Source organism: Burkholderia sp. Bp9015 (genome assembly GCF_003853505.1).
Lineage (GTDB): Bacteria > Pseudomonadota > Gammaproteobacteria > Burkholderiales > Burkholderiaceae > Burkholderia.
On sequence record NZ_QTPZ01000016.1, the window covers coordinates 57672 to 112786 of the forward strand.

Genomic DNA, 55115 nt, shown 5'->3' on the forward strand with positions numbered 1-55115 from the left:
ATCACGTCGGTCGCGACCTCGACCTCGGACAGCACGGTGCGCCGCCCGAGGCGGCGCGGCAGCTCGGCCAGCCAGAAGTCGTCGGCCAGCTCGTCCTTCAACGCGAGAAAACCGCCGATCCGCTCGAGCGTGTCGCGCGTGAGCGCGAGCGTCGCGCCGAAACCGAAGCGGCTCGAGCGGCCGAGGTGCGTGATCCGTACCGACGGCGCGAACCACGCATCGACGAACTGCGCGCCGATCCGCGTCCAGAACCCGCCGACGCTGCGCGCATGATACAGGCACGTGACGACCCCGACCGACGCGTCGGCGAGCGGCGCCGTCACGCGCTCCAGATAGTCCGGCTTCACCGCGATGTCGCTGTCCGCGATCACGATGCGGCCGTACTTCGCGCGTTCGGCGAGATTGATCAGGTTGCTGACCTTCAGGTTCTTGCCGTGCACGCGCGCGTCGATCACGAGCGTGATGTCGCATTCCGGATAATCGGCGCGCAGCCGCTCGACCACGGCGACCGCCGGATCGGAGGCCGACGCGACCCCGAACAGCACTTCATGGCGCGGGTGGCGCTGTTCGCAGAACGTCGCGAGGTTCTCGTACAGGTGCGGCTCGGCGCCGCACAGCGGCTTGAGCACGCTGACGGGCTCGAAACCGTCGCGTGCGGCGGTGCGCGGCGTGCGCGGGCGCGGCGCGAACGCCGCGACGAACGCATAGCCGGCCGCAGCCAGCGTGAACACGGTCAGGAGCCAGTCGAGCAGCGTGACGGTCGGCGTCATGCGCGACGCCCTCCGGCGACGCGGGCGCCCTGCCGACCGATCGAACCGGGTTGAACGTGATTGGGTATTCCGACAGCAACGAACGCGGGCACGACCCGACTCCTTGTTCCAGCAGCGTCTGTGTAATGGGGAGGCACGGCCCATTTCCCCGAAAGCGGCCATGCCCGGCATCGCGTGGCACATCCTCGCGCGATGCCCGGACGGGATGCGGGAAGATTCTAATGGCTACCGTCGGCACAACATGGACAGGCGCCGGATTTTAGCAGCCCGCGCCACCCCGCGCTTGGCACCACGCGAAACGGACTACTGCGATTTCGGCAAAGCTGTGCGGCCGGGGAACCATTCCGGTGCCACCTCGTTCACGTTAGCGTAAGCACTTTGCAGGCGGATTGCAGTCTTGAAAATCAAACGTTTCGTGGAAATTTGTATGTCGATGCGAAGACATGCCCAATCGCCGTAAAGATCGGTAATTATTCGGTGATTAGATTGATTTTTGCAACAGTTGCCCGCGCCACCTTGCGCCCCTGAAAGGCGCATGGGTATCCGCGCGTCGCCAGCGCGTTCCGGAACCCTTTGGCAAAATCATCGCCAACTGTTGCGCATCCGCATCACCGCGCCCCTCCCTTCCGAAGGCCACCCGATGATTCCGTTTTCCGTACTCGATCTCGCCCCCATTCCCGCCGGCGCAGACGCCGCGCAGGCGTTCCGCAACACCGTCGATCTCGCGCAGCACGCGGAGCGCCTCGGTTATCGCCGCTACTGGCTCGCCGAACATCACAACATGCCCGGCATCGCGAGCGCGGCGACGGCCGTCGTGATCGGCCACGTGGCGGGAGCGACGAAGACGATCCGCGTCGGCTCGGGCGGGATCATGCTGCCGAACCATGCGCCGCTCGTGATCGCCGAGCAGTTCGGCACGCTCGCGTCGCTGTATCCGGGGCGCATCGACCTCGGGCTCGGTCGCGCGCCCGGCACCGACCAGACCACGTCGCGCGCGCTGCGCCGCGACCTGATCGGCAGCGCCGACTCGTTTCCGGACGACGTCGCCGAGCTGCAGCGCTACTTCGCGGAACCGGTGCCCGGCCAGCGCGTGCGCGCGGTGCCCGGCGCGGGGCTGGACGTGCCCGTGTGGCTGCTCGGTTCGAGCCTCTTCAGCGCGCAACTCGCCGCGATGCTCGGGCTGCCGTTCGCGTTCGCGTCGCACTTCGCGCCGGACTACCTGATGCGCGCGCTCGAAGTCTATCGCGCGCAGTACCGGCCGTCGGCCGCGTGGCCGAAGCCGCATGCGATGGTCGGCGTCAACGTGTTCGCGGCCGATACCGACGACGAGGCGCGGCGCCTCTTCACGTCGCTGCAGCAGCAGTTCATCAACCTGCGCCGCGGCACGCCCGGCAAGCTGCCGCCGCCCGTCGACGCGCTCGAGGCGAGCGAGTTCGAACTCGCGAACGTCGCGCATGCGCTGTCGTTCGCGGCCGTCGGCTCGCGCGACACGGTGCGCGACAAGCTGCGCGACCGGATCGCGCAAACCGGCGCTAACGAGGTGATCATCACCGCGCAGATCTACGATCACGCCGCGCGCGTGCGCTCGTTCGAGCTGGCCGCGCAGATCCGCGACGAACTCGCGAACGAAACCCGCTGACCCGGCGGGCGGCCCACCCAGGCGGGTGCGCCCGCCTGCGCGTCACTGCGGGTGCACCGCCCCCATCCCGTCGAGCAGCGCCTTGTGGAACGCGTCCGGATCCTGGATCTGCGGCGCGTGCCCGAGCGCCGGGAATTCGACGAGCTGCGCGCCGGGAATCGCCGCCTGCGTGCGTTTCGCGAGTTCCGGGTAACGGCCGAGCTTCGCGTGCACGTCCGGCGGCGCCACGTCCTTGCCGATCGCGGTCGTGTCCTTGTCGCCGATCAGCAGCAGCGTCGGCACGCGTATCGCGCCGAGTTCGTAGACCACCGGCTGCGTGAGGATCATGTCGTAGATCAGCGCCGAGTTCCACGCGACCGCGTCGCGGCCCGGGCCGCGATACATGCCGGCGAGCATCTGCACCCAGCGCTCGTAGGACGGCGCCCACTTGCCCGCGTAGTAGGTCGCCTGCTCGTAACGGCGGATGCCGTCCGCCGTCGTCTTCTGCTCGCGTGCGTACCAGTAGTCGACCGACAGCGGCGGCACGCCGAGCGCCTTCCAGTCCTCGAGGCCGATCGGGTTCACCAGCACGAGCTGCTCGGTCGCCTTCGGGTACATCAGCGCGTAACGCATCGCGAGCATCCCGCCCGTCGAATGGCCGACGATCGTCGCCGATTTCACGCCGACCGACTCGAGCAGCGCATGCGTGTTGCGCGCGAGCTGCTGGAAGCTGTACTGGTAGCGCTCGGGCTTCGACGACTTGCAGAAGCCGATCTGGTCCGGCGCGATCACGCGATAGCCGGCGCGGCTCAGCACGCCGATCGTGTCTTCCCAGGTCGCCGCGCAAAAGTTCTTCCCGTGCAGCAGCACGACGGTGCGGCCGTTCGGGTGCGCCGGCTGCACGTCCATGTACATCATCTCGAGGGTGTCGCGCTGCGACACGAACGCGTAGCGATGCACCGGCTCCGGATAGGCGAAGCCTTCCAGGCGAGGGCCGTACGCGGGCCCGTCGTTGCCGGCCGGTGCCGGGACGGCGACCGCGACCGACGTCGCGCATGCGGCGGCGACGCCCGCGCCGAGCACGGCCGCGCGCGCGAGGGAGAACATCTTGCAATTCGAAGGCATGGCGCTCACGGTAATGGGAAATGCACGCGGTCAGCCGGGCGGCTTCACGCCCCGCGATTCTACGCGGTCGGGCTGACGACGGCGCGCAACACTCGTCGGCCGAGCGACTTCCGCGCACGCGACGAACTCGGGTATCGTGTGACGAGACCCTGAAACGCCTGCAGGCGAACGCTCATGAAAAACGTCCTCAGCATTCAGTCGCACGTCATCTACGGACACGCCGGCAACAGCGCGGCCGTGTTCCCGATGCAGCGCCTCGGCGTCAACGTCTGGCCGCTCAACACCGTCCAGCTGTCGAATCACATGCAGTACGGCCACTGGGCCGGTAGCGCGATCGACGCCGCGAAGATGGAGCAGCTGGTCGACGGCGTCGCCGCGATCGGCGCGCTCAAGCGCTGCGACGCGGTACTGTCCGGCTTCCTCGGCTCGCCGGCGCAGGCGCGCGCGACGGTCGAGATCGTGCGCTCGGTGAAGGCGATGAACCCGAACGCGTGGTACTTCTGCGATCCGGCGATGGGCCAGACGGGCGGCATCCGCCCCGAACCCGGCGTCGAGGAATTCATCGTCGCGGAGATGCCGGCGCTCGCGGACGGCATGTCGCCGAACCACACCGAGCTCCAGAAGCTCGCCGGGCGGCGCATCGAGACCGTCGCCGAAGCCGTCGACGCGTGCCGCGCGCTGATCCGCCGCGGGCCGAAAATCATCCTCGTCAAGCACCTGCACGACCGCAGCAGCCCGGCCGACCGCTTCAACATGCTCGCCGTCACCGAGACCGAAGCGTGGATCGGCCAGCGCCCGCTGTATGCGTTTCCGCGCCATCCGGTCGGTGTCGGCGACCTCACCAGCGCCATTTTCGTCGCGCGCCGGTTGCGCGGCGACTCGGTGCGCGCCGCGTTCGAGCACACGCTCGCGGCGGTGCACGCGGTCGTGAAGGCAACCTACGACGCACGCCGCTACGAGCTCGAACTCGTCGCCGCGCAGGACGAAATCGCGCGCCCGAGCGAATGGTTCGGCGCGTGGGTGACGGACGCCTGACGCCGCTGCATCCGCATCGCCGGCGCGCGTCAAGCGCCATCTGCTGCCTGCTGTCCTGCTGTCCTGCTGTCCTGCTGTCCGCTGTCCCGCTGTCCCGCTTTCCCGCTTTCCCGCTTTCCCGCTTTCCCGCTTTCCCGCTTTCCCGCTTTCCCGCTTTCCCGCTATCCGCGTCCCCGCTGCCCGTTGCACCGCGACCGTCGGCCGTTGTCCGTTCAACGCCGCGCCTGCAAACGTTTCCGGACTTCACATGAATGACACCGATTTCTCGCTATGCTCGCGGCGGCACGACCCGGCGCAGCCGCATCCTGCGCCACGGGGCGCGTCCATTTTCCGCATGTCCCGCCAACCGGCTCCCCCCTTTAACGCACGATAACGACCATGACCCGATCGAACCGTCGTGACTTCCTGCGCGTCGCCGCCGGCACCGCCGGCGCAGCCGCACTGAACCTGTTCCCGCCCGTGATCCGCGATGCGCTCGCCATCCCCGCGAACCGCCGTACCGGCACGATCCGCGATATCGAACACATCGTGATCCTGATGCAGGAGAACCGTTCGTTCGACCATTACTTCGGCACGATGCGTGGTGTCCGCGGATTCGGCGACCCGCGCCCGCTGCGCCTCGCGAGCGGCAAGTCGGTGTTCCATCAGCCGGTCGGCCCGGCCGAGCTGCTGCCGTTCCACCCGGGCGCCGACAAGCTCGGCCTGCAGTTCCTGCAGGACTTGCCGCACGGCTGGCAGGACATGCACGCCGCATGGAACAAGGGCCGCTACGACCAGTGGGTGCCGAACAAGGGCACCACGACGATGGCGTACCTGAAGCGCGACGACATCCCGTTCCACTACCAGCTCGCCGACGCGTTCACGATCTGCGACGCGTACCACTGCGCGATCCCGAGCTCGACCGACCCGAACCGCTACTACATGTGGACCGGCTACGTCGGCAATGACGGCACGGGCGGCGGCCCGGTGCTCGGCAACGAGGAAAAGGGCTACGGCTGGACGACCTATCCGGAAGTGCTCGAGCAGGCCGGCGTGTCGTGGAAGATCTACCAGGACGTCGGCACGGGGCTCGACGCGAACGGCTCGTGGGGCTGGACGCAGAACCCGTACATCGGCAACTACGGCGACAACGCGCTGCTCTACTTCAACCAGTACCGCAGCGCGCTGCCCGGCACGCCGCTGTACGACAAGGCGCGCACCGGCACCAACATCAGCGCCGGCGGCACGCTGTTCGACGTGCTGCAGCAGGATGTGAAGAACGGCACGCTGCCGCAGGTGTCGTGGATCTGCGCGCCGGAAGCGTACTCGGAGCACCCGAACTGGCCGGCGAACTACGGCGCGTGGTACATCGAGCAGGTGCTGAAGGTGCTCGTATCGAATCCGGACGTGTGGAGCAAGACCGCGCTCTTCATCACCTACGACGAGAACGACGGCTTCTTCGACCACGTGCCGCCGCCGTTCGCACCGCAGTCGCGCGAGAACGGGCTGTCGACGGTCGCGACGACCAACGAGGCATTCGCCGGCGACGCGTCGCACATGGCCGGCCCGTACGGGCTCGGGCCGCGCGTGCCGATGCTGGTGGTGTCGCCGTGGACCAAGGGCGGCTGGGTCTGCTCGCAGACCTTCGATCACACGTCGCTGCTGCAATTCATCGAAGCACGCTTCGGCGCGCAGTACGCGGTCACCGCGGCGAACGTGTCGCCGTGGCGCCGCACGGTGTGCGGCAACCTGACGTCCGCGTTCGACTTCGCGACGCCCGACGCAAGCTGGCCGCAGCTCCCGGACACGAGCGGCTACGCGCCGCCCGACCGCAACCGTCACCCCGACTACATCCCGGTGCCGCCGGTCGTCCAGCATCTGCCGAAGCAGGAGGCAGGCCTGCGTCCGGCGCGCGCGCTGCCGTACGAACTGTTCGTGCACGGCCGGATCGACAATGCGAGCGGCCAGTTCCGGCTGACCTTCGCGAACACCGGCACCGCGGGCGCGGCGTTCCAGGTCCAGGCGCGCAATCGTGTCGACGGCCCGTGGACCTACACGGTCGACGCCGGCAAGCGGCTCTCCGACCTGTGGAGCCCGGCGCCGTCGCTCGGCCTGTACGACCTCGACGTGTACGGCCCGAACGGCTTCTACTGCCACTTCCGCAGTCCCGCGGCGATGGCGGTCGGCCCCGCGAGCATCAACCCCGAGGTGATCTACGGCTACGACGTCGCGAACGGCAACATCACGCTGCGCCTGATGAACCGCGGCCACCAGGCCGTGCGGCTCAGGGTGACGAGCGCCTACGGCCACGGCCATGCGCGCGAGTTCGACCTCAAGCCGGGTATGCACGTCGACGACTACTGGGATCTGCGCGGCAGCCACGGCTGGTACGACCTGACCGTCAGCGACGGCCGCCCGCTCGGCTTCCTGCGCCGTTTCGCGGGCCACGTGGAGACCGGCCGCCCGAGCACGAGCGACCCGGCGATCCGCACGAACGCGTCGCATGACGACGCCGAAGCCGCGTCGGACGCCCTGTCCGACTGACGACGGCGAACGCGGCGCGGCCCCCTCTGGGGGTTGCGCCGCCCGCCCGCACCCGCCTCCCGTTCATTCGTGACGGGAAACTCCCGATACCAGCCGCCCGCGCTCGCGCGGAAGCTGTGCGCAAATCCGCATCGAATGCGCGGCAAATTGCCAAGACCCGCGCATATCGGCGACCTATATATCGAGACGATCGGGGCTCCTCGCAGAGCCTGACGGGAGGTCCTTTCCGGGAAGCATCAGCAAGCCGACCTCCACGTCCGATTCCGAGAAGCGGTCGAACCGCCCGCCCGTCGCACGCGCCCGGCCCGCCGGCTGCGTGCGGTACCCACCCGCTGGTGTTAGAACAAGAGGAACGAACATGACATTCCGTCATTCCCTGTTGTCGGTATCGGTCGTATCCGCGGTAGCCCTTCTCTCGCAACACGCCGCCCAGGCCGCCGACGCGTCCGACGTGAAGGTCGGCTTTGCCGCGCCGCTCACCGGCGTGAACGCCGGCTACGGCAAGGATCTCCAGAACGGCGTGCAGCTCGCGCTCGACGACGCCGCCGCGCAGAAGGTGCAGATCGCCGGCAAGCCCGTGCATTTCGACCTGGTCGTGCAGGACGACCAGGCCGACCCGCGCATCGGCGTGCAGGCCGCGCAGGCGCTCGTCGACCAGAACGTGTCGGTGGTGGTCGGCCACTTCAACTCGGGCACGACGATTCCGGCGTCGGTGGTCTACGACAAGGCCGGCATTCCGGTGATCGACCCGGCCGCGACCAACCCGACGCTCACGTCGCGCGGGCTCGCGAACATGTTCATGGTGATCGCGACCGACGGCCAGAACGCCGGCAACGCGGGCAAGTACGCGGTCGACGTGACCAAGGCGAAGCGCATCGCGATCATCGACGACCGCACCGCGTTCGGCCAGGGTGAGGCCGACGAGTTCGAGAAGGCCGTGAAGGCGGCCGGCGGCAACATCATCGGCCGCGAGTTCACCAGCAACCAGGCGGTCGACTTCCGCGCGCAGATCACGAGCCTGAAGGGCAAGAACCCCGACCTGATCTTCTTCGGCGGTCTCGACTCGCTCGCCGCGAACTTCATCAAGCAGATGCGCCAGCTCGGGCTGAACGCGCAGTTCGTCGGCGGCGGCGGTGTGAAGGACAACGAGTTCATCAAGATCGCCGGCCCGGCCGCGGAAGGCGCGATGGCGTGGGAATACGGGCGGCCGCTCGACGAGCTGCCGCAGGGCAAGGATTTCGAGCAGCGCTTCAAGAAGCGCTTCGGCGTCGACGTGCTGTCGTACGCGCAGTTCGGCTACGACGCGGCGTGGGCGGCGATCAAGGCGATGCAGGCGGCCAACTCGACCGACCCGAAGGTCTATCGCCCGGCGCTGAAGAAGGTCGACTTCGAAGGCGTCACCGGCCGCATCTCGTTCGCGAACGACGGCTCGCTGAAGAGCGGGATGTCGACGCTGTACCAGGTGAAGAGCGGCGCGTGGAAGACCATCGTGACGAAGGGGGGCTGATCGGGCAGGACCGGCGGTCCGGGTAGCCGGGCCGCCCCGGGGCGCGGGCGGCGGCGGGAACGCTGCCCCGCCGCCCCTCGCACGATGCAGGTGACCGGACGATCTGCCGCCGGCACTAAAACGATCGGCGCAATCGCACCGATCTCATACGATGACTGATGTTATGGCGATATTCGTCATGACCTGCGCCACCGCGCAGGCCGTGTCAGCGGCCACGCGTCAGCTGGCCTGCGTGTCGCGTTCCGCCTCGGCCGCTTCGTGCGCACGGCGCAGCCGCTCGCGGCTGTTGGTCAGGTGCGTGCGCATCGCGGCGCGCGCGGCTTCCGGGTCGTGACGCGCGATCGCCTCGTAAATGTCTTCATGCTCGTGATTGAGCCGGCCGACATAGCGCTCGAGGTCGTCGCCGGCGAAGCGCGCCGAATTCACGCGCGTGCGCGGAATGATCGACGCGCCGAGCTGCGTCATGATGTCGACGAAATAGCGGTTGCCGGTGGACTGCGCGATCTGCAGGTGGAACTGGAAATCGAGTGGTGCCGTGTCACGGCCGCCGCCCGCCCCCGACGCAATCGCGTCGAGCGCGCGCCGCAACGCGGCGAGGTCGGTATCGTTCGCGCGCTGCGCGGCGAGGCTCGCGCATTCGCTTTCGAGGCTGATGCGCAGCTCGAGCACCGCCAGCACGTCGCGCAGCGTCGTGATGGTCGCGGGATCGATGCCGAGCGTCTGCCGGCGCGCCGGCTCGAGCACGAAGCTGCCGATGCCGTGGCGCGTCTCGACGAGGCCGCTCGCCTGCATCCGCGAGATCGCTTCGCGCACGACCGTGCGGCTGACGCCCTGCGCCGCCATGACTTCGGTTTCGGTCGGCAGCTTGTCGCCGGGACGCAGCGTGCCGTTTTCGATCTGCGCGGTCAGCGCGTCGACGACATCTTGTGCGAGGCTGCGTGCGCGACGGCGCGGCGCTGCGGGAAGCGTGGGCACGGACATGAGGCCGGTTCCTTTTTGAATGATCGTAATGTGAGCCGAGGGTTTACGCGGGGTTTGAGCGAACGCCGATGATTCATTATACTGCGTCACAAGTCATCCGACGACTGATGATCGCGACACGGATCTCCTGTCGACCGAGGCTGGCGCTCCAGCACTGCCCGGTCCCGTGGTTCGCGATCGGCCGGCATTCGCGCTTCTGCGCGGCTGCCGGCGCCCGGTTTCGGGACCGATCGAAGCGCGCTTGCGCGCGTGCTCCGGCCTGTCGCGACACCGGCATCGAGCGGGTCGCCCCCATCCTTTCGGGTTGCTGTCGACATGCGGGGCTTGCGCACCGCGCACGTCGGTTGTCGAATGATCGCACCTCCCGCCGCGCGCAGCAAAGATTTTGCCGCACGGCATTGCCCACTCTTTTGCCACCGCCGCCATGAACGCCGTCACTGCCTCGCCTTCCCATGACACGCCGCGCATCGTCGACCTGCAAGCCATTCCGGTCGCCGGCCACGACAGCATGCTGCTCAACCTGAGCGGCGCGCACGGCCCGTTCTTCACCCGCAACCTCGTGATCCTGAAGGACAGCGCGGGCCGGACCGGCGTCGGCGAGGTGCCGGGCGGCGAAAGCATCCGCCGCACGCTGGAGGACGCGCGCGCGCTCGTCGTCGGTCAGCCGGTCGGCAACTACCATGCGGTGCTCAACGACGTGCGGTGCACCTTCGCCGACCGCGATGCGAGCGGCCGCGGCCTGCAGACCTTCGACCTGCGCACCACGATCCACGCGGTCACCGCGCTCGAAGCCGCGCTGCTCGACCTGCTCGGCCAGCATCTCGGCGTGCCCGTGGCTGCCCTCCTCGGCGAAGGGCAGCAGCGCGAGCGCGTCGAGATGCTCGGCTATCTGTTCTACATCGGCGATCGCACGCAAACTGCGCTGCCCTATCGCGACGGCCGCTGCGCGACGGACGACTGGACCCGCGTGCGCGACGAAGCCGCGCTGACGCCCGAGGCGGTCGTGCGCCTCGCCGAAGCCGCGCATGCGCGCTACGGGTTCAACGACTTCAAGCTGAAGGGCGGCGTGTTCGAAGGCGCGCGCGAGGTCGACGCCGTGACGGCGCTTGCCGAGCGCTTCCCCGAAGCGCGCGTGACGCTCGATCCGAACGGCGCATGGTCGCTCGACGAGGCCGTGCGGCTGTGCCGCGACCTGCATCACGTGCTCGCGTATGCGGAAGATCCGTGCGGCGCGGAGAACGGTTATTCGGGCCGCGAGGTGATGGCCGAATTCCGCCGCTCGACCGGGCTGCCGACGGCCACCAACATGATCGCGACCGACTGGCGCCAGATGGGCCACGCGGTGCAGTTGCAGGCGGTCGACATCCCGCTCGCCGATCCGCACTTCTGGACGATGCAGGGCTCGGTGCGCGTCGCGCAGATGTGCCGCGACTGGGGCCTCACGTGGGGCTCGCATTCGAACAACCACTTCGACGTATCGCTCGCGATGTTCACGCACGTCGCGGCCGCCGCGCCCGGCCATGTCACCGCGATCGACACGCACTGGATCTGGCAGGACGGCGAACGGCTGACGCGCGAGCCGCTGAAGATCGAGAACGGGCTCGTGGAAGTGCCGAAGCGTCCGGGCCTCGGCATCGACATCGACATGGAGGCGGTCGCGGTCGCGCACGAACTGTACAAGCAGCACGGGCTCGGCGCGCGCGACGACGCGGCCGCGATGCAGTATCTGATTCCGGGGTGGACGTTCAACAACAAGCGCCCCTGCCTCGTGCGCTGAGCGCGGGACGAAACGGGCGGCGGGTCCGCCCGGTCGGCATGCGCGGCCGGCCGGGCCTAGTCGGCCAGACCTAGCCGGCCGCCCCAATCCCCCGCGCCATCCCCGACGCGGCGAGCACGATCACCATCACGAGCACGGCCTGCCAGTGGCCGATCCGCACATAGGTCCGTGCGCGGCCCAGATCGGGCATCTGCTGCTGCCGCGCGGCGATGCGCCAGCGGATCAGCCCGAGCATCGGCACGATCTCGAGCAGGAGGATCAGCACGAGCGCGGTCATCTTGAGGTGAAAGAGCGGCTCATGAAGGTAGTACGCCGAGCCCTTCTCGAAGCCGCCGAATGCGCGCGTGAGCCCGGTCGCGATCAGTACCAGCGCGGACAATCCCCAAGCCGCGTCGGCCTTGAACACGCCGGGCAGGTCGGCGGCCTGCGCCGACGCGATGACCCGGCGCAGCGCACGGTTGCGTCCCGCGATCGCGGCGAACGCGACGCCGAATGCCATCAGGTGAACGGCTGCCAGCAACCAGCGGACGATCATTGCGCCTCCTTGTCGCCCGCGCGCCGCGCAGGCCTTGTCAGACGATCTGTTTGAGCGCCGCGTCGAGCGCGAGCACCGCGACGCGGTCGCCCTCGGTCGCGAGCGGCGCGCGCATCACGATCTGCCGGTTATGGCCGACGGCCGCCGGCGAATCCCACAGCAGCTCCACCTTCGGCCGCCGGAACAGGCTGCCGCGACGCGGCGGCACGGCGGCCGGCTGCGCACCCTGCTCGCCCGCGGCGGGCGCGACCCGGCCGGGCCAGCGCACCGACAGTTCGCGCGCGTCGTACTGACCGACCTTGCGGCTCTCCATCCAGACGATCGCGGTACGCGTGAGCGTGTCGAGCGAGATCGCGTAGCGGCCGACCGCGAAGCGGCGCGCGGCCACGTTGGTGCGCCACAGCGGCCGCGGGCGGCACATCCAGACGATCGCCGCATACAGCGCCGGCGCGGCGACGAGCCAGCCGTTGGTCGCCGTCACCGCGTGCAGCGCGCGGCGCCAGCCGGCCGCCCACGCGAATGCGCCGATCGACCACACGGCGAACAGGAAACCGATCAGCGCGAAGACCCGCAGCGCCTGGCGCAGCCACTGCGGCAGCGGATGGAACGGCCGCTCGGCGCGCGCGACGGCGCCCGGCAGCGCGAGCAGCAGGAAGATCAGGACGAGATAGACGAACGCCCAGGGCGACGACACCATCGCCGACAGCGACGCGCGATAGCCCATCTGGGACATCGAGAACAGCCAGCGCGCGAGCAGCACGAGACCGATCGCGCGCAACGCGAAGATCACGCCGGCGCCGGGGGCCGGTGCTGCGCGCGTGGTTTTCGTTCTCGCCAAGACTGCTCTCCTCTCGATGTTCGTGCGGGGCCGGATTTCACGGCACGGCCATTATAGGGACATTACCGTCTGGACAGACGGCCGGATGGCGTGCCGGACCGCTTCCGCGGCCGTTCGTGGCGCCGGGCGCGGCGAGAATACAACAGATCCGCGCCGCAGATGTGACAACGCCCCGCCGGAGACCCGGACGGGGCGTCGATGACGGGGCCTCAGCCGCGGTGCGGCCGGCGGCCCGGCATCAGCCTGCGTTGACTTCGCGCAGGACGGTGCGGCGCTTCTGGCGCAGCAGTTCCTCGTAGCCCTTCACATAGTTCTGCGCCATCACCTTCGACGAGAAACGGGCTTCGAACGCGGCGCGCACCTTCTCGCGCGGCAGCGTATCGAGGCGCTTGAGCGCCGCGACGGCCGACAGTTCGTCTTCGACGACGAAGCCCGACACGCCGTTCTCGATCACTTCCGGCACCGAGCCGCGCTTGAACGCGATCACCGGCGTGCCGCACGCCATCGCCTCGATCATCACCAGGCCGAAGGGCTCCGGCCAGTCGATCGGGAACAGCAGCGCGTGCGCATTGCCCAGGAATTCGGTCTTTTCCGACTCGCTGATTTCGCCGATGTACTCGACGTGCGGCAGCGCGAACAGCGGCTTGATCTTCTCTTCGTAGTACGCGCGGTCAGCCTTGTCGAGCTTCGCGGCGATCTTGATCGGCAGGCCGGCCTGCTCGGCGATGCGGATCGCGGTGTCGACGCGCTTTTCCGGCGAGATGCGGCCGAGGAACGCGAGGTAGCTCGGCTTCACGTTCGGGATCGGCGTCAGCAGGTTTTCCGGCAGGCCGTGGTACACGGTCGACAGCCAGTTCGCCTGCGGCAGCGGGATACGCTGGTTATCGGAGATCGACACGACCGGCACGTCGCTGAACGCATTGAAGATCGGCTGCAGTTCCGGCAGGTCGAGACGGCCGTGCATCGTCGTCAGATGCGGGACCGGCTGGCGCGAGAACAGCGAGAACGGGTAGTAGTCGATGTGGCAGTGCAGGACGTCGAACTCTTCCGCGCGGCGGCGCACCTGCTCGAGGAGCAGCATATGCGGAGCCATCACGTCGCGGATCGTCGGGTCGAGGCGCAGTGCCTGCGGCCAGCACGCTTCGAGCTTCGCCGACGTTTGCGAATCGCCGCTCGCGAAGAGCGTGACGTCATGCCCCATCTCGACAAGTGCTTCGGTGAGGTAGGACACCACTCGCTCGGTACCACCGTACAGTTTCGGGGGCACCGCTTCGTGCAACGGAGCGATTTGGGCGATTCGCATGCGTAACTCCTAAAAAATCGGCTAAAAACCAGGTATGGGTCGGCAACCTGCCGGCGGTCCGGGCTGGATGCATTTCATCCGAAAAATCGGACGAATCAGCCTGCCGGGGGCGTCGAACCCGCGCTGCTCAAGGAGCGTCGGCGACGCGACAGGCATAGAACGTTTGAAACGAAGACCCGTTGACAGGGGTTCGTAAAAACCTGGAATCGAACCCGGAGCCGATTATCTAGGGTTAATCCCGATACGGCGCACAACATTTCAAACTCTTTGCTTTGTTACAAAGGCGCAACACTTTGCAACCCGCGGACTTGGGTGTCCGTTCTAGAGTGGAAGGCTCTTTTTGGCGTTCCGAGTCATCCGCCACGGCCGGCATCGTGATTCCGGTGCACGCGGCAGGACGGATGCCGGATTTTATCTCAAAATTGATCGCGCGCCCCTGACCAAGGCAAGATTCGCGCTGCGCAATGCACGGCCTTGTTTACAATGCCGGATTATTCAGTCCGGGCGGCCGTGGGCTGCGATCCTGACGATCCGCTCAACCACCGAATCACCGCACGCATATTTTGGAATCTCTCACCCCTGCCCAGCGCAACGCCCACAACGCGAAGCTGTCGAGCTACGCGCATCGGCCGATCGCGTTCCTGTTCCGCTACATCCGCCTGCATCCGGTCGCGCACCTGGTCGTGCTCTGCAGCGTGCTGGCCGCCGTCGGCTGCGCGCTCGGCTCGCAATACGCGATCAAGCACCTGATCGACGTGCTCGCGACCGGGCGCCATCATCCGGGCCCGCTGTGGAGCGCGTTCGCGCTGCTCGTCGGCCTGATCGCGGCCGACAACCTGCTGTGGCGCGTCGGCGGCTGGGCCGCCGCGCACACGTTCGTCGCGGTCACCGGCGACCTGCGGCGCGACCTGTTCCAGTACCTGATCGGCCATTCGCCGACCTACTACTCGGAAAAGCAGCCGGGCACGCTCGCGAGCCGCATCACCGCCACGTCGAACGCCGTCTATACGTCGGAGAACACGATGGCGTGGAACGTGCTGCCGCCGTGCATCGCGGTGATGGGCGCGATCCTGATGATCATCGTCGTGAACCCGCTGATGGCCGCCGGCCTGCTCGGCTGTTCGGCCGTGCTCTCCGTCGTGCTGTTCAAGCTCGCCGGGCGCGGCTCCGCGCGCCATCACGCGTTCGCGTCGAAGGCCGCCGCGGTCGACGGCGAGCTCGTCGACGTGATCGGCAACATGGGCCTCGTGCGCGCATTCGGGATGACGCTGCGCGAACAGAAGCGCTTCGGCGCGACGGTGAAGGCCGAGATGGACGCGCGCCAGCAAAGCCTGTTCTACCTCGAGAAGCTGCGCCTGCTGCACGCGGTGATCACCGCGATGCTGTCCGCCGGCCTGCTCGGCTGGGCGCTGTGGCTGTGGGACCAGGGCCGCGCGACCTCGGGCGACATCGTGCTCGTCAGCTCGCTCGGCTTCACGATCCTGCACGGCACCCGCGACCTCGCCGTCGCGCTCGTCGACGTCACGCAGCACGTTGCACGCCTGTCCGAAGCCGTGAAGACGCTGCTCGAGCCGCACGGGATGCCGGACCGCTCCGACGCGCAGCCGCTGTCGGCCAAGGGCGGCCGCGTCGATTTCGAACGCGTGACGTTCGCGTATCCGCATCGCCGCGCAATCCTCGACCACTTCGATCTCCATATCGAACCGGGCCAGCGCGTCGGCCTGATCGGCAAGTCGGGCGCCGGCAAGTCGACCGTGCTCGCGCTGCTGCAGCGCTTCTACGACACGCAGGACGGCGCCGTGATGGTCGACGGCCAGGACGTGAAGGCGATCACGCAGGACAGCCTGCGCCATGCGATCGCGCTCGTGCCGCAGGACATCTCGCTGCTGCACCGGACCATCTACGACAACATCGCGTACGGCCGCCCCGAGGCGACCCGCGAGGAAGTGCTCGCCGCCGCGCGCGACGCCCGCTGCTCGGAGTTCATCGAGGCGATGCCGGAAGGCTATGACACGATCGTCGGCGACCGCGGCGTGAAACTGTCGGGCGGCCAGCGCCAGCGCATCGCGATCGCGCGCGCGATCCTGAAGGACGCGCCGATCCTGCTGCTCGACGAAGCGACGTCCGCACTCGACAGCGCATCCGAGGAAGCGATCCAGAGTGCGCTCGACCGCCTGATGGTCGGCCGCACGGTGATCGCGATCGCGCACCGGCTGTCGACGCTGCGCAACTTCGACCGGATCATCGTGATGAGCAACGGCAAGGTGATCGACGACGGCAGCCCCGACGTGCTGCGCAATCGTCCGGGCCTGTACCGCGACCTGCTCGCAAAGCAGCACGGCCGCCATCACGCCCCCGACGGCACCGCGCCGACCGGCGAACGCGTGGCCTGACGCCGCCCAGGCAGCATCCCGTCCTGGCAGCCGATAAAAAAACCGCCGTGCGCGAAGCACGGCGGTTTTTTCATGGCGCAGCGCGACCGTCGCCGCGCTGCACGCGGATTACGCGCGCTGCAGGTCGCGCAGGAAGTTGTCGCGCCACACCGACACGTTGTTTTCGCGCAGCTGCGCGATCATGTCCGCATAACGCGCGCGCCGCTCCGCGAGCGGCATCGTCAGCGCCTGCGACAGCGCATCGGCCATCCCGTCGATGTCGATCGGATTGACGATCAACGCGCCCGTCAGCTCGCGCGCGGCGCCCGCGAAGCGCGACAACACCAGCACGCCCGGATCGTCCGGATTCTGCGCGGACACGTACTCCTTCGCGACCAGGTTCATCCCGTCGCGCAGCGGCGTCACGAAGCCCACGCGGGCGAGGCGATACAGTGCGGCCAGCACCTGCCGATCGTACTGGCGGTGAATGTAGAGGATCGGCGCCCAGTCGAGCTCCGCATAGCGGCCGTTGATGCGCCCCGACTCCGCTTCGAGCTGCAGGCGGATGTCCTGGTACGCGCGCAGATCGGCGCGCGTCGACGGTGCGATCTGCAGGAACGACACGCGGTTGCGGATCGAGGTCTGGTGCTCCAGCAGCTTCTCGAACGCGCGGAACCGCTCGACGAGCCCCTTCGAATAATCGAGCCGGTCGACGCTCATGATCAGTTGGCGCCCGCGCAGCGACGTGGCCATGCGCGCGGCCTTGCCGTGCTCGCCCGCCTGCGCGAGCGACGCGATCTCGTCCGGATACACGCCGATCGGATAGGCGGCCGCGCGCAGCGTGTTGCCGAACGCGCTCACGCGCACCGTGTGCCCTTCGCGCGCCACTTCGCCGCCGGCCTCGAACTCGATGTAGTCGCAGAACGCGCGCAGGTCCGGCTCGGTCTGGAAGCCGAGCAGATCGAACGCGCACAGCGACTCGACGAGCTCGCGATGCGGCGGCACGTTGACGAGCACCTGCGCGGCCGGAAACGGAATGTGCAGGAAAAAGCCGATGCGGTTCTTCACGCCGGCCGCACGCAGCGCACGCGCGAACGGGATCAAGTGATAGTCGTGCACCCAGATCACGTCGTCGTCCCGCAGCAGCGGCACGAGCTGCTGCGCGAGCCAGACGTTCACTCGGCCGTAGCCGTCGAACTCGTGGCGGTCGTACTGGATCAGGTCCGCGCGGTAATGGAACGCGGGCCACAGCGTCGCGTTCGAGAAACCGCGGTAATACTGGTCGTAATCGCGGCGCGACAGCCCGACGGTCGCGAACGTCACGGGGCCGCGCTCCTCGATGCGGATCTGCGGCGCACCGGACGCGACCACCTCGCCGCTCCAGCCGAACCACATGCCGCCCGTCTCCTTCAGCGCATCGTAGACGCCGATCGCGAGACCGCCCGCCGCCGGCTCGCCTTCCGAAATCGGGGCGACGCGGTTCGAAACGATGATGAGTCGACTCATGCGCCCTGCAGCTCCGCGCCAAGCCAGCGGGCGATCTGCGCGTGCAGCGCGTCGACCGAGTCGAGCCGCGTGCGGGCCGACGTCTCGCCCGCGCCGACCTTGATCGACAGGCCGCCGCGCGCGTTGACCACCGCGAATCCCTTCTCGTCGGTCAGGTCGTCGCCCGCGAACAGCGGCACGCGGCCTGCGAACGGCGGCTCGTCGAGGAACGCGGCCAGCGCGCGCCCCTTGTCGACACCCTTCGGCTTGATCTCGAACACCATCTTGCCGGGCTGCAGCACGTACGCATCCGCATATTCGGCGACGAGGCGCTCGGCCGCCGCGCGCGCGGCCGGCTCACGCTCGGGCGCGTTGCGGTAGTGCAGCGCGACGGCCGCCCCCTTGATTTCGAGCAGCATGCCCGGATGACGGTCGACGACGGCCGCGAGCTCGCGCTCGATGCGCAGCAGCCGTTCGTCGTTGAAGCCGATGCGCTGCGTGTCGCCGTTCGCGTCGCGCCGCTCGGCGCCGTGCAGGCCGGCGATCGGCAGGTCCGGCATGTTCAGGAACGTGTCGAGGTTGTCGATGCCGCGACCCGACACGATGGCGACTGCACCGTGCGAACGGCGCCGCAGTTCATCGAGCAGCGTCAGCAGCGACGCCGGCACGTGAATGCTGTCGGGCGTCGGCGCCAGCTCGACGAGCGTGCCGTCGAAGTCGAAAAAGAACGCGGTATCGGTCAGGGACAGGGAAGCCGGAACGGATTGCATCGATTCGATGGTCTGAGAGCGGCCTGCCAACGCGGGGGCCGCCGCTGCGAGAATGGAATTGTGCGCATCTTACCGCGCCTGCGTACCGAGATGGGCGAAACCGGTGCGGGGCTTGCCTCGCGCCGCCGTCCGCGTCAACTGCGACATATTGCCCCGCTCGCCCGTGCCGTACGGGTTTCGAAAGGACGCGGGCGCGGGAATTGCGCTACAGTCGGCAACCGCCGGCCGCGCGACGCATGGCGCCGCGCCGGCCGACGACCGTTCCGTCCGATCGAGCCCCAGGATGTCGTCTGCCCGTCCCGCGCCGCACTGGCGCTTCCTCAGCCTGACCCGCCTCGTCCGCGCGGCCGCGGCGCTGACCGCCGCCGTCGCGCTCGCGGCCTGCACGCACGACGAGCCGGGCTGGCGCCTGACCAACGTCACGGGCCACCTGCCCGACCTGTCGTTCACGCTCACCGGCGGCGACGGCCGCACGGTCGACGCGAACGCGTTTCGCGGCCGCATCGCGCTCGTCTACTTCGGCTACACGCACTGTCCCGACGTCTGCCCCGAAACGATGGCGCGGCTGATGGAAGTGCTCGCGAAGCTCGGCCCGCAGGCGAACGGCGTGCGCATCCTGTTCGTCTCGGTCGATCCCGCGCGCGACACGCCGCAGGCGATGCAGTCGTACGTCGCCGCGTTCGATGCCGCGCACGCGCGCGGCCTGACCGGCACCGACGGCCAGATCGAATCGCTCGCGAAACGCTATCGGGTGGCGTACCAGATGGAAAAACGCGACCCGTCCGGCGGCTACGAAGTCACGCACAGCTCGGCCGTGTACATCTTCGACGCGAACGGCCGCGCGCGCCTGCTCGCGACCGACCGCGATTCGCCCGACGCGATCGCCGCCGATGTACGCCGGATCATCGACACTGCCTCCACCTCCTCCTGAATTCCGAACTCCGACATCTCCGACATGAAGACGACCCTCAAGACGCTCGCCCTCCTCGCCGCGCTGTGCACCGCTGCGCAAGCCTGTGCCGCGGGCGCGATCACCGCGCAGAATGCATGGGTGCGCTGGCTGCCGAACCGGCTGCCCGCGGGCGGCTACGTGACGCTCGTCAACACGGGCGACAAGCCGGTCGATCTGGTCGACGTCGACAGCCCCGACTACGGGATGGCGATGCTGCACCAGACCGTGTCGAACGGCTCGACGCAGAAGATGGAAATGGTCGACAAGCTGACGATCCCCGCGCGCGGCAAGGTCGACATCGCGCCGGGCAGCTATCACTTCATGCTCGAGGAACCGAAGCACGCGATCAAGCCCGGCGACACCGTGCGCCTGCGCCTGAAGTTCTCCGACGGCGAAACGGTCGACACGCCGTTCGCCGTGAAGTCGCCGGCCCAGGCGAAGTGATGCGCGCGCGATGAACGTCCTGTACTGGCTCGATCCGTGGGAACCGTCGCCGACCGTGGTCATCGCGGTGCTGACGGCCGCCGTGCTGTTCGCGCGCGGCGTGAAGAAGGCGAAGGTGTCGCCGCTGCGGCAGTTCTCGTTCTGGCTCGGGCTGACGGCGCTCTACATCGCGCTGCATACGCGGCTCGACTACTTCTTCGAGCACGAATTCTTCCTGCACCGCGCACAGCACCTGGTGCTGCATCACCTCGGGCCGTTCTTCATCGCACTGGCCTACCCGGGCGCCGCGATCCGCGCGGGCATTCCGTTTCGCTGGCGGCAGCGCTTCGTGCGCCCCGCGCTCGCGTGGGCACCCGTGCGCGCGACGCTCGACGTGGTGTTCCATCCGGTCGTCGCGGTCGTGCTGTTCGTCGGGCTGATCTATTTCTGGCTGCTGTCGCCGATCCACTTCGTCGCGATGCTCGACTGGCGCCTGTATCGCGTGATGAACTGGAGCATGGTGATCGACGGGCTGCTGTTCTGGTGGCTCGTCGTCGATCCGCGTCCCGCGCCGCCCGCGCGGCTGTCGCCGGGCCGCCGGATCCTGATCGTCGTCGCGGCGATTCCGCCGCAGATCGCGCTCGGCGCGCTGATCTTCTTCACGCCGCACGAGCTGTATCCGATCTACTCGATCTGCGGACGCGCGTTCACGTGGCTCAGCCCGCTGCGCGACCAGCAGATCGGCGGCCTGCTGCTGTGGATTCCGGGTTCGATGATGAGCGTGATCGGCGCGCTGATCGCGCTGCGGCACTGGTTGCGGTTGTCCGCGCGCGGCCGCTTGATCGAAGAGCGGGCTGCCGCCCTGCACGCGGCACGCCCGCCGGTGACGCGCGCCGCCCACTGACGGCGCGCCGCGCGTCAGCCGCGCGCGCTGGTCATCCACACGTGCGGGATGCCGTCCTCGTCGTGCACGTCCGAACTCGGCGTGAAGCCGAATGCCCCGTAGAAGCGCTGCAGGTGCGCCTGCGCATGCAGGCTCACCTGCGCATCCGGCCACTGCGCGCGGATGTGCCCGATCGCGCGAGAGAGCAGCGCGTTACCGAGGCCGGCGCCGCGAAACGCGGCGGTCGTCAGCACGCGGCCGATGCGCACGTCAGGGTGCTGCGCATCCGGCAGCAGCACGCGCAGGTAACCGGCGAGACGGCCCGCGGGATCGTATGCGGCCAGGTGCCACGCAGCCTGGTCCGCACCGTCGATGTCGCGATAGACGCAGTTCTGCTCGACGACGAACACGGCGCTGCGCGCGTCGAGGATCGAATAGACTTCGCGCGCCGTCAGCGCGTCGAAGAATTTCCAGTGCCAGTCGAGATCGTCGGCATGCAGGGATGCGGCGGGTGCGGAAGCATTCATGGTCGGTCCTGATTCGGGCGCGCCGGCCGGCGCGCGGCAACCGTCGATTATGCCTCGAAGCGCACGCGGCACGCGTGCCGCCCTTCCGCGCGCGAAAAAAAGGCCCCGCATTGCGCGGGGCCTGTCCGTCATGCCGGCATCTGGCCGAAGCGGCCGTTGTTGAAATCCTCGATCGCGGTCCGGATTTCCTCTTGCGAGTTCATCACGAACGGGCCGTAACCGACGACCGGCTCATCGATCGGCTCGCCGCTCAGGATCAGCAGCTTGGCGTCGCCGTTCGCTTCGATCTCGACGTCGCGGCCGTCGCGGCTCAACTGCACGAACTGCGCTTCACGGGCGACCGTCTCGCCGTTCACCAGCAGCGTACCGCTCAGCACGACCACCGCGAGCGTGCGCCCTTCGGCGATCGGGAACCGCGCACGGCCGCCGGCTGCGAGCCGCACGTCCCACACGTCGATCGGCGTGTGCGTGCGGGCCGGGCCGCGCCGGCCGTCGAATTCGCCCGCGATGATCCGCGCGCGACCTGCGCCGTCCGGCAGTTCGACCACCGGGATGTCCGCGTCCAGAATCGTCTGATAGCCGGGCGCACCCATCTTGTCGGCGGCGGGCAGGTTCACCCACAGCTGCACCATCTCGAGCGGGCCGCCCCGCTTCGTGAACGCTTCCGAGTGGAATTCCTCGTGCAGGATCCCGCTCGCGGCCGTCATCCACTGCACGTCGCCCGGGCCGATCACGCCGCCCGCACCGGTCGAGTCGCGGTGCGCGACTTCGCCGTCATAGACGATCGTCACCGTTTCGAACCCGCGGTGCGGGTGCTGGCCCACCCCGCGCGGTGCCGAAGCCGGCTCGAAGTTCGCGGGACCCGCGTAGTCGAGCAGCAGGAACGGGCTCAGGTGCGTCCCGTGAGACTGGTAGCTGAACATCGAACGCACCGGGAAACCGTCGCCGACCCAATGACCGCGCGGCGCACTGTACACACCCTGGATCTTCTTCATTTGCCTTCTCCGAATTGCGGCGAAACACGTGTTTCGCAACCTGAGTAGGAATATAGAGGTGGAACGATCGATCCGGTAGACTGCCAAAATCGCACTCAGCGTTCTATTTCATGAACGATAACGAACGGGATCTGAACGATCTCTATTACTTCGTGCAGGTGGTCGAGCACGGCGGCTTCGCGCCGGCCGGGCGCGCGCTGAACATGCCGAAGTCGAAGCTGAGCCGCCGCATCGCGCTGCTCGAGGCGCGGCTCGGGATGCGGCTGATCCAGCGTTCGACGCGCCGTTTCACCGTCACCGACGTCGGCCAGACCTACTACGCGCATTGTCGCGCGATGCTCGTCGAGGCGGACGCCGCCGACGAGGCGATCGCGCTGCTGCACGAGGAGCCGCGCGGCATCGTGCGGCTCAGTTGCCCGGTCGTGCTGCTCGATTCGCTGGTCGGCACGATGATCGCCGCGTTCATGGTCGCGTGCCCGCGCGTCGAGATTCACCTGGAAGCGACCAACCGGCGCGTCGACGTGGTCGGCGAAGGGATCGACGTCGCGATCCGCGTGCGCCCGCCGCCGCTCGAGGACAGCGACCTCGCGCTGCGCGTGCTGGCCGAACGCGGCCAGTGCCTCGTCGCGAGCCCCGCGTTGCTGCGCGAGCGCGGCGTGCCGGCCGTCCCCGCCGACCTGACCCGCCTGCCAAGCCTCGATCACGGCGTGCCGCAGGCCACGCACGTGTGGCGGCTGCGCGGCCCCGACGGCGCGCATGCGGAAATCCACCATCAGCCGCGGCTCGTCACGGGCGGCATGCTCGCGCTGCGCGCGGCCGCCGTCGCGGGGGTCGGCGTCGTGCAGCTGCCGACGATGATGGTGCGCGACGAAGTCGCGCGCGGCGAACTGGCGACCGTGCTGCCGGACTGGGCGCCGCGCCGCGAGATCGTGCATGCGGTGTTCGCGTCGCGGCGCGGGCTGCTGCCCGCGGTGCGCGCGCTGCTCGATTTCCTGGCCGAGCGGTTCGCCGAACTCGAGCCCGATTGAGCGGCATCGCCACGGCGGTCACCCCGCGTTCGGCGTTCGGCGTGTGCGTCGCGAACCGGACGCTGCAGACCGGCCGCGCGTGCCGTAGACTGCGGGACGCGCATCGCGCTTTTCACGCCGTTTTCACAACCCCGCTGTTCACAACCTCTTTTCGCCTTTCAGCCATGTTCACGCTGTCCACCGACCCTCACGCCTCCAAGGCCGAACTCTATGCGACGCTCGTCGAGCAGGCACGCGCGCTCGTCGAATCGGAACGCGACCTGACCGCGAACGCCGCGAACTTCTCCGCGCTCGTCTATCACTCGCTCGACCGCCTGAACTGGGCCGGCTTCTATTTCTTCGACGGTTCGGAACTCGTGGTCGGGCCGTTCCAGGGCAAGCCCGCGTGCGTGCGGATCGCGCTCGGCAAGGGCGTGTGCGGCACGGCTGCGCAGACCCGCGAGACGCAGGTCGTGCGCGACGTGCATGCATTCCCCGGCCATATCGCCTGCGATGCCGCGTCGGAATCGGAAATCGTCGTGCCGCTGGTCGCTGCCGACGGCACGCTGATCGGTGTGTGGGACGTCGACAGCCCCGTCGCCGCGCGTTTCGACGACGAGGACCGCAACGGAATGGAAGCGCTGTGCCGCGTGTTCGTCGAACACGCGTGGCAGAAGGCGCGCGGTCGAGCCGCGTGACGCTGCCAGCGGCGGCTGCGGAGGCCGCAGCCTGCTGATCGCGCCGCTTGGCCGCCAACGAAAACGGGCCCCGCTCATTCACGCGGGGCCCGTTTTCGTTGCGTCGCGGCGCGCAGCGCGCCGCGTGTCAGGCCGCGTGCGTGCCGGAAAGCGCCGCGAACGCCGGCGGCTTCACGTCGTCCGACAGGATCTCGAAGCCCTGCTCCGTCACGACGACCATGTGCTCCCACTGCGCGGACAGCGAATGATCCTTCGTGACGACCGTCCAGCCGTCCGCCAGCACGCGCGTATCGCGCTTGCCCGCATTCAGCATCGGCTCGATCGTGAAGATCATCCCCGGCCGCAGCGGCACGCCGGTGCCCGGGCGACCATAGTGCAGCACCTGCGGCTCGTCGTGGTACACGTCGCCGATCCCGTGCCCGCAGTACTCGCGGACCACGCTGAATCCCTCACGATGCGCGACCTGCTGGATCGCATAGCCGACGTCGCCGAGCGTCGCGCCGGGACGCACCGCGCGGATGCCCGCATGCATCGCCTCATAGGTCGTCGCGACGAGGCGCCGCGCGAGTTCGCCCGGCTCGCCGACGAAGTACATGCGGCTCGTGTCGCCGAACCAGCCGTCCTTGATCACCGCGATGTCGAGATTCACGATGTCGCCGTCGCGCATCGGCCGCGACGACGGAATGCCGTGACAGACCACGTGATTGACCGACGTGCACAGGGTTTTCGGATAACCGTGATAGCCGATGTTCGCCGGGATCGCGCCGAGCACGTTGACGATATATTCGCGGCAGCGCACGTCGAGCTCGTCGGTGGTGACGCCCGGTTTCACGTGTTCGGTGATCATCGTCAGCACCTGGGACGCGAGCTTCGCGGCCTCGCGCGACTTGGCGATTTCCGCGGCACCGCGGATCGGGATTTCGCGCCTCGCCATTACGCCACCTGCTCGATGCCGTGGGCGACGACCGATTCCGTGCGGCCGGCATCGCCGCCGCGCGCTTCGGTCTCGATCAGCAGCCGGCAGATATCGCCGTAGGACAGCGACGGGTTGAGTTCCGCCAGCATCCCGACGCGCAGCCAGTGCTCCGCCTGTGCATTGATCGAACGGCTCAGCGCGGTACTGGTCGAGCGCAGCCGTTCGTGCATGTGCTCGGATATCTTGATGATTCCCATATGTCTCTAATTAAACGAAATATAGTCGTTTCGTATATTACGCTCACCCCGGTCGCCCGGCAAGCGCCCGGCTGCCGGCGAATCGCCGATCCGGGATCCCGTTGACATCGAATTCCAACTTGCTGGAAAATAAATCCATCATGAAAGAATCAACCGACGCCCCTGGCGACGACACCGGCATCAACGAACGCATCGCCCGGCGCGTGCGCGAGCTGCGCACGCTACGAGGCTACACGCTCGATGCGCTCGCCGCGCGTTCCGGCGTCAGCCGTTCGATGATCTCGCTCATCGAGCGCGCGTCGGCGAGCCCGACGGCCGTCGTGCTCGACAAGCTCGCGGCCGGTCTCGGCGTGTCGCTGGCCGGGCTGTTCGGCGGCGATCGCGACGACGCGCCCGCGCAACCGCTGGTGCGGCGCGCGCAGCAGGCGGAATGGCGCGATCCGGCGTCCGGTTACGTGCGGCGCAACCTGTCGCCACCCGGCTGGCCGTCGCCGATCCAGCTCGTCGAAGTCGATTTCCCGCCCGGCGCGCGCGTCGCGTACGACTCCGGCGGGCGCGAAAGCGCGCTGCATCAACAAATATGGGTCATCCACGGGCGCGTCGACGTCACGTACGGCGACCAGCTTCACGAACTTCACGAAGGCGACTGTCTGGCCATGCGCGTCGATCAGCCGCTGATTTTCAGCAACCCGTCGTCGCACGTCGCGCGCTATGTCGTCGCGATCTGCGATGTCCCCGCCGCCGCCGGCGCGCGGAGTGTTTCATCCGTTCAAGGCCGACAGGCGCAGGAGCCCGCATGAATTCCCCGAAACCGCGCGAAGACGTGCGCCTGATCGATTGCAGCGAGGCCGAGCATGCCGCGGCCATCCTCGACATCCTGAACGACGCGATCGTGAATTCGACCGCGCTGTACGACTACCGGCCGCGCCCGCCGGAAGCGATGGTCACGTGGTTCGCGACGAAGCGCGCCGGCGGTTTTCCGGTCGTCGGCGCGGTGGATGAATCGGGCACGCTGGTCGGCTTCGCGAGCTGGGGCACGTTCCGCGCATTCCCCGCGTTCAAGTACACGGTCGAACACAGCGTGTACGTCCACCGCGACCATCGCGGCCGCGGGCTCGGCGAGCTGCTGCTGCGCGAGTTGATCCGGCGGGCGCGCGAAGCCGAAGTGCATGTGCTGGTCGGCTGCATCGATGCGACCAACGGCGGCAGCGTCGCGCTGCACACGCGCCTCGGCTTCGTGCACTCGGGCACGATCACCGAAGCGGGCTTCAAGTTCGGCCGCTGGCTCGATGCGGCGTTCTATCAGCTGAGGCTCGACACGCCGGCTCGGCCGGTCGATGGCTGATCGGCATCGCCGAATGTTTGGCACGCTCATGATGACGCGGGCGGCCGCTGCCGCGGTCCGGAAAACGGCATCGACACCCCGTCGGATCTCGAATCGGAAATTCGCAAACAGGTTTTAGACGAACCGGCCGACGGCAACAATCCGAATCGCAGGACGATCATGCTGCCGATCCTGAACAGCAAGGGCCGGCATCTGCTCGCGATTTACGACTATGGCGGCAAGAGCACGTCGAAGTGCGAGCGGGTGACGCTGACGTATCCGGCGGAGTAGCCGGGCGGATCGAGCGCAGAAAAAAGAAAAGCCCCGCCGAAGCGGGGCTTTTCTTTTCTTGCTGGAGGCGCGAGCCGGAGTCGAACCGGCCTAAACGGCTTTGCAGGCCGCTGCATAACCGCTTTGCTATCGCGCCAAAAGCGGACTGTCCGGATGCCGTTGAGGCAAGCGACAGATTTTTTATTCGAGGACCAACAGTCCATCAAATAAAAAGGGAAGCGTGGCTTCCCCATGACTTGGAGCGGGAGACGAGTCTCGAACTCGCGACCTCAACCTTGGCAAGGTTGCGCTCTACCAACTGAGCTACTCCCGCATGTGTCCTGCATCTGCAGCGCTTTGCCTTACAACACGCTGCCAGAAAAAATCTGGAGCGGGAGACGAGTCTCGAACTCGCGACCTCAACCTTGGCAAGGTTGCGCTCTACCAACTGAGCTACTCCCGCGTATTGCTGCGCTACTGCTTCCCCGTCACACACTTACTTCGTCGTGCAGCGGAGAAGCGAGATTATGTCGAAGGCACATTCGTGTGTCAAGGGCTTTTCCAGCCCTTTTTCCAAAAAACTGGGAAACGACCGTGCAGGGGCCGGTCACGCGCCGCCGCGCTCGCGAATCTGCGGCCATGCGAGCTTCATGTAGTACAGCATCGACCAGATCGTCAGCACCGCGGCGAGGTACATCAGCCACTCGCCCCACGCGCGCGTGTCGATCGTCGCGATGCCGAGCGGCAGCGGGCCGTAGTACAGCAGCATCGGAATCGCGACCATCTGGCACGCGGTCTTGAACTTGCCGAGCTGGTTCACCGCGACGCTCTTCGACGCACCGATCTGTGCCATCCATTCGCGCAGCGCCGAAATCGCGATCTCGCGGCCGACGATCACGAGCGCGATCGCCGCATCGACCCGCGAAATCTGCACGAGGATCAGCAGCGCGGCCGTCACCATCAGCTTGTCAGCGACCGGATCGAGGAACGCGCCGAACGACGACGTCTGGTTCCACTTGCGGGCGAGAAACCCGTCGAACCAGTCGGTCAGCGCGGCGAGGATGAAGATCGCCGCCGCCGCGAGGTTGCGGTGCGCGCCGCCCATCACCGTGTCCGGCAGATAGAACACGCCGACGACGAGCGGGATCAGCACGATCCGTACCCACGTCAGGAAAATCGGGAAATTGAACGGCATGGCATGCGGGTCAGTAAAGGATTCGCAATTGTGCCGTGTCGACCGGCCTGCCACAAGAACGCGAGATCGCGCTCAGGCGCGGCCGGTCGCACGGCCGGATCAGTGAAGCTGCTTGTAGATCTGCTCGGCGAGCGCGTGCGAGATGCCGTCGACGCTCGCCAGCTCCTCGACGCTCGCCGCGACGACACCGCGCAGCCCGCCGAACCGCGCAAGCAGCCGCTGCCGGCGTTTCGCACCGACCCCTTCGAGCTCCTCGAGCCGCGAGGTCTGGCGCGCCTTCGCCCGTTTCGCGCGCATCCCGGTGATCGCGAAGCGGTGCGCCTCGTCGCGGATCTGCGCGACGAGCATCAGCGCGGCGCTCTCCTTGCCGAGTTCGAGCGGCGTGCGGCCGTCCGCGAACACGAGCGTCTCGAGGCCGACCTTGCGCCCCTCGCCCTTCGCGACGCCGACCAGCATCGACGTATCGAGCCCGAGCTCGGTGAACACCTGGCGCGCGATCTCGACCTGCCCCTTGCCGCCGTCGATCAGCACGATGTTCGGCAGCAGGCTCGATGCCTCGGCCTGGCGCGTCGATTCGCCGTCGATGCCGGCCGCATCGTCGGCGGCCGCCGCCTGCGCGGCCTGCTCGACCATCTTCTCGTAGCGGCGCGTCAGCACCTGCCGCATGGCCGCGTAATCGTCGCCCGGCGTGATGCCGGTGATGTTGTAGCGACGGTACTCGCCCGACTGCATCTTGTGATGGTGATAGACGACGCACGACGCCTGCGTCGCCTCGCCCATCGTATGGCTGATGTCGAAACATTCGATCCGCAGCGTCGCGAGATCGTCGCTTTCGAAGCCGAGCGTTTCCGCGAGCGCGCGCGTGCGCGCCTGCTGCGAACCCTGCTCGGACAGCAGCCGCGCGAGCGCGATCTGCGCGTTCTGCTCGGCCATCGACAGCCACGCGCGCCGCTGCCCCTGCGGCTGCCGCACCAGCGAGACCTTGTGACCGGCCTGCTCGGACAGCAGCTCGAGCAGGTCGCGGCTCGCGGGCGCATGGCTCACGACCAGCACGGGCGGCACGCGATTGCCGAGATAGTGCTGCGCGATGAACGCATCGAGCACCTCGGCCTCCACCGACGCGCCCGCGTCACGCGCGGCGGCAGCATCTTCCGCGGGCCGCTCGGGCAACGCCGCAGCGGTGTCGTCGGCAGCCTCCGCTGCCTCGCCCTCGCCCTCGCCCTCGGCCTCGTCGCCGAGCCCGCCTTCGGCCAGCGTCAGCGCACTTTCGACGTGCGCCGGGAAATAGGCCTTGTCGCCGAGATGCCGGCCGCCGCGCACCATCGCCAGGTTCACGCACACGCGTCCGCCCTGCGCGACCACCGCGAGGATGTCGACGTCGCTGTCGCTGCCGACCTCGATCGCCTGCTGGTGCAGCACCGTCGCGAGCGAGCTCATCTGGTTGCGCACGGCGGCTGCCTGCTCGAACTTCAGCTCGGCCGCGAACGCGTGCATCTTTTGCTCGAGTTCCTTCATCACTTCCGATTGCCGGCCGAGCAGGAAGCGCGCGGCGTTCGACACGTCGATCGCGTAGTCGTCCTCGGAAATCGCGCCGACGCACGGCGCCGTGCAGCGCCCGATCTGATGCAGCAGGCACGGCCGCGTGCGATTGTTGAAGACCGAATCCTCGCAGGTGCGCAACTGGAATACGCGCTGCAGGATCTGGATGCTCTCGCGCACGGCCCACGCGCTCGGGAACGGCCCGAAATACTGGTTCTGCTTGTCGACCGAGCCGCGGTAGTACGCCATGCGCGGAAAGCGGTGCGCGGTGAGCTTCAGGTACGGATACGACTTGTCGTCGCGAAACAGGATGTTGTAGCGCGGCGCGAGCGCCTTGATCAGGTTGTTCTCGAGCAGCAGCGCTTCCGCCTCCGAGCGCGTGACGGTCGTCTCGATGCGCGCGATGCGCGTGACCATCATCGCGATGCGCGGCGACAGCTGCGTCTTCGTGAAATAGCTCGAGACGCGCTTCTTCAGGTCGCGCGCCTTGCCGACGTAAAGCACGGCGCCCGCCGCATCGTAGTAGCGGTAGACGCCCGGCATGTGCGGCAGTTGCACGAGGATCTTCTTCGGTTCGAACGGGGTGTCGGCGGCTTCTGGGGATGTCATGCGCGATTCGGGTGCCTTGTGGCGCGGAACGGGTCCATTAGAATCGCCAGTTTAGAGCATTCACCGGTCCGCTTCGATGCCCCGCACCGCCCCCGCCTCCCCTGCCTCCGCTGCGCCGCTCGCGCCCGACGAACCGATCGCGTGCGACCTCTTCTGCACCGTGATCGACAACTTCGGCGACATCGGCGTGTGCTGGCGCCTCGCCCGCCAGCTCGCGCACGAGCACGGCTGGCAGGTGCGCCTGTTCATCGACGACCTGCGCACGTTCGCGCGGCTGCTGCCGGGGGTCGATCCCGATGCCGGGCGGCAGACGCTCGACGGCATCGTGATCGAGCACTGGCATGCGGAAGTCGGCGACGCACTGGAGATCGCCGACGTCGTGATCGAGGCCTTCGCGTGCGAGCTGCCCGGCGCCTATCTCGCCGCGATGGCGCGCCGCGCGCGCCGCCCGGTGTGGATCAATCTCGAATACCTGAGCGCCGAGGACTGGGTCGCCGATTTCCATTTGCGGCCGTCGCCGCATCCGCGCTATCCGCTGCTGAAGACGTTCTTCTTCCCGGGACTGTCGGCCGGCACGGGCGGCGTGCTGAAGGAACGCGACCTCGACGCGCGCCGGACCGCCTTCGAAGCCGACGCGGCGGCGCGCACCGCCTGGTGGCGGCATGCGACGGGCGACGCGCCACCGGCGCCGGGCACGACCGTCGTCAGCCTGTTCGCGTATGAGAATCCGGGCGTCGACGCACTGCTCGCGCAGTGGCGCGACGGCGCGTCGCCCGTCGTCGCGCTCGTGCCCGCCGGCCGCGTGTCGCCGGCCGTCGCCCGCTTCTTCGGGGTCGAATCGTTCGGCGCCGGCGCGCGCGCAAGCCGCGGCAATCTGACCGCGTACGGGCTCGCGTTCGTCCCGCAGGCCGACTACGACCCGCTCCTGTGGGTGGCCGACGTCAACTTCGTGCGCGGCGAGGACTCGTTCGTCCGCGCGCAGTGGGCGCGCAAGCCGTTCGTATGGCACATCTACCCGCAGGCCGACGATGCGCACCTGCCGAAGCTCGACGCCGCGCTCGCGCACCTGTCGGCCGGCCTCGCCGACGCACCGCGCGCGGCACTCGGGCGCTTCTGGCATGCATGGAACGGCGCCGGCACGCCCGACTGGGCCGATTTGCTGCAACACCGTGCCGCACTGGATGCCAACGCGGCGTGCTGGGCCGACGCGCTGGCGAGCGTCGGCGATCTCGCCGGAAAGCTGGCGGAATACGTAAAATCTCAGTTAAAATAAGCGGTTATCCGACGGCTGACCACGCAAGCGCTCGCGTTTGGGGCTCTTGGCACCTACCGGAACGCACCGCCGCTTGCGCCGTCAGCCGTTGCGCAACGCTCAGGCACCTATTTATTTGATTGGATCAGGACAGTTTTTATGAAGACCGCACAGGAACTCCGCGTAGGCAACGTCGTGCAGATCGGCAGCGAAGCATGGGTCATCGCAAAGGCGGAATACAACAAGTCGGGCCGCAACTCCGCCGTCGTCAAGATGAAGATGAAGAACCTGCTGACGAACGCAGGCCAGGAATCGGTCTACAAGGCTGACGACAAGTTCGACGTCGTCGTGCTCGACCGCAAGGAAGTGACGTACTCGTACTTCGCCGATCCGATGTACGTGTTCATGGACGCCGACTACAACCAGTACGAAGTCGAAGCGGAAATGATGGGCGAAGCGCTGAACTACCTCGAAGACGGCATGGCGTGCGAAGTCGTGTTCTACAACGAGAAGGCGATCTCGGTCGAACTGCCGACGATCCTGGTTCGCGAGATCACCTACACGGAACCGGCCGTCAAGGGCGACACGTCGTCGGGCAAGGTGCTGAAGAACGCCAAGCTCGCAACGGGCTTCGAACTGCAAGTGCCGCTGTTCTGCAATACCGGCGACAAGATCGAAATCGATACGCGTACGAACGAATATCGCAGCCGCGCGTAATCGCCTGCGATTTCCGGATCGAACAAAGCGCCCTGCGGGGCGCTTTTTGTTTGTCTGGCGTCAACAGCAGCGGGCGTGGGCACCATGGACAGCACGAAATCCAGCATTAAAGGTATTCAATTTGTATCATCGGTAACTGTTTTATAGCGTGAAAGAAATAATGCACGTCAGGCGTTCAGCGGGGCATAAAATCAGTTTTTAATCTGACATGCGGCTGCGGCCGGCTCGATGGCCGACAGCCCGCCTCTCTTGACTCGACTCGCGTCCACCATGCCACACGCCCTGATTGTCGAAGACGATCCCAACAGTCTGTCCGGCCTGACCGCGCTGCTCGCCGCAGACGGCTTCTCGGTCGACACGGCCACGTCGCTCGCCGAGGCACGCACGGCGCTCGGCCGCTCGATTCCCGATGTCGTCCTGGTCGACCTGAACCTGCCGGACGGCAGCGGGTTCGATCTGCTCCAGCACCTGCCGCAGCAGCAACCGAACGGCTCGCTGCCGGTGATCGTGCTGACGGGCAACGCGACGGTCGAGAGCGCGATCGAAGGCCTGCGTCACGGCATCTGGGACTACCTGCTGAAACCGATCAACATTCCGCGCCTGCGCAGCCTGCTGGCCCGGATTCCGCGCCCCTACGAACTGATCGACGAAGTGCGGACGCTGCGCGCGTCGCTGCGCCACCTCGGCCGCTTCGGCGCGCTGGTCGGCCGCAGCGAGGCGATGCAGCACGTGTACGACATGATCGAGCACAACGCGGGCACCGAAACGGCCGTGCTGTTCACCGGCGAAGCCGGCACCGGCAAGAAGCTGGCCGCGCGCACGCTGCACGACCTGAGCCGGCGCCGCAAAGGGCCGTTCGTGTCGTTCGACTGCCGCACGATCGCCCAGGCCGGACGCCACGGCGCGTCGCTCGACAGCGTGCTGTTCGGCCATGAACGCGGCGCGTTCGACGGTGCCGAGCGGCGCGAGTCGGGCCTGTTCGAACAGGCCGGCGGCGGCACGCTGTTCCTCGACGAGATCACCGCACTGCCGCTCGTGCTGCAGGAGGCGCTGCTGCATGCGCTCGACTCGCAGAACTTCATGCGGATCGGCGGCACGAGCTCGATCGCGAGCGACTTCCGGCTGATCGCGACCACGCGCCGCCCGGCCCGCGAGGCGGTCGCGAACGGCATGCTGCGCGAGGATCTGTGGCTGCGTCTCGATGCGGCGTCGATCACGATGCCGCCGCTGCGCGAACGCGACGGCGATGTCCTCGCCATCGCGGACGCGCTGATCGACGACCTCAACCGCGAAGCGCGCGGCACCGGCCGCAGCACGACCGATAAGCGCGCAGCGCCGGGCTTCGTGCGCGAATGCGTGTCCTACGAATGGCCCGGCAACGTGCGCGAACTGCAGGAGCGCGTGCGCTTCGCCTATGACGCATCCGGCGATTTCATCGAAACGCTGCGCGCGGGCGAAGCAAGCTTCGCGGCCGGCGCCGCGCTGAACGGCAGCAGCGTTCAGATCAAGGTCGGCACCCCGCTGTCCGACGTCGAGGATCTGCTGATCCGCGCGACGCTCGACGCGGTCGGCGGCACGCGCCATCGCGCAGCGACGCTGCTCGGCATCAGCCCCAAGACGCTGTACAACAAGTTGCAGCGGATGAAGGTCAACTGACCGGGCGGCCGTTGTTCGGGGCGCCGGCCGGAGCTGACGGTTAGTTGCGCAAAGGCGTGTGGCCCCATGCTTCGCCGTCAAAGCAAAAAAGCCGCGCAAAAGCGCGGCTTTTTTGCTTTCGGCAACGGAACAGGCGGCCTCGCACCGCCCTTCCCGCTTACGCCAGTGCGCTGCTCAGCAGCGCCTGCGCCTGCAGATACTCAGGCTGCGCGATCAGCTTGTCCCACTTGAGCGGCTTGCCGCGCGCCCGCATCCGCTTGATGCGCCGCACCGACTCGGCCGACGCCTGCGCCTTCAGGCCGTTCAGCACGACTTCGGCCGCATCCGGCTGGTTGCAGACGAGCACCATGTCGCAACCAGCGGCGAGCGCCGCGTCGGCCGCCTGCGTGAGCGTGCCGCCCTCGCGTGCCGCCTCCATCGACAGGTCGTCGCTGAAGATCGCGCCCGTGAAGCCGAGCTGCCCGCGCAGGATGTCCTGCAGCCACACGCGCGAGAAGCCGGCCGGCCGCTTGTCGACCTGCGTGTAGATCACGTGTGCGGGAATCACCGCGGTCAGCGCCAGGCCGAGCCAGTCGTACGGCGCAACGTCCTGCTTGAGGATCGCGTCGAGCGGCCGGTCGTCGGTCGGCAGCGCGACGTGCGAATCGGCTTCCGCGAAGCCGTGCCCCGGGAAATGCTTGCCGCAGTTCGCCATGCCCGCGAGCGACAGCCCGTGGTTGAGGCTCTTCGCGAGCAGCGTGACGACGCGCGGGTCGCGATGGAACGCACGATCGCCGATCACCTTCGAGTGCCCGTAGTCGAGATCGAGCACCGGCGTGAAGCTCATGTCGATGCCGCATGCGCGCAGCTCGGCCGCCAGGATGTAGCCGACCGCGGTCGCGACCTTCGTCGCGAGCAGCACGTCGCGGTCCCACAGTTCGCCGAGGCGGCGCATCGCCGGCAACACCGTGAAGCCGTCGGTGCGGAACCGCTGCACGCGGCCGCCTTCGTGATCGACGGCGATCAGGATGTCCTCGCGCACCGCGCGGATCGAGTCGGTCAGCGCGGTGAGCTGCGCACGGTTCTGGAAATGCCGCGCGAACAGGATCACGCCGCCGGTGTTCGGATGCGCAAGGCGCCGCGCATCGTCGCGCGACAGGGCCGTGCCGACGACGTCGAGCATGACCGGGCCGGGAGTCGTTTTCATCGAATCGGAAAGTCCGTCAGGGAGTGGTTCGGGAAACAGGTGCGGGTGCAGGCGGCGCTGCGTCGGTCTCGGCGACCACGAACGACACCGCGTAGTCGCGTTCGTCGCTGACCGTCACGCGCGCCGTGATGCCGCGCGCGGCGAGCCAGTCGGCCAGCTCACCCGACGCGACGACGTACGGCTCGCCGCTGCGCTGGTTGAGGGTCTGCAGCGCGCGCCACGTCATCGGCCAGTGCATGCCGAGCCCGATCGCCTTCGAGAACGCTTCCTTCGCGGAAAAGCGCGTCGCGAGAAACGCGATGCCGCGCGCCTCGGAGCGCGCGCGGCGCGCATGGAACACGCGCAGTTCGTCGGGGCCCAGCACCTTCTCGGCAAACCGGCCGCCCGTGCGCTCGAGCACGGCCGCGATGCGGCTCACCTGGACGATGTCGGTACCGATGCCGTAGATCGCCATGTCAGCGCCCGCCGTGACGCACGGACGACGCCGGGTGACGAGCGAAGCGCGCGCGCACGCAATGCATCGTCAGCGCGCGCCGCCGTGCAGCGCGGCCACACGCGCGGCGACCATGATCGCCTTCATCTCGCGCACCGCGTTGTCCCAGCCCGCGAAGATCGCGTGCGCGACGATCGCGTGGCCGATGTTCAGCTCGACGATGCCGTCGATCGCGGCGATCTGCTGCACGTTCGTGTAATGCAGTCCGTGACCGGCGTTGACCTTCAGGCCCAGTTGCGCGCCGGCCTGCACGCCCGCGACGATGCGTTCGTATTCGCGCTGCTGCTCGGCTTCGTCGTGCGCATCGGCGTAGCGGCCGGTATGCAGCTCGACCACCGGCGCGCCGGCTTCGTGCGCGGCGCGGATCTGCGTTTCGTCCGGATCGATGAACAGCGACACGCGCACGCCGGCGTCGGCGAGCTGCCGGCATGCCGCACGCACGGCCTCGAAGCGGCCGGCGACGTCGAGACCGCCTTCGGTCGTCAGTTCCTCGCGCTTCTCGGGCACGAGGCACGCGTCGTGCGGACGCACTTCGCATGCGATGTCGAGCATCTCGGCCGTCACCGCGCATTCGAGGTTCATCCGCGTCTTCAGCTGCGGGCGCAGCGTGCGCACGTCGGCGTCGACGATGTGGCGGCGGTCCTCGCGCAGGTGCAGCGTGATCGCGTCAGCACCGGCCTCTTCGGCCGCGAGCGCCGCGCGGATCGGATCGGGATAGGCCGTGCCGCGCGCGTTGCGCAGCGTCGCGACGTGGTCGATGTTCACGCCGAGGTCGATGACGGTGGGCGTTGTCAGGAAGAAGCTCATAGGTTTTGCAGGTCGATCAGGATCTGACGCGTGGCAAGCGGCGTACCGCCGAGATAGGTGTTCAGCAGGAAGCGCATCAGCGTCTTGCTTTGCGCGACCGTCTGGGCTCGATGGTAATCGTCCTGCTCCATGTCGAGCAACGTCTGTCCGGTAATCACCGGCCAGTGCGACGGCACGTCGTCGTCCGCATTGCGCACGCCGCGCTCGGGATCGAACACGTAGCGGCGATCGGGCTCGACCGCCCGGCGCGCGACCGTGCGGTTCAGCGCCATCGCATAGCCGGTCTCGCGCAGCAGCACGCGCTCGAACGAGCGCAGCACCTGCACCGCGGGCTCGCCGTGCGCGAGACGCGTCAAGGTCAGCACGTAATGATTGAAGAGCGGCGGCTGCGGATCCTCGCGCGCGCAGAATTTCACGAGCAGCTCGTTCGCGTAGAAGCCGCACAGCAGCCCGTCGCCGCCGAGCGGCAGCATCCCGCCGACCCACTCGGCGCCCGTCAGCGTGCGCACTTCGGATTTGCCCGACCAGGACAGCAGCAGCGGCTGGAACGTCTGCAGCACGCCGCGCAGCGCGGAGTGCGGGCGCTTCGCGCCCTTCGCGACGAGCGCGAGCCGGCCGTGATCGCGCGTCAGCACGTCGATGATCAGGCTCGTTTCCCGGTACGGATAGCTGTGCAGCACGAACGCCGGCTGCTCGGCGACGCGGAAATCGGACGTGCGAGAGGTCGCGCGCCGCGCCTTGCGACGCGGCGGTTCGGGCGGTGCCGGCAATGGCGCGTCGTTCGCGCCGGCGGTCACCGCATCTTCGGTCGACGTCAGCGCGTCATTCGTACCCATAGGCGCGCAGCCCCGCCTCGTTGTCGGCCCAGCCGCTCTTCACCTTCACGAAGGTCTCGAGGTACACGGGGCCGTCGAACAGCTTCTCCATGTCCATCCGCGCCTCGGTGCTGATCTGCTTGAGCTTCTCGCCCTTCTTGCCGATCACCATCGCCTTGTGCGAATCGCGTTCGACGAGGATCGTCGCGAAGATGCGCTTCAGGCGCCCTTCCTCCTCGAATTTGTCGATCAGGACGGTGCTCGTGTACGGCAGTTCGTCGCCGGTCCAGCGGAACACCTTCTCGCGCAGGATTTCGGCCGCGAGAAAGCGCGAGCTGCGGTCGGTCAGCTCGTCCTCGCCGTAGATCGGCTCGCCTTCCGGCAAGTACGGCTTGATCGTGTCCAGCAGGCGCTTGATGTCTTCCGGCTTCTGCGCCGACAGCGGCACGAGCTCGGTGAATTCGCGCAGCTCGCTCACCTTCTGCATGAACGGGAACAGCGTAGCCTTGTCGTTCACGCGGTCGATCTTGTTCGCGATCAGCAGCGTCGGCATGCCGGGCGGGATCAGGTCGAGCACCTTCTGGTCGTCGGGCCCGAAGCGGCCGGCCTCGATCACGAACAGGATCACGTCGACCGACGTGAGCGTCGACGTGACCGCGCGGTTCAGCGAGCGGTTCAGCGCGGTGCTGTGACGGGTCTGGAAGCCCGGCGTGTCGACGAACACGAATTGCGCGTCGTCGAACGTGTTAATGCCGGTGATGCGATGGCGCGTGGTTTGCGCCTTGCGCGACGTGATGCTGATCTTCTGGCCGACGAGTGCGTTCATCAACGTCGACTTGCCGACGTTCGGGCGGCCCACGATCGCGATCATGCCGCAACGGAAACCGGTAGGAGCGGGAGTGTTCATATCGTTTGGGAGACAGGTTCGGAAACGGCCGCGCGACGCGCGGCACGATCGATGGGCAATTCAGTGATCGGCATCGGCCACGCGCGCCTGCGCGGCAGCGAGGCTTGCGCCGCCCTGCGGCGCCTCGGGGCCGGGCGCCGCGGCGTCGCGGGCGCGCGGCGTCGCACGCGAAGCGGCGTCGGAACCGGCAGCAGGCTTGTCGGCGGACGACACGGCCGGATCGGTCGCCTGGCCCGCCGGCTTGTCGGCTGCACGGGGCGCGCCTTCGGCTGGCTTGTCAGTGCGTTCGGCTGGCTTGTCCGCCGCGCGCGCGCCGGGTTCGCTGCGATCCGCCGGCTTGTCTGACGGTTTGTCGGTCGCCTTGTCGGCAGGTTTCTCGCCAGGCTTGTCGGCCGTCGGTTTCGCGGGCCGGTCGGCCTTGTCCGCGGCTGTATCGACATGCGCCGCGCGAATCGCGGCCATCGGCGCCTGCGCCGGCCGATCGCCCGGCTGTGCGCCGGCATCGGCCGCTGCGGACGCGGCGGCGGCCGCCTTCGCGTCGCGCGCCGCCGCACGCTCCTTGCGCTCCGGAGAACGCAGGTCGAGCGCTTCCTGCACCCCCTTCACGCCGGGCACGATTTCAGGCTCGACATGCTTCGACCCGCGTGCGTTCTTCGAACGCTTCGGCTTCGCGGCCAGCATCGGCGCGGCTGCCAGCACCTCGTCGAGCGCCTTCTTCGCGGCGGCCTGCTCGGCCGCCCGCCGGCTCGCGCCGGAGCCCGACACCTTCACGTCGAGCTTCGGCACCGTGCATTCGACCTCGAACTGCTGATTGTGCGCCGCACCATGGGTCGCGACGACCGTGTAGGTCGGCAGCGCGATCTTGTGCCCCTGCAGGTATTCCTGCAGCAGCGTCTTCGCGTCCTTGCCGAGCGTGCGCGGATCGATGTGGTCGAGAATCGGGATATAGAGGCGCTTGATGACCCCTTGGGCGGCTTCGAAGCCGCCATCGAGGAATACCGCCCCGATGATGGCTTCGAACGCGTCCGCGAGGATCGACGGGCGACGGAAGCCGCCGCTGCGCAACTCGCCCTCGCCCAGCCGCAACCCTTCGGAAATATTCAGGGCCTGAGCGATTTCATACAGCGACTGCTGCTTGACGAGATTGGCGCGCACGCGCGACAGGTCGCCTTCGTCCAGCTTGCTGAAACGCTGGAACAAAAGGGCGGCCACCGCGCAATTCAGAACGGAATCGCCGAGAAACTCGAGCCGTTCGTTGTGCGTGGCACTGTGACTGCGATGGGTCAAAGCCTGGCGCAACAATTCCGCATTGCGAAATTCGTAGCGCAGCCGGCTTTCCAACTGGGATAGGGGCATGTGCAGGAGTATAACGCGGGCGCCGGTCGGGCCGAAACGGCACGGCCGGACGCGAAAAGGCGTGACGAGGCGGTGTTGCCGCCGGTTCTTAAAGTAGTTCGGCAATACGCGACGCGGCCCGTGCGTCGCGTATTGCGTGTGAATCGAATACGGTCAGTTGAAGGAACCGATGCGCTTCAGGTCGCCGAAGTTCATCCAGATGAAGAACGCACGGCCGACGATGTTGTTGTCCGGCACGAAACCCCAGTAGCGGCTGTCCGCGCTGTTGTCGCGGTTGTCGCCCATCATGAAGTAGTGACCGGGCGGCACCTTGCAGATCACGCCGCGGCTGTTGTACGTGCAATTGTCGCGATACGGATAGTCGTAGGCGCCCATCACGAACGGCGGCACGGCGGGATTGTTGAGGATCGCGTTCTTCTTCGTGCCGATCGTTTCCTCGAACTGCTTCGCGTAGTTCTGGCGCTCGTCGTCGAAGAAATCCGGCAGCGGCGTTTCGGGCACCGGCTGGCCGTTGATCGTCAGTTGCTTGTCCTGGTAAGCGACCGTGTCGCCCGGCAGGCCGATCACGCGCTTGATGTAGTCGACCGACTCGTCCTTCGGATAACGGAACACGACGACGTCGCCGCGCGACAGCGGGCTGCCCTGCGTGATCTTCGTGTTCGTGATCGGCATGCGCAGGCCGTATTCGAACTTGTTGACGAGGATGAAGTCGCCGACCAGCAGCGTCGGCACCATCGAGCCCGACGGGATCTTGAACGGCTCGACGATGAACGAACGCACGACGAACACGGCCAGGATCACCGGGAAGAAGCTCGCGGTGTACTCGAGCCACCACGGCTGGCGCAGTTTTTCGTCGCGCAGCTTCGAACGCGTCTGCCCCGCGTTTTCGTCCGCGAAACGCTTGTCGATACGCGACTGCTGACGATCGAACTCCTCGATCGCCGCGTCGGCCGCCTTGCGCCGCTGCGGCAGGAACACCAGTTTGTCCAACACCCACGCTACGCCCGTCACGACGACGAGCACAAAAAGAATCAACGCAAAATTCATAAAAGGATCAGTCCTGTTATTTGTCTTCGACGCGCAAGATCGCGAGGAACGCCTCCTGCGGGATCTCGACCGAACCCACCTGCTTCATGCGTTTCTTACCTTCTTTCTGCTTCTCGAGCAGTTTCTTCTTTCGCGTGATGTCGCCGCCGTAGCACTTCGCGAGCACGTTCTTGCGCAGTGCCTTGATGTTCTCGCGTGCGACGATGTGCGCGCCGATCGCGGCCTGGATCGCCACGTCGTACATCTGGCGCGGAATGATCTCGCGCATCTTCGCGGCAACCTCGCGACCGCGGTATTGCGACTGCGACCGGTGCACGATGATCGACAGCGCGTCGACCTTGTCGCCGTTGATCAGCATGTCGACCTTCACGACGTCCGACGAACGGTATTCCTTGAACTCGTAGTCCATCGACGCATAGCCGCGCGACACCGACTTCAGGCGATCGAAGAAGTCGAGCACGATCTCGGCCATCGGGATTTCGTACGTGAGCTGCACCTGGCGGCCGTGATACTGCATGTTGATCTGCGAGCCGCGCTTCTGCTCGCACAGCGTGATCACGGAACCGACGTAGTCCTGCGGCATGTACAGGTTCACGGTGACGATCGGCTCGCGCACTTCGGCGATGCGGCCGGGCTCCGGCATCTTCGCCGGGTTCTCGACCATGATCGTCGAGCCGTCGCTCTGCACGACCTCGTAGACGACCGTCGGTGCGGTCGTGATGAGGTCCATGTCGAACTCGCGCTCGAGTCGCTCCTGCACGATTTCCATGTGCAGCAGCCCAAGGAAGCCGCAGCGGAAACCGAAGCCGAGTGCCTGCGACACTTCCGGCTCGTACTGCAGCGATGCATCGTTGAGCTTCAGCTTCTCGAGCGATTCGCGCAGCGCGTCGTACTGGTTCGCCTCGACCGGATAGAGGCCCGCGAACACCTGCGGCTTCACTTCCTTGAAGCCCGGCAGCGGTTCGGCGGCCGCCTTGGTCGCGTGCGTGACGGTGTCGCCGACCTTCGCGGCCGTCAGTTCCTTGATGCCGGCGATGATGAAACCCACCTGCCCCGCCGACAGCGAGTCGAGATTGCGCGACTTCGGCGTGAACACGCCGACGTGCTCGACCGGATACTGCGCGCCGGTCGCCATCATCTTGATCTTGTCCTTCGGACGCAGCGTGCCGTTGACGATCCGCACGAGCATCACGACGCCGACGTAGTTGTCGAACCACGAGTCGATGATCAGCGCCTGCAGCGGCGCGGCCGGATCGCCCTTCGGCGGCGGCACCTTCGCGATCAGCGCTTCGAGCACGTCCTCGACGCCGAGACCCGTCTTCGCGCTGCAGCGCGTCGCGTCGGTCGCGTCGATGCCGATCACGTCCTCGATCTCCTCGATCGCATTCTCGGGGTTCGCGGCCGGCAGGTCGATCTTGTTCAGCACCGGCACGACCTCGACGCCGAGCTCGATCGCCGTGTAGCAGTTCGCGACCGTCTGCGCCTCGACGCCCTGGCTCGCGTCGACCACGAGCAGCGCCCCTTCGCACGCGGACAGCGAACGGCTGACTTCGTACGAGAAGTCGACGTGCCCCGGCGTATCGATCAGGTTGAGGTTGTAGACCTTCCCGTCGCGAGCGCGATAGGACAGTGCAGCCGTCTGCGCCTTGATCGTGATGCCGCGCTCGCGCTCGATATCCATCGAGTCGAGCACCTGCGCTTCCATTTCACGGTCGGCGAGGCCGCCGCATACCTGGATGATGCGATCCGCGAGCGTCGACTTGCCATGGTCGATGTGCGCGATGATCGAGAAATTGCGAATATGATCCATTCAGTGCCGATCAAGCGAAAAAGGCGCGCTCGACGACTGCGGAGCACGCCTTGTAAGTCGGTGAAAAAACGGCTTATTTTAGCCGAAAAGGCCTTTGCCGGGCGGTAATTTGGGACGCCCGGTCAGGGACGCCCGGTCAGGGACGCCCGGCCAGGGACGCCCCGCCGGAGGCCCTGGCCGGCGCGTCCGCCGCCGGAAGCCCCGCGCAACGCGCGGCCGGCCGGCAGCAGAGCCGGGTTCAGCGCCGAGCCGCGAGCGCGCCGCGCACCCTCGCCTCGTCGAACCGGTGGCGGCACACTTCCGTGCCATCCAGCAACAGCACCGGCACGTCCTCGTCGTAACGCGCAACGAGTGCCGGATCCGCATCGATGTCGACGTAGTCGACCGCGACGCCGAATTCGGCCGCCAGCGGCGCCAGCGCATCGCGCAGGTCGTCGCACAGATGGCACCAGCCGCGGCCGTAGAGCGTGAACATCGGCGCGTTACTTCTGAACCGCGCGCGGGCGCACCGGCACGAACTGCGTGTTGTCGCCGCGCCGCACCAGCACCGCGACCGCCTTCTGCGGATCGAGCTGCGCGGTCACGTCGGCGAACTGCTTCGCGCTCGTGATGTCGGTGTCGCCGACGCGCAGCACGATGTCGCCGCGCTGCAGCCCCGCTCGGGCCGCCGGGCCGTCGACGCCGTCGATCTGCACGCCGTTCTTCAGCTTCAGCGACTTCAGCTGATCCGCGGAAAGGTCGCTGACCGTCAAGCCGAGCGAATTCGCCTGGCGCGGCTTCTGCGGCGCGCTCTTGCGCTGCTCGGCCTTCGCCGTCGTCTCGGCCGGCGTCTCGGCGATCGTGATCGGCAGATCGCGCGCCTGACCCTTGCGCCATACGCTGACGGTCGCCTTGGTGCCCGGCTTCGTGTCGCCGACCATGCGCGGCAGATCCGACGCCGCATCGACCGGCCGGCCGTTGAACTTCAGGATGATGTCGCCCGGCTGGATACCGGCCTTGTCGGCCGGACCGCCCGGTTCGACGCTGCTGACGAGCGCGCCTTCCGCCTTCGGCAGCCCGATCGAGTCGGCCACGTCCTTCGTCACCTCGCCGATCGCCACCGCGATGCGGCCGCGCGTGACCTTGCCGGTCGCCTTCAGCTGGTCGGCCACGCGCATCGCCTCGTCGATCGGGATCGCGAACGAAATGCCCATGAAACCGCCGGTGCGGCTGTAGATCTGCGAGTTGATGCCGATCACCTCGCCCTGCATGTTGATCAGCGGGCCGCCCGAGTTGCCGGGGTTCACCGCGACGTCGGTCTGGATGAACGGCAGGTAATCGCCCGTGTTGCGGCTCTTCGAACTCACGATGCCGGCCGTCACGGTGTTGTCGAGGCCGAACGGCGAACCGATCGCGACGACCCACTCGCCGACGCGCACCTTGTTCGAATCGCCGATCGCGACGACCGGCAGGTTCGACGCCTGGATCTTGACGACCGCGACGTCCGTGCGGTCGTCGACGCCGATCAGCTTCGCCTTGAATTCGCGCTTGTCGGTCAGCGTCACGTAGATGGTGTCCGCGTCGTCGACGACGTGCGCGTTGGTCATCACGTAGCCGTCTGCCGACACGATGAAGCCCGAACCGACACCGCGGTTCTGTTCGGTGTCGGGCGGATTGTCCGGCGCCGGCGCGTTCTTCGGATTGCCATTACCGCCGCCACCACCGTTGCCGGGCGCCTGCGGCAGCGGAATGCCGAAGAAGCGCCGGAAGAATTCCGACATGTCGCCATTATCGAAGCCTGGCGGGAGCACGCCGCGCGGGCCGGGCGTCGGCACGTTCGCGGTGGTCCGGATGTTCACGACAGCCGGCCCGACCTTTTCGACCAGATCGGCGAAATCGGGAAGGCTGGCAGCGGGAGGCGTGACCGCGGCCGCGGTATGCGGGGCGAGCGGCAGGCAGGCACACAGCACCGCCGCCGCGAACACTTTGCGCAGCGTGAGTTTCGTCATGTCGGAAGCCGTAGCGTTACTTGGAAGCCTTGTATTCTATGGCAGACGCGAACTGCTGCAACGTGGCCGGCGGCACTTCGCCGAGCACGGTGATCCAGTAGTCGCCGCGACGCTTCACGAGCACGTGGGTCGCGCCGGTGCTGCCCGCGCCTTCCTTGCGCGTATTCTTTTCGGCCGGCTCGATGAAGACGGAGATCGTCGCGAGGCCGTCCGTGAAGACGGCCTGGTCGACCGGAATCGGCGGATCACCGGCGTCACGCGCGGCCATCGGCCGGCGCACCTCGCGAATCTTCCGGAAGCCGGCGATGGTCGGCGCGATCTGCCAGCCCTGCGCCTCCATGTCGACCGCCGCGACCGGCGGGCGGACCACCGTCCAGCCGCTCAGGTTGCGCATGCCGGCCGCGATCGCGGATTTGTCACCGGTCGCGCCGCCCGTCTGCAGCTGCGAAAACGCGACCTGCTCGAGCACGTGATCGCTCGCATCGAGCGTCTGTGAACGCAGCAGCAGCCCGGTGCGGGTGTCGGCCCACAGCTTGTAGGTGAAGCGGTACGCGTCCTTCGGCACGAGCTCGACCACCTGCGCGTCGATCCCGGCCACACGGTCCTTGCCGAGCAGCTTCGCGTCGTAGACGGACATCACGTGCTCGCCGCCGGCACCGAGCAGCGCGGGGAACGAATCGCGCGTCTGGCGGCGCTCGACCACGCACAGCTTGCGCTCGGGCACGAACGTGTACAGCTCGTCGTTATGCCGCAGCACCTTGCGCGGCTTGCCGTCGAGCGACTCGATCCGCTCGAACTCGCCGTCGCGGGACGCCACATGCGCGATGCGCGACGACTGGACATACCCGCCGCGCTGGTAGACGAACGTACCCTCGTAGCTCTGCTGCTGCGCCGCCTGCTGGATGCGGTCGAGCCAGTCCGCCGCACCCTTGCGGGTCGCGACGGGATCGTCCGGTTGCTGGGCGCTGGCAGGCAGGGATTGAACGGACAACAGGGCGGCTGCGCAAAGCAGGAGAGCCGGCAGCCGCTTCCATCCGGAGATGGCGTGATTCAACTGCAATGTCCGCATCGGGTTTATTGGCCTGGCGTGGTGGTCACGGCAGCGCGGATCAGCGGCATCGAGCCCGTGACGACGGGCTGCTGCGCGAATTGCTGATGCGCTTCAAGGTATTGGTCGAGACTTGCGTCGCGGATGATGTTGACGTCCTGCAGGCCCGGCTGCGCGGATGCCTGTGCAACCGTCACGCGCTGCAGGTTGCCGCTCTGCGGCGCGCCTGCCGATGCGACCTGGACGGCGCCCGGCACACCCGCCGTCTGCATCTGCGGGACGACGATCCACGTCAGCGTGGCTGCCGCGGCGGCCACCGCGAACGCGGGCACGACACGCCGGCGCAGCGACAGCAGCTTGCGCGCGACCGGCGCGGCGGCCGGCGCGAGCAGGTGCGGCTCGCTTTCGAGCGCGGCGGACATGCGCGCGGTGAACGCGACGCTCAGCGCAGGCGACAGCGCGAGCTCGTCCGAGCGCAGCGCATCGCCGATCAGGTGGTAATGGGCCCACGCAGCGCGATCCGCGCGGTCGAGCTCAGCCAGAAACTGCCCGTGATCCGGGCCGTCGAACAGTTCACCGTCGACCAGAGCGGAAAGGCGCTCGCCGCGCGAGCACGCTTGCGACTGCGTATTGACCGACCCCATGATGCTCCCCATCTTGCACACACCCCGTCGTGATTTCACGACTCTATCCGTAATAGACCCCGACCCGCGTCGTTGCGCCCGTCGCGCTTACCAGCGCTTGCCTTCGGGCGTATCGAGCAGCGGACGCAATTTCGCAGCGATTGCCTCGCGCGCCCGGAAGATCCGCGACCGGACCGTCCCGATCGGACAATCCATCATTTCCGCGATCTCTTCGTAGCTCAAGCCTTCGATCTCGCGCAGCGTAATCGCCTGGCGCAGCTCTTCGGGCAGGACGGCCATTGCAGCGTTGACCGTCTCGGCAATCTGCTTGCTCATCAACATCGACTCAGGCGTGTTGATATCCCTTAGTTGGTCTGCGTCGGAGAAAGTTTCCGCTTCCTCGGCATCGGCCTCGGTGGAGGTCGGTGCCCGCCGGCCCTGCGTCGCAAGGTAGTTCTTCGCCGTATTGACGGCAATCCGGTACAACCACGTGTAGAACGCCGACTCGCCGCGAAATTGCGGCAGCGCACGATACGCCTTGATGAACGCGTCCTGGGCCACATCCTCGACCTCGGCGGGATCCCGCACGAGGCGCGAGATCAGCCGAATGATCTTGCGGTGGTATTTGGAGACCAGGAGTTCGAACGCTGCCTTGTCGCCTTTCTGTACGCGCTCGACCAGAGCCTGATCGATTTCTTTTTCACTCACCTGACAAATCCGTTAACTAGGGATGCAACGCGGAGCGTTATTGTAGCGTTCCGGCGCCGGCCGCTGGTTACGGCTGGTAACCGCGCCGCCGTCATGCCCGCCCCGCCGTGCCCGCGGTACGCGCCAGCACGGACAGCGCGCTGAACGACGCGGTGTCGAGCGCATCGGCCGGAATCAGCAACGGCCGCGCGCGCCGGGCGCCCTGCCCGACCGACAGCACGAGCAGCAGGCTGCTCCAGTGTGCATGACCCGTCACGCGGCCCCGGGCCAGCAAGCGCCCGGTGCGGCCAAACGCCGCAATCTCCCCGAATGCATCGATCCGCAACTCGGCCGGCAGCCGGCGGGCACAGGCTCGCGCGGCGCACACGGCAAGCAGCGCGGCCGTCGCCGCCGACACGCACGCGCCGGCAGCGGCACCGGCCCGCGGCGCCCAGAACAGGTACGCGGAGACGGCCGCCGCCGCGACGAACGCGGCCAGCACCACATACGACACGGCCGAGGCCCGCAATGCAAAGCATTGCGGACGCCCGGCCGGAGCATCGAATGGACTCGTCAAGCGATTTCAGCGTCAGACGCGCTTGAACACCAGCGTGCCGTTGGTACCGCCGAAGCCGAAGTTGTTCTTCACGGCCACGTCGATCTTCATGTCACGCGCGGTGTTCGCGCAGTAGTCGAGATCGCACTCGGGGTCCTGATTGAAGATGTTGATGGTCGGCGGCGACACGTTGTTGTGCAGCGCCAGCACCGTGAACACCGACTCGAGGCCGCCCGCGCCACCCAGCAGGTGACCCGTCATCGACTTCGTCGAGTTCACCACGAGCTTGTACGCGTGCTCGCCGAATGCCGCCTTCACCGCATCGGACTCGTTCTTGTCGCCGAGCTGCGTCGACGTGCCGTGCGCGTTCAGGTACTGGACCTCGTCCGCGTTCACGCCGGCGTCGCGCAGTGCCGCGACCATGCAGCGGCGAGGACCGTCCATGTTCGGCGCGGTCATGTGGTACGCATCGCCCGTCATGCCGAAGCCCGAGACCTCCGCATAGATCTTCGCGCCGCGTGCCTTCGCCGCCTCGTATTCCTCGAGCACCATCACGCCTGCACCCTCGCCCAGCACGAAGCCGTCACGGTCCTTGTCCCACGGACGGGACGCGGTGGCCGGATCGTCGTTGCGGGTCGACAGCGCGCGCGCGGCCGCGAAACCGCCGATGCCCAGCGGCGACACCGTCGATTCGGCGCCGCCCGCGACCATCACGTCGGCGTCGCCGGCCTGAATCAGGCGCGCCGCGAGGCCGATGCTGTGCAGACCGGTCGTGCAGGCCGTCACGGCCGCGAGGTTCGGGCCCTTCAGGCCGAACATGATGCTCAGGTGACCCGAGATCATGTTGATGATCGAACCCGGCACGAAGAACGGCGAAATCCGGCGCGGGCCGCGATCGACGTAGGTCTGGTGCGTGTCTTCGATCATCGGCAGGCCGCCGATACCGGAGCCGACCAGCACGCCGATGCGTTCCGCATTGGCTTCGTTCACTTCGAGGCCGCTGTCCCGGATCGCCTGGACGCCGGCTGCGATGCCGTAATGGATGAACGTATCCATGTTGCGGGCTTCCTTCGCCGGGATGTACTCCTCGGCGCTGAAACCCTTCACTTCGCCCGCGAAATGGCAGGCGAGGTTCGACGCATCGAACTTCGTGACGGTGGCGATACCGGACTTGCCGGCGACGAGATTGGCCCAGCCGTCGGCAACATTATTGCCAACAGGCGAAATCAGCCCCAGGCCTGTAACAACAACACGACGGCGGCTCACGGTAACCTCTTTTCCATTATTGGATGACAAAAACAAAAGCCACAGTGGCCACAGGAACCAGCCCTGCGAGCCCTGTGGCTGTTAGTCCGTCCGGCACGAAGCCGGCAGGATGGCGCGTCAATCGCGAAGATCGCGGCGACGTGGCGGACAAGCGCGAAAGGCGCTTACGCCTTGACGTTTGCGCGAGCGTAGTCGATCGCTTGCTGAACGGTCGTGATCTTCTCTGCTTCTTCGTCCGGGATTTCCATGCCGAACTCGTCTTCCAGAGCCATCACCAGTTCGACCGTGTCGAGCGAATCCGCGCCCAGATCGTTCACGAACGATGCTTCGTTCTTGATCTCGGCTTCCGCGACGCCCAGTTGCTCAGCGACGATCTTCTTGACACGTTGTTCGATGTTATCCATTACCCCTCCGAGGGAAAGTTCAGATTTACAAGTGCGCGCATTTTATCAGGTTTGCTGACGGCAAAACGCGCGTTGGCTTGATGGTCGATCAAGCACCGATCCGCCTGAAAAACGGGATACGGCGCGGATGGTAAACGAAAACCGTTACGACATGTACATGCCGCCGTTCACGTGCAGCGTCGTGCCGGTGATATAACCGGCCTGCGGCGATGCGAGGAACGCGACGGCATGGGCGATGTCTGCCGGGCTGCCGAGGCGGCCGAGCGGAATCTGGGTCTTGAGCGCGGCCTGCTGTTCTTCCGGCAGCGTCTTCGTCATGTCGGTGTCGATGAAGCCCGGCGCGACGCAGTTCACCGTGATGCCACGGCTGCCGATTTCACGTGCAAGCGCACGCGTCATGCCCGCGACGCCGGCCTTCGCGGCCGCGTAGTTGACCTGGCCCGGGTTGCCGGCCGAGCCGACCACCGACGTGATGTTGATGATGCGGCCGCCGCGGGCCTTCATCATCGGGCGCAGCACCGCGCGCGACAGGCGGAACACCGACTTCAGGTTGGTGTCGATCACCGCATCCCAGTCCTCGTCCTTCATCCGCATCGCGAGCTGGTCCTGCGTGATCCCCGCGTTGTTGACGAGCACGTGGAGCGCGCCGAATTCCTTCACGGTCGCGTCGATCAGCGCTTCGGCTGCCGCCGCGTCGTTGACGTTCAGCACCGCGCCGCGGCCCGTCACGCCCGCTTCCGCGAACCCGGCGGTAATCGCGGCGGCGCCCGATTCGCTCGTCGCCGTGCCGATCACCGTCGCGCCCAGGCGCGCGAGTTCGAGCGCGATCGCCCGGCCGATGCCGCGCGATGCGCCGGTCACGATCGCGACCTGTTTATCGAGAGTCTTTTCCATGAATCGAATATCCGTCTCTTGAGGAAAGGCGCCGCGTCAGGCGGTCGCCAGCTTCAGTGCTTCGTCGAGCGAAGCCGGATCGAACACCGATGCGCCGACCAGGTTGCCGTCGATGCGCTTCGTCAGGCCTGCCAGCACCTTGCCCGGACCGCATTCGATCACGTGCGTGACGCCCGTGCCCGCGATGTGCCGCACGCATTCGACCCAGCGCACCGGGCCCGCGGCCTGGCGCACCAGCGCGTCCTTGATCGCGGCCGGATCGCTGACCACCGCGACGTCGATGTTGTTGACGACCGGAATCTGCGGCGCCTTCACGTCGACGCTCGCCAGATAGTCGCGCAACTGGTCCGACGCCGGCTTGAGCAGCGACGAATGGAACGGCGCCGATACCGGCAGCGGCAGCGCGCGTTTCGCGCCCTTCGCCTTCGCGATCTCGCAGGCCTTCTCGACGGCCGCCTTCGCGCCCGCGATCACGACCTGCGCCGGCGCGTTGAAGTTCACCGCTTCGACGATGCCCGCTTCCGCGGCTTCGGCGCACACGGCGCGCACCGTGTCGTCATCGAGACCCAGGATCGCCGCCATGCCGCCCTGGCCGACCGGCACGGCCGTCTGCATCGCCTGCGCGCGGAAGCGCACGAGCGGCACCGCGTCCTTGAACGCGATCGCGCCCGCGGCGACGAGCGCCGTGTATTCGCCGAGGCTGTGGCCCGCGACGATCGACGGTGCCGGACCGCCGGCCTGCTGCCATGCGCGATAGCACGCGTAGGCGGCCGTCAGCATCACGGGCTGCGTGTTGGTGGTCAGATTCAGCTCTTCGGCCGGACCTGCGGCGATCAGCTTGCCGAGATCCTGATTGAGTGCATCGGATGCTTCCTGGAGCGTCTCGCGCACGACGGCGAGATCGGCGAATGCGTTGAGCATGCCGACCGACTGCGAGCCCTGCCCCGGAAAAACGAATGCGAATTTCATATCGTCCCCAATTGAATCGATTCGGACGGCGCGCACGAACGGCGCGCCGGTTCGGGATCCGCGCGCAGCAATTGCGCGCCGCGGATCAGTAGCGGAAGACGGACGCGCCCCACGTGAAGCCGCCGCCGACGCCTTCGATCAGCACGTGCTGACCGCGCTGGATGCGGCCGTCACGCACCGCGGCGTCGAGCGCCAGCGGGATCGACGCAGCCGACGTGTTGCCGTGCTGGTCGACCGTCACGACCATGCGCTCCTGCGGCAGGCCGAGCTTGCGGCAGGTGCTGGTCATGATGCGGATGTTGGCCTGGTGCGGAATCAGCCAGTCGACCTGCTCGGGCGCGAGATTCGCCTTGGCGAGCGCCTCGATCGCGACCTTTTCGAGCACGTTGACCGCGAGCTTGAACACGGCCTGCCCATCCATGTACAGGAACGCGCTGCCGTCGATCACACCGCGATTGACGTTGCCCGGCGTGCAGAGGATGTTCGAATAGCTGCCGTCCGCGTGCAGCGCGCTGCCGAGCACGCCCGGCTCTTCCGAGGCGGACAGGATCACCGCGCCCGCGCCGTCGCCGAACAGCACGCAGGTCGTGCGGTCCTTGAAATCGAGAATGCGCGAGAACGTCTCCGCGCCGACGATGAGCGCCGTGCGGTGCTGGCCGCTGCGGATGAAGCTGTCGGCCGTCGCCATCGCATAGGCGAAGCCCGAGCACACGGCCTGCACGTCGAATGCCGCGCCGCCGTTCTTGATGCCGAGCTTGTTCTGCAGCAGGCAAGCCGTGCTGGGGAACACGAAATCGGGGGTCGAAGTCGCGACGATGATCAGGTCGATCGACTGCGGATCGATATCGGCCGCCTCGATCGCACGGCGCGCCGCTTCGAGCGCGAGATCGCTCGTCGTGACGTCCGGTGCGGCGAAATGGCGCGCATGGATGCCCGTGCGCGCAACGATCCACTCATCGCTCGTCTCGATGCCTTCCTTCGCGAGACGGTCGGCGAGCTGCTGGTTCGTGACCCGGTCGGGCGGCAGGTAGCTGCCCGTGCCGAGCACGCGGGAATAGAGAGTCGATTGGGCCATTTATGCTTTAGAGGATTGCGCAGCGGAAGGTTCGGCGTGGTGGCCTGCGGCCGGGCTCGTCGGGCCTGCGCCGCCCGCGTCGTGTTCGCCGTCGCCGAGCGACACCGAATTGTCCGCCATCGCACGCGTGAGGCGCTCCAGCACGCCGTTTTTGACGGCATCATAACCCCGTTTGATCGCCCACTCAAACGCGTAGGCGTCGGCCGAACCGTGGCTTTTGATCACGAGGCTCTTCAGCCCCAGCAGCGCCGCGCCGTTGTACTGGCGGTGATCGACGCGCTTCTTGAAACGCATCAGCACCGGCAGCGCGAGCAGCGCCATCAGCTTCGACATCAGCGACCGGCCGAACTCCTCGCGGATGATGTCGGACAGCATCTGCGCGAGCCCTTCGGACGTCTTCAGCGCGACGTTGCCGACGAAGCCGTCGCAGACGATCACGTCGACCGTGCCTTTGTAGATGTCGTTGCCTTCGACGTTGCCACGGAAATTCAGCGTGCTGGCGCGCAGCAGTTCGCCGGCGCGCTTGATGGTCTCGTTGCCCTTGATGACCTCTTCGCCGATGTTCAGCAGGCCGATCGTCGGACGCTCCTTGCCTTCGAGCGCGGCGACGAGCGCGTGCCCCATCTCCGCGAACTGCAGCAGGTGCTGCGGCTCGCAGTCGACGTTCGCGCCGAGGTCCAGCATCATCGTGTAGCCGGTCGGGTTCGGCAGCGCGAACGCGATCGCAGGCCGCTCGATGCCGGGCAGCGTCTTGAGCACATAACGGGAAACGGCCATCAGCGCGCCGGTGTTGCCGGCGGAAATACAGGCCTGGGCCGCGCCTTCCTTGACGTGGTTGAGCGCGACACGCATCGAAGAATCCTTCTTCTTGCGCAGCGCCACTTCAACAGGGTCGTCCATCGCCACGACTTCGGTGGCGGGCACGATGGTCAGCGCGGGATCGTCGAGGGCTTTCAGCTTTTTCAGCTGAGCGCGGATCGCGCTTTCGATGCCGACGAGCATCAGGTGCGCATCGGGATGCGCGCGGACGAACTTGACTGCCGCGGGAACGGTCACGGACGGGCCGTGGTCGCCTCCCATGCAATCGATTGTGAGCTTTACGGTCATGGAATGCGACGAATTTCAGGCACAAAAAAGCGGCAGTTGAATGCCGCCTTTTTGTTGAGCCAGGAAAGTGTCAAGCGAACCAGTTGTCACGCGAACGGCGATCGTAGCGCGCAACGCGTGACTTGACGCTTAGTCGTTCTTCGTCTTGACGACTTTCTTGCCGCGATAGTAGCCGTTCGGGCTGACGTGGTGACGCAGGTGCACTTCACCCGTGCTCGGCTCGACTGCCAGCGGCGCTGCCGTCAGGAAATCGTGCGAACGATGCATGCCGCGCTTCGACGGCGACTTCTTGTTTTGCTGGACTGCCATGACTAACTCCTAAATAATTTTCCGGATTCTAACACAGCCCGATCCGGCGCTTAACTACCCTGGCCCAAAGCCCTTACGCCTTCCCGCGCCACAACTGCTTAGTGTTTCTTGCTGCCGTCCCCGTCCTTCTTCAGCGCTTCCAGCGCTGCGAACGGATTCGGCCGTTTGCCTTCGTCCTCGTCTTCGGCGGACTCGTCGTCCGCGTCTTCCGAAGGACCGCTCGCACCCGACACGAGGCTTTCGTGAACTGCCGGGCAAACCTCGTGCTTGGGCACGAGCGGCAACGAAAGCAGCAACTCCTCTTCGATCAAGTCGACGAGATCGAACTGGCGTGAGCCCACGATCACATCGGCTTCATCGTCGTCGAGCGGAAATTCTTCAGCTTCTTCTTCGGTCGCAACGACCCGGTACGTCATGTCGACGTCGAACGTCTGGTCGTACGGGGTCATGCAGCGCTGACACGTGAGCCACGCATGGCCATGCACCGCGAGGCGCAGATACGGCTGCTGCCCATCGGCGCCGTCGTCCTGCAACTCCTTCTGAGTGAACCCTTCGGCCTGCCACGTGAAGACCGTGTCGCGATCGGGCGCGTCCGCCGGCACTTCGTTCAGCATGCGCGGCAGTTGCGACAGGCGCACGGCACCCGCTGCCTGCCGCCCGCTGCGGGCGAATTCGAACAGATCGACCGCGTGCGGATCAAGCGCTGCCGCAGGCTTGCCAGAAGAAGTGTTCATGTTGCGCTCCTGCCTACAGGCTGACTTGCGGGATCCGGCTTGCTGGCGCCACTCATTTGACGCCGCGCACGTACGCGATCCACGCCGCGTACGCCTCGCACGATTACGTACTTTACTTCCGAAGACCCGGCAGGCGCCACCACTGCGGAAAGCCTGCCGACGAAAAGCGGGAAAGCATACCTGTTTTACCTTTTGCGGTCAATCACTTATGCTTGCGCCCTTGCAACACCGCGCCACACCCGACGACTCACCGACCCAACCGACCATGCCGGATACCGTTTGCCGCCCGCCGCGGCTGATTCTCGCCTCCAGTTCCCGCTACCGCCGCGCGCTCCTCGAGCGCCTCGGCCTGCCGTTCGACGTCGTGTCGCCCGACCTCGACGAAACCCCGCTCGCGGGCGAAGCGCCGGCCGCGACCGCGCTGCGCCTCGCCGGTGCGAAGGCGCGCGCGGTCGCCGCGACGATCGACGCGCCGGACGGCGTGCTGGTGATCGGGTCGGACCAGGTCGCGACGTTCGACGGCCACCAGATCGGCAAGCCCGGCACGCACGAGCGCGCGCTCGCGCAGCTGCTGTCGATGCAGGGCCGCGACGTCGAATTCCACAGCGCGCTCAGCCTTTACGACAGCCGCACCGGCGAAACGCAGAGCGAGGACGTCGTCACGCACGTGCGCTTTCGCTCGCTGCCCGAAGCCGAACTCGATGCGTACCTGCGCGCGGAAACGCCGTACGACGTCGCCGGCAGCGCGAAGTCCGAAGGGCTCGGCATCGCGCTGCTGGATGCCATCGACTCCGACGACCCGACGGCGCTCGTCGGCCTGCCGCTGATCGCGCTCACGCGGATGCTGCGCGCCGTCGGTTATCCACTGTTCGCCGCCCCCCAAGGAGACCGCGCATGACCGCCGGCACGCTCTATCTCGTCCCGAACACGCTCGGCGAGGGCGACGCATCGATGCTCGCCGCCGTACTGCCGGCCGCCGTGCAGGCGCGCGCCGGCACACTCGGCTATTACATCGGCGAAAACGCGAAAACGACCCGCGCGTTCCTGAAGAAGATCGGCACGACGCGGCCGATCCAGGAAATCGAGATCAGCGAACTGAACGTCAATACGCCGGCCGGCGCCATCGACCGGCTGCTCGCGCCCATACTGGCCGGCGCGGACGCCGGCCTCGTGTC

At 67.2% G+C, this 55115-nt stretch carries 54 protein-coding genes and 3 tRNA genes (2 of these 57 cut by a window edge); 18 read left to right on the top strand and 39 right to left on the bottom strand.

The genetic code is table 11. The annotated features are described in order from the left end of the window. Positions 1–770 carry the 5' portion of a bacteriohopanetetrol glucosamine biosynthesis glycosyltransferase HpnI gene (gene hpnI / locus DIE12_RS18565; RefSeq protein ID WP_124521343.1) on the bottom strand. It extends 406 nt beyond the left edge of the window, so only the first 770 of its 1176 coding nucleotides appear in the window; it begins with the start codon at positions 768–770; its stop codon lies beyond the left edge, outside the window. A 640-nt stretch (positions 771–1410) separates the two neighbouring features. Between hpnI and DIE12_RS18570 the strand changes: the two genes are divergently transcribed. Next, a complete protein-coding gene (locus tag DIE12_RS18570; RefSeq protein ID WP_124487406.1) occupies positions 1411–2409 on the top strand; it encodes an LLM class flavin-dependent oxidoreductase in 999 nt (332 codons plus the stop codon). 42 nt (positions 2410–2451) lie between these two features. Here the strand turns inward: DIE12_RS18570 and DIE12_RS18575 are convergent, their stop codons facing one another. Beyond that, positions 2452–3513, bottom strand: a complete 1062-nt coding sequence (locus DIE12_RS18575; RefSeq protein WP_124487407.1) for an alpha/beta fold hydrolase — start codon at positions 3511–3513, stop codon at positions 2452–2454. Between the two features lie 174 nt (positions 3514–3687). Here DIE12_RS18575 and pdxY point away from each other — a divergent pair, with 174 nt between their 5' ends. The 3 genes from pdxY (at position 3688) to DIE12_RS18595 (ending at position 8578) form a co-directional block, all read left to right on the top strand. Beyond that, the gene (gene pdxY, locus DIE12_RS18580; protein WP_124487408.1) at positions 3688–4548 is read left to right on the top strand and encodes a pyridoxal kinase PdxY; all 861 of its coding nucleotides are present in this window, start codon (positions 3688–3690) and stop codon (positions 4546–4548) included. A gap of 378 nt (positions 4549–4926) precedes the next feature. Continuing rightward, positions 4927–7071 carry a phosphocholine-specific phospholipase C gene (locus DIE12_RS18585; RefSeq protein ID WP_124521345.1) on the top strand — a complete coding sequence of 715 codons (2145 nt, stop codon included), beginning with the start codon at positions 4927–4929 and terminating at the stop codon, positions 7069–7071. 358 nt (positions 7072–7429) lie between these two features. Continuing rightward, positions 7430–8578 (top strand): branched-chain amino acid ABC transporter substrate-binding protein, encoded by a 1149-nt coding sequence (locus tag DIE12_RS18595; protein ID WP_044844737.1) that lies wholly within the window; start codon positions 7430–7432, stop codon positions 8576–8578. Between the two features lie 219 nt (positions 8579–8797). Here DIE12_RS18595 and DIE12_RS18600 read toward each other — a convergent pair whose 3' ends face one another. Further along, positions 8798–9559 carry a FadR/GntR family transcriptional regulator gene (locus DIE12_RS18600; RefSeq protein WP_124487410.1) on the bottom strand — a complete coding sequence of 254 codons (762 nt, stop codon included), beginning with the start codon at positions 9557–9559 and terminating at the stop codon, positions 8798–8800. Positions 9560–9983: 424 nt separating this feature from the next. Between DIE12_RS18600 and gudD the strand changes: the two genes are divergently transcribed. Further along, a complete protein-coding gene (gene gudD / locus DIE12_RS18610; protein ID WP_124521347.1) occupies positions 9984–11336 on the top strand; it encodes a glucarate dehydratase in 1353 nt (450 codons plus the stop codon). 70 nt (positions 11337–11406) lie between these two features. Here gudD and DIE12_RS18615 read toward each other — a convergent pair whose 3' ends face one another. The 3 genes from DIE12_RS18615 to DIE12_RS18630 form a co-directional block, all read right to left on the bottom strand. Next, a complete protein-coding gene (locus DIE12_RS18615) occupies positions 11407–11871 on the bottom strand; it encodes a DUF2214 family protein (protein WP_124521349.1) in 465 nt (154 codons plus the stop codon). A 37-nt stretch (positions 11872–11908) separates the two neighbouring features. Then, a complete protein-coding gene (locus DIE12_RS18620) occupies positions 11909–12709 on the bottom strand; it encodes a hypothetical protein (protein ID WP_124487414.1) in 801 nt (266 codons plus the stop codon). A gap of 238 nt (positions 12710–12947) precedes the next feature. Further along, positions 12948–14012, bottom strand: a complete 1065-nt coding sequence (locus DIE12_RS18630; RefSeq protein WP_044844742.1) for a glycosyltransferase family 4 protein — start codon at positions 14010–14012, stop codon at positions 12948–12950. A 563-nt stretch (positions 14013–14575) separates the two neighbouring features. Here DIE12_RS18630 and DIE12_RS18635 point away from each other — a divergent pair. Next, positions 14576–16405, top strand: coding sequence for an ABC transporter ATP-binding protein (locus tag DIE12_RS18635; protein ID WP_044844743.1), 1830 nt, complete (start codon positions 14576–14578; stop codon positions 16403–16405). A 108-nt stretch (positions 16406–16513) separates the two neighbouring features. On the opposite strand, the gene otsA is transcribed toward DIE12_RS18635, so the two are convergent. Together otsA and otsB are read right to left on the bottom strand one after the other, a co-directional pair. After that, positions 16514–17890: an alpha,alpha-trehalose-phosphate synthase (UDP-forming) gene (gene otsA / locus DIE12_RS18640; protein WP_124521351.1), complete on the bottom strand. Its 1377-nt coding sequence runs from the start codon at positions 17888–17890 to the stop codon at positions 16514–16516. Further along, on the bottom strand, positions 17887–18639 hold the full coding sequence (otsB, locus tag DIE12_RS18645; RefSeq protein ID WP_124487418.1) for a trehalose-phosphatase: 753 nt from the start codon (positions 18637–18639) through the stop codon (positions 17887–17889). The genes otsA and otsB overlap by 4 nt, the downstream gene beginning before the upstream one ends. A gap of 283 nt (positions 18640–18922) precedes the next feature. Between otsB and DIE12_RS18650 the strand changes: the two genes are divergently transcribed. Genes DIE12_RS18650 through DIE12_RS18660 form a run of 3 tightly spaced genes read left to right on the top strand, consistent with a single transcriptional unit; the run spans position 18923 to position 20918 of the window. Then, positions 18923–19570 (top strand): SCO family protein, encoded by a 648-nt coding sequence (locus DIE12_RS18650; RefSeq protein WP_124521353.1) that lies wholly within the window; start codon positions 18923–18925, stop codon positions 19568–19570. Between the two features lie 24 nt (positions 19571–19594). After that, entirely contained in the window at positions 19595–20035 is a 441-nt protein-coding gene (locus DIE12_RS18655; protein ID WP_124521355.1) for a copper chaperone PCu(A)C, read from the top strand. A gap of 10 nt (positions 20036–20045) precedes the next feature. Continuing rightward, positions 20046–20918 carry a cytochrome c oxidase assembly protein gene (locus DIE12_RS18660; protein WP_124521357.1) on the top strand — a complete coding sequence of 291 codons (873 nt, stop codon included), beginning with the start codon at positions 20046–20048 and terminating at the stop codon, positions 20916–20918. 14 nt (positions 20919–20932) lie between these two features. Here the strand turns inward: DIE12_RS18660 and DIE12_RS18665 are convergent, their stop codons facing one another. Beyond that, positions 20933–21424 carry a GNAT family N-acetyltransferase gene (locus DIE12_RS18665; protein WP_124487421.1) on the bottom strand — a complete coding sequence of 164 codons (492 nt, stop codon included), beginning with the start codon at positions 21422–21424 and terminating at the stop codon, positions 20933–20935. A 128-nt stretch (positions 21425–21552) separates the two neighbouring features. Then, positions 21553–22419, bottom strand: a complete 867-nt coding sequence (locus DIE12_RS18670) for a pirin family protein (protein WP_124521359.1) — start codon at positions 22417–22419, stop codon at positions 21553–21555. Between the two features lie 110 nt (positions 22420–22529). On the opposite strand from DIE12_RS18670, the gene DIE12_RS18675 reads away from it, so the two are divergent. Both DIE12_RS18675 and DIE12_RS18680 read left to right on the top strand, forming a co-directional pair. Beyond that, entirely contained in the window at positions 22530–23447 is a 918-nt protein-coding gene (locus tag DIE12_RS18675) for a LysR family transcriptional regulator (protein WP_124521360.1), read from the top strand. A 164-nt stretch (positions 23448–23611) separates the two neighbouring features. Further along, positions 23612–24124, top strand: coding sequence for a GAF domain-containing protein (locus tag DIE12_RS18680; protein ID WP_124487423.1), 513 nt, complete (start codon positions 23612–23614; stop codon positions 24122–24124). Between the two features lie 127 nt (positions 24125–24251). Here the strand turns inward: DIE12_RS18680 and map are convergent, their stop codons facing one another. Together map and DIE12_RS18690 are read right to left on the bottom strand one after the other, a co-directional pair. Further along, complete coding sequence (map, locus tag DIE12_RS18685) at positions 24252–25058, bottom strand: type I methionyl aminopeptidase (RefSeq protein ID WP_124521362.1); 807 nt, start codon at positions 25056–25058, stop codon at positions 24252–24254. Then, positions 25058–25297, bottom strand: coding sequence for a ParD-like family protein (locus DIE12_RS18690; protein WP_124521364.1), 240 nt, complete (start codon positions 25295–25297; stop codon positions 25058–25060). The genes map and DIE12_RS18690 overlap by 1 nt, the downstream gene beginning before the upstream one ends. A gap of 140 nt (positions 25298–25437) precedes the next feature. On the opposite strand from DIE12_RS18690, the gene DIE12_RS18695 reads away from it, so the two are divergent. Together DIE12_RS18695 and DIE12_RS18700 are read left to right on the top strand one after the other, a co-directional pair. Further along, on the top strand, positions 25438–26097 hold the full coding sequence (locus tag DIE12_RS18695) for a helix-turn-helix domain-containing protein (protein ID WP_124521366.1): 660 nt from the start codon (positions 25438–25440) through the stop codon (positions 26095–26097). After that, positions 26094–26642, top strand: a complete 549-nt coding sequence (locus DIE12_RS18700; protein WP_044844756.1) for a GNAT family N-acetyltransferase — start codon at positions 26094–26096, stop codon at positions 26640–26642. Before DIE12_RS18695 ends, DIE12_RS18700 begins: the two co-directional genes overlap by 4 nt. 332 nt (positions 26643–26974) lie before the next feature. Here DIE12_RS18700 and DIE12_RS18710 read toward each other — a convergent pair. The 5 genes from DIE12_RS18710 to uvrC form a co-directional block, all read right to left on the bottom strand. Then, positions 26975–27048 (bottom strand) — tRNA-Cys (locus DIE12_RS18710). A 101-nt stretch (positions 27049–27149) separates the two neighbouring features. Then, positions 27150–27225 (bottom strand) — tRNA-Gly (locus tag DIE12_RS18715). Between the two features lie 53 nt (positions 27226–27278). Beyond that, positions 27279–27354, bottom strand: a tRNA-Gly gene (locus DIE12_RS18720). 144 nt (positions 27355–27498) lie between these two features. Beyond that, positions 27499–28086: a CDP-diacylglycerol--glycerol-3-phosphate 3-phosphatidyltransferase gene (gene pgsA, locus DIE12_RS18725; protein ID WP_124487447.1), complete on the bottom strand. Its 588-nt coding sequence runs from the start codon at positions 28084–28086 to the stop codon at positions 27499–27501. A 99-nt stretch (positions 28087–28185) separates the two neighbouring features. After that, positions 28186–30234, bottom strand: coding sequence for an excinuclease ABC subunit UvrC (gene uvrC / locus DIE12_RS18730; protein ID WP_124521368.1), 2049 nt, complete (start codon positions 30232–30234; stop codon positions 28186–28188). A 76-nt stretch (positions 30235–30310) separates the two neighbouring features. Between uvrC and earP the strand changes: the two genes are divergently transcribed. The 3 genes from earP (at position 30311) to DIE12_RS18745 (ending at position 33859) form a co-directional block, all read left to right on the top strand. After that, on the top strand, positions 30311–31507 hold the full coding sequence (gene earP, locus DIE12_RS18735; RefSeq protein WP_124521370.1) for an elongation factor P maturation arginine rhamnosyltransferase EarP: 1197 nt from the start codon (positions 30311–30313) through the stop codon (positions 31505–31507). 138 nt (positions 31508–31645) lie between these two features. Beyond that, on the top strand, positions 31646–32203 hold the full coding sequence (efp, locus tag DIE12_RS18740) for an elongation factor P (RefSeq protein ID WP_044844759.1): 558 nt from the start codon (positions 31646–31648) through the stop codon (positions 32201–32203). A gap of 270 nt (positions 32204–32473) precedes the next feature. Then, the gene (locus tag DIE12_RS18745; protein ID WP_044844760.1) at positions 32474–33859 is read left to right on the top strand and encodes a sigma-54 dependent transcriptional regulator; all 1386 of its coding nucleotides are present in this window, start codon (positions 32474–32476) and stop codon (positions 33857–33859) included. A gap of 157 nt (positions 33860–34016) precedes the next feature. Here the strand turns inward: DIE12_RS18745 and nagZ are convergent, their stop codons facing one another. From nagZ to DIE12_RS18855, 22 genes are all read right to left on the bottom strand, one after another. After that, the gene (nagZ, locus tag DIE12_RS18750; RefSeq protein ID WP_124521372.1) at positions 34017–35045 is read right to left on the bottom strand and encodes a beta-N-acetylhexosaminidase; all 1029 of its coding nucleotides are present in this window, start codon (positions 35043–35045) and stop codon (positions 34017–34019) included. Positions 35046–35061: 16 nt separating this feature from the next. Continuing rightward, on the bottom strand, positions 35062–35499 hold the full coding sequence (gene acpS, locus DIE12_RS18755; protein WP_044844762.1) for a holo-ACP synthase: 438 nt from the start codon (positions 35497–35499) through the stop codon (positions 35062–35064). Positions 35500–35568: 69 nt separating this feature from the next. Continuing rightward, the gene (pdxJ, locus tag DIE12_RS18760) at positions 35569–36345 is read right to left on the bottom strand and encodes a pyridoxine 5'-phosphate synthase (protein ID WP_124521374.1); all 777 of its coding nucleotides are present in this window, start codon (positions 36343–36345) and stop codon (positions 35569–35571) included. Then, complete coding sequence (recO, locus tag DIE12_RS18765) at positions 36342–37181, bottom strand: DNA repair protein RecO (RefSeq protein WP_014897645.1); 840 nt, start codon at positions 37179–37181, stop codon at positions 36342–36344. Before recO ends, pdxJ begins: the two co-directional genes overlap by 4 nt. Beyond that, a complete protein-coding gene (gene era, locus DIE12_RS18770; RefSeq protein ID WP_006476493.1) occupies positions 37168–38067 on the bottom strand; it encodes a GTPase Era in 900 nt (299 codons plus the stop codon). The genes recO and era overlap by 14 nt, the downstream gene beginning before the upstream one ends. 60 nt (positions 38068–38127) lie before the next feature. Further along, a complete protein-coding gene (gene rnc, locus DIE12_RS18775; RefSeq protein ID WP_124487452.1) occupies positions 38128–39423 on the bottom strand; it encodes a ribonuclease III in 1296 nt (431 codons plus the stop codon). Between the two features lie 153 nt (positions 39424–39576). Next, positions 39577–40470 carry a signal peptidase I gene (lepB, locus tag DIE12_RS18780; protein ID WP_124487453.1) on the bottom strand — a complete coding sequence of 298 codons (894 nt, stop codon included), beginning with the start codon at positions 40468–40470 and terminating at the stop codon, positions 39577–39579. A 16-nt stretch (positions 40471–40486) separates the two neighbouring features. Next, positions 40487–42280: a translation elongation factor 4 gene (gene lepA, locus DIE12_RS18785; protein ID WP_044844766.1), complete on the bottom strand. Its 1794-nt coding sequence runs from the start codon at positions 42278–42280 to the stop codon at positions 40487–40489. Positions 42281–42518: 238 nt separating this feature from the next. Further along, complete coding sequence (locus DIE12_RS18790) at positions 42519–42755, bottom strand: glutaredoxin family protein (protein ID WP_124487454.1); 237 nt, start codon at positions 42753–42755, stop codon at positions 42519–42521. A 7-nt stretch (positions 42756–42762) separates the two neighbouring features. Beyond that, positions 42763–44268, bottom strand: a complete 1506-nt coding sequence (locus DIE12_RS18795; protein ID WP_124487455.1) for a DegQ family serine endoprotease — start codon at positions 44266–44268, stop codon at positions 42763–42765. Between the two features lie 16 nt (positions 44269–44284). Beyond that, positions 44285–45337 (bottom strand): MucB/RseB C-terminal domain-containing protein, encoded by a 1053-nt coding sequence (locus tag DIE12_RS18800; RefSeq protein WP_124487456.1) that lies wholly within the window; start codon positions 45335–45337, stop codon positions 44285–44287. A gap of 5 nt (positions 45338–45342) precedes the next feature. Further along, positions 45343–45960, bottom strand: a complete 618-nt coding sequence (locus DIE12_RS18805; RefSeq protein ID WP_124487502.1) for a sigma-E factor negative regulatory protein — start codon at positions 45958–45960, stop codon at positions 45343–45345. Positions 45961–46047: 87 nt separating this feature from the next. Beyond that, entirely contained in the window at positions 46048–46647 is a 600-nt protein-coding gene (gene rpoE / locus DIE12_RS18810) for an RNA polymerase sigma factor RpoE (protein WP_006752490.1), read from the bottom strand. A 91-nt stretch (positions 46648–46738) separates the two neighbouring features. After that, positions 46739–47203, bottom strand: a complete 465-nt coding sequence (locus tag DIE12_RS18815; RefSeq protein ID WP_124487457.1) for a hypothetical protein — start codon at positions 47201–47203, stop codon at positions 46739–46741. Between the two features lie 12 nt (positions 47204–47215). Then, on the bottom strand, positions 47216–48448 hold the full coding sequence (fabF, locus tag DIE12_RS18820) for a beta-ketoacyl-ACP synthase II (RefSeq protein ID WP_044844772.1): 1233 nt from the start codon (positions 48446–48448) through the stop codon (positions 47216–47218). 164 nt (positions 48449–48612) lie between these two features. Beyond that, positions 48613–48852: an acyl carrier protein gene (gene acpP / locus DIE12_RS18825; protein ID WP_004197638.1), complete on the bottom strand. Its 240-nt coding sequence runs from the start codon at positions 48850–48852 to the stop codon at positions 48613–48615. A 144-nt stretch (positions 48853–48996) separates the two neighbouring features. After that, on the bottom strand, positions 48997–49746 hold the full coding sequence (gene fabG / locus DIE12_RS18830; RefSeq protein ID WP_044844773.1) for a 3-oxoacyl-ACP reductase FabG: 750 nt from the start codon (positions 49744–49746) through the stop codon (positions 48997–48999). Between the two features lie 36 nt (positions 49747–49782). Continuing rightward, the gene (gene fabD / locus DIE12_RS18835) at positions 49783–50715 is read right to left on the bottom strand and encodes an ACP S-malonyltransferase (RefSeq protein ID WP_124487458.1); all 933 of its coding nucleotides are present in this window, start codon (positions 50713–50715) and stop codon (positions 49783–49785) included. 85 nt (positions 50716–50800) lie between these two features. Further along, positions 50801–51790, bottom strand: coding sequence for a beta-ketoacyl-ACP synthase III (locus DIE12_RS18840; RefSeq protein WP_044844775.1), 990 nt, complete (start codon positions 51788–51790; stop codon positions 50801–50803). After that, positions 51791–52897, bottom strand: a complete 1107-nt coding sequence (gene plsX, locus DIE12_RS18845) for a phosphate acyltransferase PlsX (RefSeq protein ID WP_044844776.1) — start codon at positions 52895–52897, stop codon at positions 51791–51793. It lies immediately after the preceding gene. A gap of 129 nt (positions 52898–53026) precedes the next feature. Beyond that, on the bottom strand, positions 53027–53206 hold the full coding sequence (gene rpmF, locus DIE12_RS18850; RefSeq protein WP_006051932.1) for a 50S ribosomal protein L32: 180 nt from the start codon (positions 53204–53206) through the stop codon (positions 53027–53029). A 98-nt stretch (positions 53207–53304) separates the two neighbouring features. Continuing rightward, a complete protein-coding gene (locus DIE12_RS18855) occupies positions 53305–53940 on the bottom strand; it encodes a DUF177 domain-containing protein (RefSeq protein ID WP_044844777.1) in 636 nt (211 codons plus the stop codon). 265 nt (positions 53941–54205) lie between these two features. On the opposite strand from DIE12_RS18855, the gene DIE12_RS18860 reads away from it, so the two are divergent. Both DIE12_RS18860 and DIE12_RS18865 read left to right on the top strand, forming a co-directional pair. Further along, positions 54206–54838: a Maf-like protein gene (locus tag DIE12_RS18860; protein WP_124487459.1), complete on the top strand. Its 633-nt coding sequence runs from the start codon at positions 54206–54208 to the stop codon at positions 54836–54838. Continuing rightward, positions 54835–55115: the 5' end (the start) of an SAM-dependent methyltransferase gene (locus DIE12_RS18865; protein WP_124487460.1), read on the top strand. 442 nt of this gene lie beyond the right edge of the window; the window shows 281 of its 723 coding nt (coding positions 1–281); its start codon is at positions 54835–54837; its stop codon lies off the right edge, out of view. Before DIE12_RS18860 ends, DIE12_RS18865 begins: the two co-directional genes overlap by 4 nt.

What these genes read in the sequence shown, in the direction of transcription:
- DIE12_RS18570 (WP_124487406.1), top strand. Translation starts at nt 1,411, where the DNA reads ATGATTCCGTTTTCCGTACTCGATCTCGCCCCCATTCCCGCCGGCGCA.
- DIE12_RS18575 (WP_124487407.1), bottom strand. Translation starts at nt 3,513, where the DNA reads ATGCCTTCGAATTGCAAGATGTTCTCCCTCGCGCGCGCGGCCGTGCTC.
- pdxY (WP_124487408.1), top strand. Translation starts at nt 3,688, where the DNA reads ATGAAAAACGTCCTCAGCATTCAGTCGCACGTCATCTACGGACACGCC.
- DIE12_RS18585 (WP_124521345.1), top strand. Translation starts at nt 4,927, where the DNA reads ATGACCCGATCGAACCGTCGTGACTTCCTGCGCGTCGCCGCCGGCACC.
- DIE12_RS18595 (WP_044844737.1), top strand. Translation starts at nt 7,430, where the DNA reads ATGACATTCCGTCATTCCCTGTTGTCGGTATCGGTCGTATCCGCGGTA.
- DIE12_RS18600 (WP_124487410.1), bottom strand. Translation starts at nt 9,559, where the DNA reads ATGTCCGTGCCCACGCTTCCCGCAGCGCCGCGCCGTCGCGCACGCAGC.
- gudD (WP_124521347.1), top strand. Translation starts at nt 9,984, where the DNA reads ATGAACGCCGTCACTGCCTCGCCTTCCCATGACACGCCGCGCATCGTC.
- DIE12_RS18615 (WP_124521349.1), bottom strand. Translation starts at nt 11,871, where the DNA reads ATGATCGTCCGCTGGTTGCTGGCAGCCGTTCACCTGATGGCATTCGGC.
- DIE12_RS18630 (WP_044844742.1), bottom strand. Translation starts at nt 14,012, where the DNA reads ATGCGAATCGCCCAAATCGCTCCGTTGCACGAAGCGGTGCCCCCGAAA.
- otsA (WP_124521351.1), bottom strand. Translation starts at nt 17,890, where the DNA reads ATGAGTCGACTCATCATCGTTTCGAACCGCGTCGCCCCGATTTCGGAA.
- otsB (WP_124487418.1), bottom strand. Translation starts at nt 18,639, where the DNA reads ATGCAATCCGTTCCGGCTTCCCTGTCCCTGACCGATACCGCGTTCTTT.
- DIE12_RS18650 (WP_124521353.1), top strand. Translation starts at nt 18,923, where the DNA reads ATGTCGTCTGCCCGTCCCGCGCCGCACTGGCGCTTCCTCAGCCTGACC.
- DIE12_RS18655 (WP_124521355.1), top strand. Translation starts at nt 19,595, where the DNA reads ATGAAGACGACCCTCAAGACGCTCGCCCTCCTCGCCGCGCTGTGCACC.
- DIE12_RS18660 (WP_124521357.1), top strand. Translation starts at nt 20,046, where the DNA reads ATGAACGTCCTGTACTGGCTCGATCCGTGGGAACCGTCGCCGACCGTG.
- DIE12_RS18665 (WP_124487421.1), bottom strand. Translation starts at nt 21,424, where the DNA reads ATGAATGCTTCCGCACCCGCCGCATCCCTGCATGCCGACGATCTCGAC.
- DIE12_RS18670 (WP_124521359.1), bottom strand. Translation starts at nt 22,419, where the DNA reads ATGAAGAAGATCCAGGGTGTGTACAGTGCGCCGCGCGGTCATTGGGTC.
- DIE12_RS18675 (WP_124521360.1), top strand. Translation starts at nt 22,530, where the DNA reads ATGAACGATAACGAACGGGATCTGAACGATCTCTATTACTTCGTGCAG.
- DIE12_RS18680 (WP_124487423.1), top strand. Translation starts at nt 23,612, where the DNA reads ATGTTCACGCTGTCCACCGACCCTCACGCCTCCAAGGCCGAACTCTAT.
- map (WP_124521362.1), bottom strand. Translation starts at nt 25,058, where the DNA reads ATGGCGAGGCGCGAAATCCCGATCCGCGGTGCCGCGGAAATCGCCAAG.
- DIE12_RS18690 (WP_124521364.1), bottom strand. Translation starts at nt 25,297, where the DNA reads ATGGGAATCATCAAGATATCCGAGCACATGCACGAACGGCTGCGCTCG.
- DIE12_RS18695 (WP_124521366.1), top strand. Translation starts at nt 25,438, where the DNA reads ATGAAAGAATCAACCGACGCCCCTGGCGACGACACCGGCATCAACGAA.
- DIE12_RS18700 (WP_044844756.1), top strand. Translation starts at nt 26,094, where the DNA reads ATGAATTCCCCGAAACCGCGCGAAGACGTGCGCCTGATCGATTGCAGC.
- pgsA (WP_124487447.1), bottom strand. Translation starts at nt 28,086, where the DNA reads ATGCCGTTCAATTTCCCGATTTTCCTGACGTGGGTACGGATCGTGCTG.
- uvrC (WP_124521368.1), bottom strand. Translation starts at nt 30,234, where the DNA reads ATGACATCCCCAGAAGCCGCCGACACCCCGTTCGAACCGAAGAAGATC.
- earP (WP_124521370.1), top strand. Translation starts at nt 30,311, where the DNA reads ATGCCCCGCACCGCCCCCGCCTCCCCTGCCTCCGCTGCGCCGCTCGCG.
- efp (WP_044844759.1), top strand. Translation starts at nt 31,646, where the DNA reads ATGAAGACCGCACAGGAACTCCGCGTAGGCAACGTCGTGCAGATCGGC.
- DIE12_RS18745 (WP_044844760.1), top strand. Translation starts at nt 32,474, where the DNA reads ATGCCACACGCCCTGATTGTCGAAGACGATCCCAACAGTCTGTCCGGC.
- nagZ (WP_124521372.1), bottom strand. Translation starts at nt 35,045, where the DNA reads ATGAAAACGACTCCCGGCCCGGTCATGCTCGACGTCGTCGGCACGGCC.
- acpS (WP_044844762.1), bottom strand. Translation starts at nt 35,499, where the DNA reads ATGGCGATCTACGGCATCGGTACCGACATCGTCCAGGTGAGCCGCATC.
- pdxJ (WP_124521374.1), bottom strand. Translation starts at nt 36,345, where the DNA reads ATGAGCTTCTTCCTGACAACGCCCACCGTCATCGACCTCGGCGTGAAC.
- recO (WP_014897645.1), bottom strand. Translation starts at nt 37,181, where the DNA reads ATGGGTACGAATGACGCGCTGACGTCGACCGAAGATGCGGTGACCGCC.
- era (WP_006476493.1), bottom strand. Translation starts at nt 38,067, where the DNA reads ATGAACACTCCCGCTCCTACCGGTTTCCGTTGCGGCATGATCGCGATC.
- rnc (WP_124487452.1), bottom strand. Translation starts at nt 39,423, where the DNA reads ATGCCCCTATCCCAGTTGGAAAGCCGGCTGCGCTACGAATTTCGCAAT.
- lepB (WP_124487453.1), bottom strand. Translation starts at nt 40,470, where the DNA reads ATGAATTTTGCGTTGATTCTTTTTGTGCTCGTCGTCGTGACGGGCGTA.
- lepA (WP_044844766.1), bottom strand. Translation starts at nt 42,280, where the DNA reads ATGGATCATATTCGCAATTTCTCGATCATCGCGCACATCGACCATGGC.
- DIE12_RS18790 (WP_124487454.1), bottom strand. Translation starts at nt 42,755, where the DNA reads ATGTTCACGCTCTACGGCCGCGGCTGGTGCCATCTGTGCGACGACCTG.
- DIE12_RS18795 (WP_124487455.1), bottom strand. Translation starts at nt 44,268, where the DNA reads ATGACGAAACTCACGCTGCGCAAAGTGTTCGCGGCGGCGGTGCTGTGT.
- DIE12_RS18800 (WP_124487456.1), bottom strand. Translation starts at nt 45,337, where the DNA reads ATGCGGACATTGCAGTTGAATCACGCCATCTCCGGATGGAAGCGGCTG.
- DIE12_RS18805 (WP_124487502.1), bottom strand. Translation starts at nt 45,960, where the DNA reads ATGGGGTCGGTCAATACGCAGTCGCAAGCGTGCTCGCGCGGCGAGCGC.
- acpP (WP_004197638.1), bottom strand. Translation starts at nt 48,852, where the DNA reads ATGGATAACATCGAACAACGTGTCAAGAAGATCGTCGCTGAGCAACTG.
- fabG (WP_044844773.1), bottom strand. Translation starts at nt 49,746, where the DNA reads ATGGAAAAGACTCTCGATAAACAGGTCGCGATCGTGACCGGCGCATCG.
- fabD (WP_124487458.1), bottom strand. Translation starts at nt 50,715, where the DNA reads ATGAAATTCGCATTCGTTTTTCCGGGGCAGGGCTCGCAGTCGGTCGGC.
- DIE12_RS18840 (WP_044844775.1), bottom strand. Translation starts at nt 51,790, where the DNA reads ATGGCCCAATCGACTCTCTATTCCCGCGTGCTCGGCACGGGCAGCTAC.
- plsX (WP_044844776.1), bottom strand. Translation starts at nt 52,897, where the DNA reads ATGACCGTAAAGCTCACAATCGATTGCATGGGAGGCGACCACGGCCCG.
- rpmF (WP_006051932.1), bottom strand. Translation starts at nt 53,206, where the DNA reads ATGGCAGTCCAGCAAAACAAGAAGTCGCCGTCGAAGCGCGGCATGCAT.
- DIE12_RS18855 (WP_044844777.1), bottom strand. Translation starts at nt 53,940, where the DNA reads ATGAACACTTCTTCTGGCAAGCCTGCGGCAGCGCTTGATCCGCACGCG.
- DIE12_RS18860 (WP_124487459.1), top strand. Translation starts at nt 54,206, where the DNA reads ATGCCGGATACCGTTTGCCGCCCGCCGCGGCTGATTCTCGCCTCCAGT.